The organism is Pseudidiomarina planktonica (assembly GCF_900177775.1).
In the GTDB taxonomy this organism is placed as follows: Bacteria; Pseudomonadota; Gammaproteobacteria; order Enterobacterales; family Alteromonadaceae; genus Pseudidiomarina; species Pseudidiomarina planktonica.
Genome location: NZ_FXWH01000002.1, coordinates 229,592 through 287,262, shown reverse-complemented (window position 1 = coordinate 287,262; position 57,671 = coordinate 229,592). Strand labels below are relative to the sequence as shown.

General features: G+C 49.3%; 52 protein-coding genes and 2 tRNA genes (2 of these 54 running past the window's edge). 23 read left to right on the top strand and 31 right to left on the bottom strand.

The window, feature by feature from the left end; genetic code table 11:
- A protein-coding gene (gene maoP / locus CCE91_RS10065; RefSeq protein WP_086435151.1) for a DUF413 domain-containing protein crosses the window boundary here: on the bottom strand, nt 1-115 show its 5' portion. 251 nt of this gene lie to the left of the window's left edge; the window shows 115 of its 366 coding nt (coding positions 1-115); it begins with the start codon at nt 113-115; its stop codon lies beyond the left edge, outside the window.
- 192 nt (nt 116-307) lie between these two features.
- On the opposite strand from maoP, the gene CCE91_RS10060 reads away from it, so the two are divergent.
- Nucleotides 308-742: a VOC family protein gene (locus CCE91_RS10060; protein WP_234996316.1), complete on the top strand. Its 435-nt coding sequence runs from the start codon at nt 308-310 to the stop codon at nt 740-742.
- An 83-nt stretch (nt 743-825) separates the two neighbouring features.
- On the opposite strand, the gene CCE91_RS10055 is transcribed toward CCE91_RS10060, so the two are convergent.
- From CCE91_RS10055 to orn, 4 genes are all read right to left on the bottom strand, one after another.
- Complete coding sequence (locus CCE91_RS10055) at nt 826-2,235, bottom strand: FAD/NAD(P)-binding protein (RefSeq protein ID WP_086435150.1); 1,410 nt, start codon at nt 2,233-2,235, stop codon at nt 826-828.
- Between the two features lie 49 nt (nt 2,236-2,284).
- Nucleotides 2,285-2,359: transfer RNA gene (locus CCE91_RS10050), tRNA-Gly, on the bottom strand.
- Nucleotides 2,360-2,412: 53 nt separating this feature from the next.
- Nucleotides 2,413-2,487 (bottom strand) — tRNA-Gly (locus CCE91_RS10045).
- A gap of 83 nt (nt 2,488-2,570) precedes the next feature.
- A complete protein-coding gene (gene orn / locus CCE91_RS10040; protein WP_086435149.1) occupies nt 2,571-3,116 on the bottom strand; it encodes an oligoribonuclease in 546 nt (181 codons plus the stop codon).
- Between the two features lie 154 nt (nt 3,117-3,270).
- Between orn and rsgA the strand changes: the two genes are divergently transcribed.
- The 3 genes from rsgA to CCE91_RS10025 are packed head-to-tail and all read left to right on the top strand — an operon-like array spanning nt 3,271 to nt 5,993.
- The gene (gene rsgA, locus CCE91_RS10035; RefSeq protein ID WP_086435148.1) at nt 3,271-4,359 is read left to right on the top strand and encodes a small ribosomal subunit biogenesis GTPase RsgA; all 1,089 of its coding nucleotides are present in this window, start codon (nt 3,271-3,273) and stop codon (nt 4,357-4,359) included.
- Between the two features lie 7 nt (nt 4,360-4,366).
- A complete protein-coding gene (gene asd, locus CCE91_RS10030) occupies nt 4,367-5,227 on the top strand; it encodes an archaetidylserine decarboxylase (RefSeq protein ID WP_086435195.1) in 861 nt (286 codons plus the stop codon).
- Nucleotides 5,228-5,264: 37 nt separating this feature from the next.
- Nucleotides 5,265-5,993, top strand: a complete 729-nt coding sequence (locus CCE91_RS10025) for a glycerophosphodiester phosphodiesterase (RefSeq protein WP_086435147.1) — start codon at nt 5,265-5,267, stop codon at nt 5,991-5,993.
- Nucleotides 5,994-6,001: 8 nt separating this feature from the next.
- On the opposite strand, the gene CCE91_RS10020 is transcribed toward CCE91_RS10025, so the two are convergent.
- From CCE91_RS10020 to nudC, 4 genes are all read right to left on the bottom strand, one after another.
- On the bottom strand, nt 6,002-9,112 hold the full coding sequence (locus tag CCE91_RS10020; RefSeq protein ID WP_086435146.1) for an efflux RND transporter permease subunit: 3,111 nt from the start codon (nt 9,110-9,112) through the stop codon (nt 6,002-6,004).
- A gap of 3 nt (nt 9,113-9,115) precedes the next feature.
- Nucleotides 9,116-10,174 carry an efflux RND transporter periplasmic adaptor subunit gene (locus CCE91_RS10015; protein ID WP_086435145.1) on the bottom strand — a complete coding sequence of 353 codons (1,059 nt, stop codon included), beginning with the start codon at nt 10,172-10,174 and terminating at the stop codon, nt 9,116-9,118.
- Between the two features lie 188 nt (nt 10,175-10,362).
- Entirely contained in the window at nt 10,363-11,427 is a 1,065-nt protein-coding gene (hemE, locus tag CCE91_RS10010; protein WP_086435144.1) for a uroporphyrinogen decarboxylase, read from the bottom strand.
- Between the two features lie 100 nt (nt 11,428-11,527).
- Nucleotides 11,528-12,343, bottom strand: a complete 816-nt coding sequence (gene nudC / locus CCE91_RS10005; RefSeq protein ID WP_086435143.1) for an NAD(+) diphosphatase — start codon at nt 12,341-12,343, stop codon at nt 11,528-11,530.
- Between the two features lie 82 nt (nt 12,344-12,425).
- On the opposite strand from nudC, the gene rsd reads away from it, so the two are divergent.
- The gene (gene rsd / locus CCE91_RS10000) at nt 12,426-12,902 is read left to right on the top strand and encodes a sigma D regulator (protein WP_086435142.1); all 477 of its coding nucleotides are present in this window, start codon (nt 12,426-12,428) and stop codon (nt 12,900-12,902) included.
- A gap of 94 nt (nt 12,903-12,996) precedes the next feature.
- Here the strand turns inward: rsd and fkpA are convergent, their stop codons facing one another.
- Complete coding sequence (fkpA, locus tag CCE91_RS09995; RefSeq protein ID WP_086435141.1) at nt 12,997-13,746, bottom strand: FKBP-type peptidyl-prolyl cis-trans isomerase; 750 nt, start codon at nt 13,744-13,746, stop codon at nt 12,997-12,999.
- Between the two features lie 81 nt (nt 13,747-13,827).
- Here fkpA and CCE91_RS09990 point away from each other — a divergent pair, with 81 nt between their 5' ends.
- From CCE91_RS09990 to CCE91_RS09980, 3 genes are all read left to right on the top strand, one after another.
- Complete coding sequence (locus CCE91_RS09990; protein ID WP_157984161.1) at nt 13,828-14,886, top strand: WD40 repeat domain-containing protein; 1,059 nt, start codon at nt 13,828-13,830, stop codon at nt 14,884-14,886.
- Nucleotides 14,887-14,898: 12 nt separating this feature from the next.
- On the top strand, nt 14,899-15,123 hold the full coding sequence (locus CCE91_RS09985; RefSeq protein WP_086435139.1) for a SlyX family protein: 225 nt from the start codon (nt 14,899-14,901) through the stop codon (nt 15,121-15,123).
- Between the two features lie 92 nt (nt 15,124-15,215).
- Complete coding sequence (locus CCE91_RS09980; RefSeq protein ID WP_086435138.1) at nt 15,216-16,112, top strand: phosphoribulokinase; 897 nt, start codon at nt 15,216-15,218, stop codon at nt 16,110-16,112.
- Between the two features lie 2 nt (nt 16,113-16,114).
- On the opposite strand, the gene CCE91_RS09975 is transcribed toward CCE91_RS09980, so the two are convergent.
- The 5 genes from CCE91_RS09975 to CCE91_RS09955 all read right to left on the bottom strand — a co-directional run bounded on the left by CCE91_RS09975 (nt 16,115) and on the right by CCE91_RS09955 (nt 21,377).
- Entirely contained in the window at nt 16,115-16,960 is an 846-nt protein-coding gene (locus tag CCE91_RS09975; protein ID WP_086435137.1) for a 23S rRNA (adenine(2030)-N(6))-methyltransferase RlmJ, read from the bottom strand.
- Nucleotides 16,961-17,005: 45 nt separating this feature from the next.
- On the bottom strand, nt 17,006-17,350 hold the full coding sequence (locus tag CCE91_RS09970) for a DUF3802 family protein (protein ID WP_086435136.1): 345 nt from the start codon (nt 17,348-17,350) through the stop codon (nt 17,006-17,008).
- Nucleotides 17,351-17,544: 194 nt separating this feature from the next.
- Nucleotides 17,545-19,014 carry a succinylglutamate-semialdehyde dehydrogenase gene (astD, locus tag CCE91_RS09965; protein WP_086435135.1) on the bottom strand — a complete coding sequence of 490 codons (1,470 nt, stop codon included), beginning with the start codon at nt 19,012-19,014 and terminating at the stop codon, nt 17,545-17,547.
- An 80-nt stretch (nt 19,015-19,094) separates the two neighbouring features.
- Nucleotides 19,095-20,111, bottom strand: a complete 1,017-nt coding sequence (gene astA / locus CCE91_RS09960; protein WP_086435134.1) for an arginine N-succinyltransferase — start codon at nt 20,109-20,111, stop codon at nt 19,095-19,097.
- A 57-nt stretch (nt 20,112-20,168) separates the two neighbouring features.
- Complete coding sequence (locus tag CCE91_RS09955; RefSeq protein ID WP_143435690.1) at nt 20,169-21,377, bottom strand: aspartate aminotransferase family protein; 1,209 nt, start codon at nt 21,375-21,377, stop codon at nt 20,169-20,171.
- 353 nt (nt 21,378-21,730) lie between these two features.
- Here CCE91_RS09955 and CCE91_RS09950 point away from each other — a divergent pair, with 353 nt between their 5' ends.
- On the top strand, nt 21,731-22,438 hold the full coding sequence (locus CCE91_RS09950; protein ID WP_086435132.1) for a flagellar brake domain-containing protein: 708 nt from the start codon (nt 21,731-21,733) through the stop codon (nt 22,436-22,438).
- A 5-nt stretch (nt 22,439-22,443) separates the two neighbouring features.
- Here CCE91_RS09950 and CCE91_RS09945 read toward each other — a convergent pair whose 3' ends face one another.
- Nucleotides 22,444-23,622 carry an HDOD domain-containing protein gene (locus CCE91_RS09945; RefSeq protein WP_086435131.1) on the bottom strand — a complete coding sequence of 393 codons (1,179 nt, stop codon included), beginning with the start codon at nt 23,620-23,622 and terminating at the stop codon, nt 22,444-22,446.
- A 17-nt stretch (nt 23,623-23,639) separates the two neighbouring features.
- The gene (locus CCE91_RS09940) at nt 23,640-24,245 is read right to left on the bottom strand and encodes an anthranilate synthase component II (RefSeq protein ID WP_086435130.1); all 606 of its coding nucleotides are present in this window, start codon (nt 24,243-24,245) and stop codon (nt 23,640-23,642) included.
- A 194-nt stretch (nt 24,246-24,439) separates the two neighbouring features.
- Between CCE91_RS09940 and CCE91_RS09935 the strand changes: the two genes are divergently transcribed.
- Nucleotides 24,440-26,089 carry a methyl-accepting chemotaxis protein gene (locus tag CCE91_RS09935; protein WP_086435129.1) on the top strand — a complete coding sequence of 550 codons (1,650 nt, stop codon included), beginning with the start codon at nt 24,440-24,442 and terminating at the stop codon, nt 26,087-26,089.
- Here CCE91_RS09935 and trpS read toward each other — a convergent pair.
- Together trpS and rpe are read right to left on the bottom strand one after the other, a co-directional pair.
- Nucleotides 26,086-27,090 carry a tryptophan--tRNA ligase gene (gene trpS, locus CCE91_RS09930; RefSeq protein WP_086435128.1) on the bottom strand — a complete coding sequence of 335 codons (1,005 nt, stop codon included), beginning with the start codon at nt 27,088-27,090 and terminating at the stop codon, nt 26,086-26,088. The genes CCE91_RS09935 and trpS overlap by 4 nt on opposite strands.
- 27 nt (nt 27,091-27,117) lie before the next feature.
- Complete coding sequence (gene rpe, locus CCE91_RS09925) at nt 27,118-27,801, bottom strand: ribulose-phosphate 3-epimerase (RefSeq protein WP_086435127.1); 684 nt, start codon at nt 27,799-27,801, stop codon at nt 27,118-27,120.
- Between the two features lie 244 nt (nt 27,802-28,045).
- Between rpe and CCE91_RS09920 the strand changes: the two genes are divergently transcribed.
- On the top strand, nt 28,046-28,351 hold the full coding sequence (locus CCE91_RS09920; RefSeq protein ID WP_126797209.1) for a hypothetical protein: 306 nt from the start codon (nt 28,046-28,048) through the stop codon (nt 28,349-28,351).
- 10 nt (nt 28,352-28,361) lie between these two features.
- On the top strand, nt 28,362-28,574 hold the full coding sequence (locus CCE91_RS09915; RefSeq protein WP_086435125.1) for a DUF2970 domain-containing protein: 213 nt from the start codon (nt 28,362-28,364) through the stop codon (nt 28,572-28,574).
- Between the two features lie 2 nt (nt 28,575-28,576).
- On the opposite strand, the gene prlC is transcribed toward CCE91_RS09915, so the two are convergent.
- Nucleotides 28,577-30,658 carry an oligopeptidase A gene (prlC, locus tag CCE91_RS09910; RefSeq protein ID WP_086435124.1) on the bottom strand — a complete coding sequence of 694 codons (2,082 nt, stop codon included), beginning with the start codon at nt 30,656-30,658 and terminating at the stop codon, nt 28,577-28,579.
- Nucleotides 30,659-30,798: 140 nt separating this feature from the next.
- Here prlC and CCE91_RS09905 point away from each other — a divergent pair, with 140 nt between their 5' ends.
- A complete protein-coding gene (locus CCE91_RS09905; protein WP_086435123.1) occupies nt 30,799-33,093 on the top strand; it encodes a S9 family peptidase in 2,295 nt (764 codons plus the stop codon).
- On the opposite strand, the gene CCE91_RS09900 is transcribed toward CCE91_RS09905, so the two are convergent.
- Nucleotides 33,094-33,786, bottom strand: a complete 693-nt coding sequence (locus tag CCE91_RS09900) for a M48 family metallopeptidase (protein ID WP_086435122.1) — start codon at nt 33,784-33,786, stop codon at nt 33,094-33,096.
- 153 nt (nt 33,787-33,939) lie between these two features.
- On the opposite strand from CCE91_RS09900, the gene gorA reads away from it, so the two are divergent.
- Entirely contained in the window at nt 33,940-35,295 is a 1,356-nt protein-coding gene (gorA, locus tag CCE91_RS09895; RefSeq protein WP_086435121.1) for a glutathione-disulfide reductase, read from the top strand.
- 160 nt (nt 35,296-35,455) lie between these two features.
- Complete coding sequence (locus CCE91_RS09890) at nt 35,456-36,088, top strand: hypothetical protein (protein WP_086435120.1); 633 nt, start codon at nt 35,456-35,458, stop codon at nt 36,086-36,088.
- Nucleotides 36,089-36,149: 61 nt separating this feature from the next.
- Here CCE91_RS09890 and CCE91_RS09885 read toward each other — a convergent pair whose 3' ends face one another.
- Nucleotides 36,150-37,901 (bottom strand): sensor domain-containing phosphodiesterase, encoded by a 1,752-nt coding sequence (locus CCE91_RS09885; protein ID WP_086435119.1) that lies wholly within the window; start codon nt 37,899-37,901, stop codon nt 36,150-36,152.
- A gap of 308 nt (nt 37,902-38,209) precedes the next feature.
- Here CCE91_RS09885 and CCE91_RS09880 point away from each other — a divergent pair, with 308 nt between their 5' ends.
- From CCE91_RS09880 to CCE91_RS09865, 4 genes are all read left to right on the top strand, one after another.
- Entirely contained in the window at nt 38,210-39,271 is a 1,062-nt protein-coding gene (locus tag CCE91_RS09880) for a hypothetical protein (RefSeq protein ID WP_086435118.1), read from the top strand.
- 127 nt (nt 39,272-39,398) lie between these two features.
- Complete coding sequence (locus CCE91_RS09875; RefSeq protein WP_086435117.1) at nt 39,399-40,994, top strand: ABC-F family ATPase; 1,596 nt, start codon at nt 39,399-39,401, stop codon at nt 40,992-40,994.
- A gap of 194 nt (nt 40,995-41,188) precedes the next feature.
- Complete coding sequence (gene cfa, locus CCE91_RS09870; RefSeq protein ID WP_086435116.1) at nt 41,189-42,340, top strand: cyclopropane fatty acyl phospholipid synthase; 1,152 nt, start codon at nt 41,189-41,191, stop codon at nt 42,338-42,340.
- 60 nt (nt 42,341-42,400) lie between these two features.
- Nucleotides 42,401-44,083: an NAD-dependent malic enzyme gene (locus tag CCE91_RS09865; RefSeq protein WP_086435115.1), complete on the top strand. Its 1,683-nt coding sequence runs from the start codon at nt 42,401-42,403 to the stop codon at nt 44,081-44,083.
- On the opposite strand, the gene CCE91_RS09860 is transcribed toward CCE91_RS09865, so the two are convergent.
- The gene (locus CCE91_RS09860; RefSeq protein WP_086435114.1) at nt 44,080-45,342 is read right to left on the bottom strand and encodes an Nramp family divalent metal transporter; all 1,263 of its coding nucleotides are present in this window, start codon (nt 45,340-45,342) and stop codon (nt 44,080-44,082) included. The two genes, CCE91_RS09865 and CCE91_RS09860, sit on opposite strands and share 4 nt — an antisense overlap.
- 239 nt (nt 45,343-45,581) lie before the next feature.
- Here CCE91_RS09860 and CCE91_RS09855 point away from each other — a divergent pair, with 239 nt between their 5' ends.
- The 4 genes from CCE91_RS09855 (at nt 45,582) to CCE91_RS09840 (ending at nt 50,196) form a co-directional block, all read left to right on the top strand.
- Nucleotides 45,582-47,072 carry a SulP family inorganic anion transporter gene (locus CCE91_RS09855; protein ID WP_086435113.1) on the top strand — a complete coding sequence of 497 codons (1,491 nt, stop codon included), beginning with the start codon at nt 45,582-45,584 and terminating at the stop codon, nt 47,070-47,072.
- Between the two features lie 24 nt (nt 47,073-47,096).
- A complete protein-coding gene (locus CCE91_RS09850; RefSeq protein ID WP_086435112.1) occupies nt 47,097-47,948 on the top strand; it encodes a universal stress protein in 852 nt (283 codons plus the stop codon).
- 124 nt (nt 47,949-48,072) lie between these two features.
- Nucleotides 48,073-49,158, top strand: a complete 1,086-nt coding sequence (gene alr / locus CCE91_RS09845) for an alanine racemase (RefSeq protein ID WP_086435111.1) — start codon at nt 48,073-48,075, stop codon at nt 49,156-49,158.
- A 21-nt stretch (nt 49,159-49,179) separates the two neighbouring features.
- Nucleotides 49,180-50,196, top strand: coding sequence for a CNNM domain-containing protein (locus tag CCE91_RS09840; RefSeq protein WP_086435110.1), 1,017 nt, complete (start codon nt 49,180-49,182; stop codon nt 50,194-50,196).
- A 2-nt stretch (nt 50,197-50,198) separates the two neighbouring features.
- Here the strand turns inward: CCE91_RS09840 and CCE91_RS09835 are convergent, their stop codons facing one another.
- The 8 genes from CCE91_RS09835 to CCE91_RS09800 form a co-directional block, all read right to left on the bottom strand.
- Nucleotides 50,199-50,939, bottom strand: coding sequence for a sulfite exporter TauE/SafE family protein (locus CCE91_RS09835; protein WP_234996315.1), 741 nt, complete (start codon nt 50,937-50,939; stop codon nt 50,199-50,201).
- 78 nt (nt 50,940-51,017) lie between these two features.
- Nucleotides 51,018-52,007, bottom strand: coding sequence for a helix-turn-helix transcriptional regulator (locus CCE91_RS09830; protein WP_086435109.1), 990 nt, complete (start codon nt 52,005-52,007; stop codon nt 51,018-51,020).
- 151 nt (nt 52,008-52,158) lie between these two features.
- Nucleotides 52,159-52,416 carry a hypothetical protein gene (locus CCE91_RS09825; RefSeq protein ID WP_157984162.1) on the bottom strand — a complete coding sequence of 86 codons (258 nt, stop codon included), beginning with the start codon at nt 52,414-52,416 and terminating at the stop codon, nt 52,159-52,161.
- A 229-nt stretch (nt 52,417-52,645) separates the two neighbouring features.
- Nucleotides 52,646-53,542, bottom strand: a complete 897-nt coding sequence (locus CCE91_RS09820) for a substrate-binding periplasmic protein (protein ID WP_198678018.1) — start codon at nt 53,540-53,542, stop codon at nt 52,646-52,648.
- A 123-nt stretch (nt 53,543-53,665) separates the two neighbouring features.
- Entirely contained in the window at nt 53,666-54,109 is a 444-nt protein-coding gene (locus CCE91_RS09815) for a YaiI/YqxD family protein (RefSeq protein WP_086435107.1), read from the bottom strand.
- A gap of 102 nt (nt 54,110-54,211) precedes the next feature.
- A complete protein-coding gene (locus tag CCE91_RS09810; protein ID WP_086435106.1) occupies nt 54,212-54,742 on the bottom strand; it encodes a DUF6436 domain-containing protein in 531 nt (176 codons plus the stop codon).
- A complete protein-coding gene (locus CCE91_RS09805) occupies nt 54,743-56,236 on the bottom strand; it encodes a methyl-accepting chemotaxis protein (protein ID WP_086435105.1) in 1,494 nt (497 codons plus the stop codon). It abuts the gene before it with no gap.
- A gap of 261 nt (nt 56,237-56,497) precedes the next feature.
- Nucleotides 56,498-57,671 carry the end of an acylase gene (locus CCE91_RS09800; RefSeq protein ID WP_086435104.1) on the bottom strand. The gene runs 1,391 nt beyond the window's last position, so the window shows 1,174 of its 2,565 coding nt (coding positions 1,392-2,565); the start codon falls outside the window, past its right edge — the gene reads right to left on this strand; its stop codon occupies nt 56,498-56,500.

Genomic DNA, 57,671 nt, shown 5'->3' with positions numbered 1-57,671 from the left:
CCAACAAGTCGCTTTCACGAATTGAGAAATCGCCGGAACGGGCGAATCCGTATGGATAATTTTTAAAGTCATTAAATGACTTTCTCATGACTAACTCTCGATTTACCGTTGCCATAGTGAGCCCTTCCTCATAACCAACAACACCATGCGAAAACTGCTATCGCATTTCATGTCAGACGATATAGAGTGGTAATTAAATCTTGTCAATGTTTTTTTCAATTGTCATGTAAATCAGTAGTTTCAAGAATTCGACAAGGGCACGAAAAGCGGCTACTTTGGCTATTCATCAACTGAAAGAGCACGACCAATGCAAGCAACAATCAAGTTATTATTAACACTTATTTTTATTTGCATGACAGCACTGCCGGCTAGTGCCAAAGAAGAAGTAGAAGGCATAGGTGGATTCTTCTTTAAAGCCGAAAATCCAGCCAAACTGGCAACTTGGTACGAGCAGCATCTGGGTGTTAAAAAAACACCGACAACCTATGAAGAGCAGCCCTGGCAGCAACAAGCTGGTGCTACGGTATTCGGTGTATTCAATGATAAAACCCAATACTTTGGCCGCAACGAGCAGCGCTGGATGATTAACTTTCGGGTAAAAGATTTAGACGCCATGATTGCGCAGCTAGAAGCTGCTGACATCGAAGTTACTCTCGATCCTGAAACCTATCCAAATGGGCGCTTTGCGCGACTGGAAGACCCTGAAGGTAACCCCATTCAACTGTGGGAACCCATTCCTTAAGGGAAGTAACAAAGAGCAGCGCATTTTGGCCTTGCAAGGTGTATTCCGACGTATGGAAACGGGGGATTTCGGCTGCTTTTTTATTAAGCCGGCTTGGCCGCTAAGCTGTCAGCCAGTTGATGTGCAAGCACACGAATGTCAGGAACTGCAGTAGTTTCCCATAAAGCACCACGTAACAAGCTGCCCAGTACGTAAACGAGTTTTGATGGCTCTCCTGTATGTTCCAGCACAGCAAAAGATTTCGGGTCAGCAGCAACGCCGAACCCCAACGCATCAACTTGATAACGGCCGCGCTTTATTTCAGCAAATAGAGGAGCGTCGACTGAAGTGACTCCGTTGCGGGATGGCCCAGTACAATTTACCACCAACGATGCTTCAATCTGCGAAGTACTCCCGTTGTTATGACTTAACTGAACAGTCAGTGCTTCGGCATGTCCGGAAATACTCGTCAGCCGTGCCTGTTGATAGATTAGCCGGCGCAGCTGTTGATCCTGCTGCAAGGTGGCATAAATATCACCGGGTACGCGATGGCGAATGACGTTCCAGCGACTAGCGAGATGGCGCATAAACTGTTGCTTTTCGGCGATGGTCCATTGCCGCCAGATGGACTGCACGTGTTCTCTTATCGCAGCTACGAAGGCTTCCGGTGAAATTCCCTGTTTCGCCAGCGTACGCAACGTTCGGGCGGCTAATAACAGTTGCTGTTTCAACGATTTCAGGCGCACAAATTGTTCGCCAAACTCATGCGGATTCACACCAATGTCGGTCAATGTAGCGAAGCTGTGCGGAAGCGGCGCCAATCCCTTGCGGGATAAAGCGATAACTGGATTACCAATACCTTGCGAACGCAGTGCTAAATACGTATCTACCATAGTTAACCCCGCACCAATCAAAACCACTGGCAGGTTCTGGTCGACGGGATGAGGAAATTTTGCAATCCATGGATTCGAAACCAGAATTGGCAGATGCTTTAAGTCTGGTGACTCTAAGCAGTTGGCCCACGGTGGTTCGGAAGGCTTGTTTCCAGTCGCTATTACCACCCGATTGGCTTCCAACTGCTCACCGTTGCTACAGGTTATTTGCACGCTCGTCAAATGGGCCTGTAGGCTGCTCACCTGCCCATCAATCCATTCAACGCTGTGCCCAACCGAGGCTCCTGAGCGCTGCGCTTGCGTCACTCGCTGCTGCAAATAAGCGCCGTACCAGCGACGTTCCACGAAGCTTTTTAGCAGCTCCTCGCGTGGAGTAGCACTAAACTCAGCTTGTTCACAAAGGAAGTTTACGAAATCATGGGGATGTTGTGGGTACAGACTCATATTGCCAGCCACCACATTCAAGCGATGATTGCGCGCCGCGCAACGATAGGCGATACCCCCGAACCAGGTTGCTTTGGGTGCAATAATGTAAATGTGCTGCGGGATTGGCTGTTTCAACAGTTGGCACGTTAATGCCACGGCGCTAAAACCACCACCAATGATCAGTAATTTTTGCATGATTGGTTCACAGGCAATTTCTTTAGCAGCAAATTCTATCGATAAAATATGGAGCGGGAAACGAGATTCGAACTCGCGACCCCAACCTTGGCAAGGTTGTGCTCTACCACTGAGCTATTCCCGCATAGATATACTTGAGGATGTTGTCGCTGTGACCTTGTGAAGGCGGTCACGATTTGGAGCGGGAAACGAGATTCGAACTCGCGACCCCAACCTTGGCAAGGTTGTGCTCTACCACTGAGCTATTCCCGCACCATCACGTACAACGGAGGCGAATTTTACTGGTTTTACGCGGCTTTGCAACCGTTTTGTGGTTATTTACCAGCCACTATTACCTAACTGACGAAAAAGTGCTCACGATAATGCCGTAACTCTTCAACCGACTCACGAATATCGGCCAGCGCTTCATGTGCGCCTGACTTTTTTACACCTTCAGCAACCGCTGGCGCCCAGCGCTTAGCCAGCTCTTTAATAGTTGACACATCAATATTTCGATAATGGAAAAAAGCTTCTAATTCGGGCATGTGCCGCGCCAGAAAACGTCGGTCCTGGCCAATACTGTTGCCGCACATGGGCGACTTGCCCGGCGCTACATAATCACTTAAAAACGCAATGGTTTGACGTATGGCTTCGGCTTCATCAATAGTGCTGGCCTGCACTCGCGCGACTAAACCCGAACCAGTGTGAGTGCGTACATTCCAGTCATCCATGCGATCTAAAAATTCTTGCGGTTGACGAACGGCTAACACCGGCCCTTCAGCCACAATATTGAGGTCACTGTCAGTGACAATAGTGGCTATCTCAATAATATGATTTGTATCAGGATCCAGACCCGTCATTTCTAAGTCTATCCATACCAGATGATCCGCAGATACAGCCATGTCATTATCCTTTTAGTCGGTAGCCAGGTTATTCACAGTTCGTTATACCGCTTGTCATGAATGAACTGAAAACGTGAATACCACGGCTTAAGTACGTATTATCTTACGGAATATTGTATGATAGTTTTCACTCAATTTTGGAAAAAGTTTTCTTGTGGCTCAACAGCGAAAGTTAAATAAAGGTCAGTTACGGCGCGTGCGACAAAACCAGCAGCGTCGCCTTGATACGCCAAGTGTTGAAGAGGAAATTGCCAATGACGATTTGGCAGCCTCGGAGCACGGCGTAATCATTAGCCGTTTTGGTCAGCATGCCGATGTACTTGGCGACGATGGCTACCGAACGCGTTGCCATATTCGGCGCGGTGTCGAGAGCTTAGTTTGTGGCGACAGCGTGGTGTGGCGCCGGGCTAAATCACCTATAGCTGAACAAAGCGTGCAGGGTATTGTTGAAGCCGTGCACCCACGCAAATCGCTGCTTAGCCGCCCTGATTTTTACGACGGCTTAAAGCCAGTTGCCGCCAACATTGACCAAATTTTTATTATTAGCAGCGTTTTACCGGCTTTTTCCGCCCAAATTATTGACCGTTATCTGGTTGCCTGCGAAGACTCAGAAATCACGCCAGTGATTGTGTTAAACAAAGCCGACTTAATGAATGAGCTCGAGCCCGAGCAACAAGCCGAAATAACCACCACGCTGGCCATGTATGAAGACATTGGCTATCGGGTGATGAAGGTAAGCGCGCACACTAAAACCGGCATGAGCGAGCTTACAGAAGCCCTGAGCGAACGAGTTTCGGTTGTTGTTGGCCAGTCGGGTGTGGGTAAGTCGTCGTTGGTGAACAGTTTACTACCGGAAATCGAAGCCGACATTGGTGCTATATCGGATAATTCTGGTTTAGGCCAGCACACCACCACAGTAGCCACCTGGTATGATTTGGCCGACTCCAATATCGGCTTAACCGGAGCGCTTATTGATTCGCCTGGCATTCGGGAGTTTGCCCTGTGGCATTTGGAACGCGACCGGGTAGCCTGGTGCTACCGCGATTTTCGTCCGTTCCTTGGTCAATGCAAGTTCCGCGACTGCAAACACCGGGATGATCCGGGTTGTGCGTTACAAGAAGCGGTGAATTCAGGTGATCTTCATGCTTTGCGCCTGTACAATTTCCACCGTATCGTTGAGTCCATGCAAACGCAAAAGCCACCGCGCATGACCAACAAAGGCTCAGCTCAAAGAGGTAAATAACGTGAACATGGATCAGATTAAAGTAAAGGCGCAGTACTTAACGCCAAAACATTTGCTCTCACGCCTGGTGGGTAAATTCGCGGCTGCCCGTGCCGGCTGGTTCACGCAAATTTTTATCAAAAGTTTCATTAAGCAATATAAAGTGGATATGAGTGAGGCGGTGCTTGAGAACCCATCAGATTATGCCTCGTTCAATGAGTTTTTTACCCGCTATTTAAAGCCCGAGTTACGTCCTCTGAAAGCCAGCGAAGAGCATCAGCTTGCGCATCCAGTTGACGGCGCAGTCAGCCAGTTTGGCGATATTCTTGAGGGTCGTATATTTCAGGCCAAAGGCCATGACTACAGCCTGACTGAGTTACTCGGTGGTGACCCACGCGACTCCAACGCCTTTAAGAATGGTAAATTCGCCACTATTTATCTGGCCCCTAAGGATTATCACCGTATTCACATGCCTTGTGATGGCGTGTTACGCAAAATGATTTATGTTCCCGGTGACTTATTCTCGGTAAACCCGTTAACCGCCGCCAATGTGCCAAACCTGTTCGCGCGTAACGAACGTGTCGTCACCATTTTTGACACCGAATTTGGCCAATTTGCGATGGTGCTGGTAGGCGCTACAATTGTGGCAAGCATAGGTACAGTGTGGTCTGGTACCGTCACGCCGCCGTGCGGCCCGAAAGTTCATAGTTGGAGTTATCCGGGTTCCGGCAGCAATGCACTGACCTTGAAAAAGGGTGACGAAATGGGTCACTTTAAACTGGGGTCTACGGTGGTTATGGCTTTCCCGGAAGACGCGATGGAATTTGCCGATGATTTAACCGCTACCAGCACTACCCGCATGGGAGAAATACTCGGCACTCGCAGCTGAAGCAGGGCAATACATTCAGGCATCGCAGGAGTCTTACATGCAAATCATAGCCCATCGTGGTGCCAGCTTTGAAGCGCCGGAGAATACCTTAGCCGCATTTTCGAAGGCATTAGATGCGAAAGCGGATGGTATTGAACTGGACGTGTATCCGCTGGAAGATGAATGGATAGTATTTCATGACCGCTATTTAGAGCGCCTTACCGCAACTCCTGGCCGTTTGCTTGATTTAACCTTAGCGCAAGTTCGCAAGCTGAAAATATTCGGACAGCAGCATGTGCCCACCTTAAGTGAAGCGCTTGAACACATAAACGGCCGCTGCATGGTCAATATTGAGCTGAAAGGCGGCGGCATTGTGCGAGGTCTGCACCAATGCATTGACCACGCCATTAAGCACCACGGTTTCACCGCCGACCAAATTCTGATCTCTTCATTTAATCATCACTGGCTACAAGCCGTTAAAGCTAGTCACCCTGAGCAGCGTATTGGCGCACTAGCGGTGGGTTGTCCCATCGATTACTGCGCTTTTGCAACTCGGTTAGATGCTTATTCTGTGCATGTTGATGTGGATTTTTTAACGCCAGAAATGGTGCAGGATGCCCATCGGCGTAACCTGAAGATTTTTGTATATACGGTAGATGAAGCACACGATATTGAAGAATTGCATAAACTTGGGGTGGATGGCATTTTCACCAACCACCCCGGGTTTAGTCGTAATATTTTAGCCGGTTTACCGGTAAGCCCCTCAGAGCCTTTACTGCACTACTAGAGCCCCTGCTAATGGGGCTCATGCGTTTTGTTGTCCGGATGCGACTGTTCCAAACGGTTCAGTTCCTGCGTGGTGGCTAGTGGCGAGGTTGTGCCTCTGGCCAGCATCAGATACAGCGCCGGAATCACGAAGATAGTTAAGAATGCCGATACGGCAACCCCACTAAAGATAACAATACCGATAACCATGCGGCTTTCGGCACCAGGGCCACTACCTATTATTAGCGGTACCGCACTCATCAAAGTGGTAAATGCCGTCATAATAATAGGCCGTAACCGCTGTTGCGATGCGCGTACTACGGCCTCGTCGAAGTTCACGCCGGCATCACGCAGCTGGTTGGCAAACTCAACAATCAAAATACCGTTTTTAGCTGACAACCCAATCAACATAACGATGCCAATTTGACTATAGATATTCAGCGTCTGGCCGGTGAAATAGAGCCCGACTATGGCGCCCAGAAAAGCCAGCGGTACCACCAACATAATAATTAATGGGTGCACAAAGCTTTCAAACTGCGCAGCCAGCACCAGGAAGGCAATAAGCAGCGCCAAAATAAATACAAAGATAACGGAGCTACCGCTTTCTTTATACATTTGTGACTCGCCTTTGTAGCCGATGCTTACATCTTCGGGTAGCTTATCGGCAACCACTCCTTCCAGGAAGGTCAGGGCTTCACCCAGGGTATAGCCTTCCTCAAGGTTGGCTTCAATGGTGATACTACGCATGCGGTTGTAACGATTCAGGCGCGCTGATGCCGCCGTTTCTTCTACCGTCACCAGATTCGACAAGGGGATCAGTCGCTGACTGTCCTGCGAACGCACATAAATATTATCAATGGCGTCCGGACTGCGATAATCCGACTTCTCGCCTTCCAGAATCACGTCATACTCTTCACCGCGATCCAGATAGGTAGTTACCCGCCGCTCACCCAACATGGTTTCCAGCGTGGCACCAATATCACCCACAGATACGCCAAGGTCAGAAGCTCGTGACTGATTAATCCGCACCAGCAATTGCGGCAGCGTTTCTTTGTAGTCGCTGTCTATGTCTTTTAAATTCGGGTTCTTACTGGCTTCTTCAATCACGATGTCGCGGTACCTGGCCAGTTGCTCATAGGTATTACCTTGCAGCACGAACTCAACCGGACGACCACCGCCGCCGCCAATACCGCTGCGCATAAACGCGAATGCGCGCACACCCGTTACTTGATTGAGCTTCTCACCTATTTCATCCATCAGTTCAAAGGAAGACCAGTCACGGTCCTCAAATGGCACTGCACCAACAATAGCGACACCCGCAGAGTTCCCCCAGCCCGGCGCACGAATAATCAGTCGGTCAATTTTGCCTTCATCAATGTAAGGCAACAGAATGTTTTCAATTTCGCGCATGTCGCGTGAGTTGGATTCAAAACTGGCGCCTTCAGCACCACGAATCATCACGTAAAAAGTACCGCGATCTTCCGGTGGCGTGAATTCTTGCGGCACAAACTGAATTAAGCCGTACGACAAAGTACCCGCCAGACCAATCAGCACAAATACCAGCCAGGGGCGCATCAGAGTTTTCTTCAGTACCCGCCCATAGCCGCTTTCAACCCAGGCAAACAATCGGTCGATGGACTGACCAAAACGGCCGGTACGCTCATGTGGCTTGAGTATTTTTGAGGCCAACATGGGCGTTAGTGTTAGTGCCGCGATACTCGAAAAGAACACCGCCGCCGATATAGCTAACGCAAACTCGGTAAACAACTGCCCTATATTACCTTCTAAGAAAGCCAGAGGTACGAATACTGAAATCAGCACCAAGGTAGTTGCAACTACCGCGAAACCAACCTCGCGCGCACCGCGATAGGCAGCAAGTAACGGGGGTTCACCTTCCTCAATTCGCCGGTATATGTTCTCCAATACAACAATGGAGTCATCGACCACCAAACCTATAGCCAGCACCAGCGCCAGCAAGGTCAGCAGGTTTACCGAAAAGCCCATTGCAAACAGGGCTATGTAGGAGGCGATAATAGCCACCGGAACCGTTAACGCAGGAATTAAGGTTGCCCGCACGTTACCTAAGAACAGGTAAATAACGATAACCACCAGCGACATGGCAATACCAAGGGTATTGTAAACCTCGTCGATAGAGCCCTTAATGAAAATCGAGGAGTCGTAGCTGGGCACAATAAACATGGTTTCCGGCAAGGTCGCCTGAATTTTCCCAATTTCGGCGCGAGCATTTTCGACAACCTCCAGCGTATTCGCTTTTGATTGCTTCAAAATACCCAGGCCAACCATGTTCACGCCATTACCACGGAAATCGGTTTTATCGTCTTCCGAGCCAAGCTCAACCCGGGCGACTTCGCCCAGCCGAACCAACTGACCACTATCACCCCGGCTGATCACCAGGCGCTTGAAGTCCTCGGTCGACAGATAAGAACGTGCCACCCGTACCGAGAAGGTTCTGTCTAATGATTCAACCTCACCAGCCGGTAACTCAATGTTTTCAGCGCGTAAGCGCCGCTCAATGTCGGTTACTGTGATATTCCGTGCGGCCATCGCATCACGGTCTAACCACACCCGCATGGCATACCGACGGTCACCACCAATGTTTACCCGCGCCACACCATCAACAACAGACAGGCGGTCAACAATGTAGCGGTTGGCGTAGTCGGTAAGTTCCAGCACGCTCATGGAGTCGCTGCGCAAGTTGTACCACATGACCGTGGTATCGTCGGCGCCAGCTTTGGATATTTCTGGGGGATCTACCTGTTCGGGCAGATTATCGAGCACGCGGGAAACCCGTTCCCGAACGTCGTTTGCGGCCGCATCAATGTCGCGATCCAAAGTAAATTCAATACTAATTCGTGAGCGTCCGTTGCTACTGGAGGAATTAATATTTTTAATACCTTCAATGCCGCTAATGCGGTCCTCAATAACCTGAGTTATCTGAGTTTCGACAATTTCAGCCGAGGCACCACGGTAATTGGTATCAATAGAAACAACAGGCGGGTCAATATCCGGGTATTCACGCAGTGGCAGCATTGAAAAACACACCACCCCGAACACTATCAGCAGAATATTTATAACAGTGGCGAAAACCGGGCGTTTAACCGATACGTCAGACAAAAACATGGCTTAGCCCTCCTGAATAGTTACAGGAACACCATCACGCAACCGCACAATGCCTTCAATAACAATCCTATCGCCATCTTCAATACCGTTGACTATTTCAACCACGCCAGGCTTGCGTCGACCGATAGTTACTTCGGTTTGCACTGCACGATTGTTGTCGTTGATCACGTATACATATTGGCGGTCACGAATTGGAATGAGCGCTTTTTCCGGTAACACCATAGTGGTGTCCACGCTGCGCAGCAGAGTTACCCGTAACAACATACCCGGGCGGAGCCGGCCATCTTCGTTGTTTACTCTTGCCCGCACCAGTATTGACCGGGTTAATGGGTCAACCCGTGAGTCAATGCTGCGAATTTCACCTTCAAACTGTTCGCCAGGGTAAGCAGCACTGCGAGTAATAACGCTCTGGCCTTCCTGCAAGCTGGCGAAATAAAGTTCCGGAACATTGAAGTCAACTTTGATTGGGCTCACGTCGTCCAGCGTGGTAATAACATCGCCCGGGCTAACCAAAGCACCTAAACTAATTTGGCGAATACCAAGGCGACCACTGAAAGGTGCAGAAATTCTCATTTTTGCGAGTTGGGTTTCAGCTACTTCCAACAACGCTGTAATTTCTTTTACCAACACGTCTTGTTCTTCGAGTTGTTGGCGTGAGGCTACATTTTCACGTGCTAAATCTTGTAAACGACCATATTGACGCTGCGCTTCCTGTAACCGGAATTCCAGTTCCTGCACCCGCGCTTGCTCTTCGCGGGAGTCCAGCTCAACCAGCAAATCGCCCTTTTCAACATTATCGCCATCGTCAAAATAAATACTTTCTACCAGTTCCTGGCTTTGCGCAGTAATCACCACAGACTCGTTGGCTTGGGCTGTACCCAGAGCTTCTATAATATCGCGAAACTCAGATTCCTCGGCTACTTGCACACGCACCGGCACCGACTCAGCATTGTCATTACCGCCGCCACCACCTTGTTCGGCCACCAGAAAAACGTATGCAACCAATACCAGAAGTATCAGCACGACAATGGAAATTGGTGTAACTAATGCGCGATTTGCCATAGAACCCTCAAACAAGACGAGCGACATTCCCAACCGGGAACGAAAAATAATAGTGTCTGACACCAGACTATAGACGAGTGTTCATTGTAACGCAGAGAAATTGCACATCTTCCCCGCTTACCGCTAATAAAAAGGGATTGACCGCAAAAGCGAGCAATCCCTCGTTAATACAGGCGTTTAGATGTTTTTTATTTGTGATATTGAGGGCTGTGCTGATGCACCGAATTGATAAAAGCGGTAACGTGATCAGGGTTCACTTCAGGGTGAATGCCATGCCCCAAATTGAATACATGCCCACCACCTGAACCATAGCTGGCCAGAATAGTTTTCACTTCTTCTTCAATTCGCTCCGGTGATGCATACAAAATGCTTGGATCCATATTGCCCTGCAATGCCACTTCGCCTTTCACCCGCTGACGGGCATCGGCTAAATCGGTGGTCCAGTCTACGCCAAGTGCATCGGCACCTACGGCGGCCATCTCAGCCAGCCAGTCGCCACCATTTTTGGTAAATAAAGTAACAGGTACCGGGCGGCCGTCGGCATGACGGGTTAAACCATCCACAATTTGCGCCATATAACGCAACGAGAATTCACGGTAATCACGCGGCGACAATACCCCGCCCCAGGTATCAAATATCATCACTGACTGAGCGCCTGCGGCAATTTGCGCATTTAAGTACGAGGTCACTGATTGCGCTAGCTTGTCCAACAATTGATGCATCACTTTCGGTTGGGCAAACATCAAACCTTTCACTTCGGAGAAATTCTTGGTAGTACCGCCTTCAACCATATAGGTAGCCAGCGTCCACGGGCTTCCCGAGAAACCTATTAGAGGCACCTGGCCTTTTAATTCGCGACGAATAGTACGCACCGCATTCATCACGTAACCCAGTTCGTCTTCCGGATCTGGTATTGGCAGGCGGTCTACCGCAGCCTGATCGCGCACCACATGTTTAAAGCGCGGGCCTTCGCCAGCTTCAAAGTACAAACCAAGCCCCATGGCATCGGGAATGGTCAGAATGTCAGAGAACAGAATAGCGGCGTCAAGCGCATAGCGACGCAGTGGCTGTAACGTCACCTCACAGGCCAGTTCCGCATTGCGACACAGCGACATAAAGTCACCGGCTTCTTTACGCAGTTCGCGGTACTCAGGTAAGTAACGGCCTGCCTGACGCATCATCCACACTGGTGTGCGCTCTACGGGTTCTTGCATTAAGGCGCGTAAATACAGGTCGTTATCTAATTTGCTCATAACCTTCCTACTTCTTGACTCTAAAAAGGGCGGTGCACAGTGGCATTCAAGTGCCGGAATTTTACCAGTGTTAGCAGCTTACGTCTGAAGTTTTTATCTCTTAATCCACACCATGACGTTTTTTCACTGCGGCAATTAACCGATGCGCGATAGTTCCAGGTGGTGGAATGGTCGGCAGTTCCGTTAATGGAAACCAATACCCTTCTTCCAACTCAATTGGATCAATATGCAGATCTCCCGAATCCCATTCCGCCGTGAAACCCATCATTAATGAATGAGGAAACGGCCAGGGCTGACTGGCAACGTATTGGATATTTTTCACGGTAATACCGGCTTCTTCGAGCACCTCACGGTGTAACGTCTGCTCCAGCGATTCACCACTTTCCACAAAGCCCGCCAGCACGGAATAAAGCCCCGCCGGATGCCGTTTACCGCGGGCCAACAGTATGTCGTCACCACGGGTAATGGCCACAATAATGCAGGGCGAAATACGCGGGTAGCAGCGGTGCTGGCATTGCTGACACTGCATGGCCATTTCCCAGTCTACCGCTTGCATACGCACACCGCAGCGACCACAAAATCGATGCGTAAGCATAAATTCAGCCACTTGCTTGGCTCGTGCAGCCACAGCAAACATAGCTTCGTCTTGCTGGGCTATCAGCAAACGCAAATTCACAAATTCGCCAACCGCGGCAAAGTTCGGATCCTGGTGATCAGCCACCACCAAATAACAGGGCCGCTCGCGCAACTCGCCAATAAACGCCACTGCATAATCGGTTAAATCAGGCAGCGGTAAATCCTGCATTGCTGCGCACGGCAACCGGTGACTGTCATCAACCACAAGAATGTCACCACTGGAAATAATAAACCACCAGGCCGGCTCGTCTTGCCCCGGTCGTGAGTCTGGTTTTACCATAACGCCCTCTTTGCTCGAAAACGGTTGACCTGCGCTAAGTATCCGCTTTAGATTAGTTATCCAAATAGTTGTGGAGAATATCATGTTACGGCGTAGTGAACAGGCCCAGGAACGATGGAAAGGAAACCACCAGGCAATAGACCGTTGGTTAAATGAACGGCAAGAGCTGTTGGTTCTTTATTGCAAAACCGCTGGCCTACCGCCGTTTGACAGCGACAAGCAACAGTTACCTGCATTAACAGATATTCGCGAATTCTGTAGTCTGTTAATGGACTATATTTCTGCCGGACATTTTGAAGTATACGATCAGATTATTCAGGCGTCCCCCGACAAAGCCAAAGAAATGGCGGCACTGGCTGACGAATTGTACCCGCTTATAGCCCAAACCACAGACGTTGCGCTGGCGTTCAACGATCTTTATAGCGATGCCGACGAGCATGCTGATTTAGGTGAGTTTGATGAGAGATTATCAGGCCTTGGCGAAACGATTGAATTACGAATGGAGTTTGAAGACCGGTTGTTAGCAACGCTGGATCAGCACGACCTGATTGGCGCCTAGTTCGCGAGCGGTGCTGGCTCTTAGGTTTAATAACTAAATTAGAACCAATAAAAAAGCGGCCCGAAGGCCGCTTTTTTCGTTTCTGAACGAATGCTTATTCGCCAGATTCCATAGCTTCTGGGTTCTTAATGTCCATCAATTCAACTTCAAAAATCAACGTTGAATTTGGTGGAATTTGACCACCGCCAACTTCACGATCGCCATAAGCTAATTCAGCCGGAATCACGAAGCGGTACTTAGAACCAACTGACATTAACTGTACGCCTTCAGTCCAGCCAGGAATAACACGGTTTAATGGGAACACAGCCGGTTCGCCACGCTCAATTGAGCTATCGAACACTTCACCGTTTACCAGCGTGCCTTCATAGTGAACTTCAACCATATCGGTTTCAGCTGGTTTTTCACCGTCGCCTTGTTGCAACACTTCGTATTGCAGGCCAGATTCAGTAACAGTAACACCTTCTTTTTTCGCATTTTCGGCCAGGTATTCTTCACCTTGAGCCTGCGCTTTTCCGCCAATAACCTGTTGGCGCTGCTCAACTACGCGCTCGCGCAGAGCATTCAAAATTTCTTCCGCTTCAGCTTCGCTCAGCTTAGCTTCACCTTTTAATGCATCAACAAAACCGGCAATAACCACATCGCGTTCCAGTACCAGTTCAGCTTCTTCTTGCGCATCCAGTTGGCGATCAATAAAACGACCAACCGAAGCACCCAGTGCATAAGCTTCTTTCTGCTCTTCCTGCTCCAACGTCATGGTGCTCGTTGGGTAAGGCTCGGAAGGGGTACATGCAACCAGTGCAAAAGCGACCGCTGATAACGCAAACGGCTTATAAATTTTGTTCATTATAATCTCCAGGTTGAACTCTGTGTCATACTTAGGTTTATTATCACTGTCTATACTATACAGAAACGGGGGCAAATGCCTATGCCCAAAAAGAATTTGAAAGCGCTTTTTATCAGCTGTTGCTGCCTGCTGATAACAGCTTGTGCGCCCGCGCCTGAAAAAATCTGGCAGCGCAGTGCCGACGGCAACCGCAGCTATGTAGCAGATATTGCAAACGACGCCAGCTTCAGTGTCACCTCCAGCGATGGTCAGGAGCTAATCATGTGGCACCGTGATGAAGCGCGACCACGCTATCGCATGCAACAAGAGCAGTCGGAAATCAATCAGCTGATCGCAGTAGATATCAGTGCTGACGGGCAAGTAATTGCAGCCGCCAGTAAAGAGAATTTTGCCCTGTGGGATACTAATACCGGCGAGCTTCAAGGTTATTGGCGCATCCAGCAAGAGCCTAATAATGAACCCGGCCAGCGCACTCAAATAACCAGCATTGTAGTGAGTAAAAAAGGTGATGTTCTGGCTATGGGCCTTAACACCGGCAAGGTTATTATTTTTAATCCCCGCAGCGGCCGCCGGCTGGAAATGCTGGCTCATACTGATTACATCACTAGTTTAGCCATTTCACCTAACGGCAAGTATTTGCTGAGCGGCAGCTATGATGGCACTGCCTTATTGTGGAATACAGATACCGCCGCTTTTTTACAACGGGTAGAAGAAGCCCAGCCAATTATGCAAGTGGCGCTGGACGCTAACGGGCGTTGGTTTTTTACCGCCGATCGCAGTGACGAAGCCTCAATCTGGTCCGTAATGACCGGCGAGCAGCAAGCAAAATTGCAATTTAACGACCGCAAACGTATTTTTAGCAGCGCCCGCTTTAGTCACGACGGTAATTTTTTACTTACCGGAACGCCTTCGCGTATGATTGAGATTTGGGACACCGAGAGCGGCGACCGCATTCGTCGCATCGAAGTAAGCGTGCCACCTGGCCAGCGACCAACCAGCGCCACTGTGCTAGCTGTTGCCATAGATCCGAATCAACAAACATTGTGGAGCGAAAACTCATCAGGTATTGCCGAACTTTGGCAGCTACGCGACGTGATGCCAAATCCAGCAAATTCCCAAACAACTCCCGAAACTCCCTAACAAAGGTTTTTTATGCCCGGTCCTCTTTTAACCAAACGCGTCGATGATCTGGAAAGCCAGTTAGCTTTTCAGGAAGACACTATTGAATCACTGAATCAGCTAGTTACCGCACAATCCGAATTGTTAACCCAATTACAAAAACAAGTTCGCGCATTAACCGCCAAGCATCAGCAGTTTCAGGAGCAACAGAACGATACCGCAGACACCAACGCGCACGAGCCACCACCGCATTATTAACCAATAACTACGTCTGGTGCCGGAGTTACAACCCTTGACCCCGGCGCATGCTCCCCGTATAACATCTGTTCAACAATTCAGAAGGTAAATTTATGTCTGCACGCCACCCCATTATTGCTGTTACAGGTTCCTCAGGAGCAGGTACCACCACGACCGGACAGGCTGTGCGTCATATTTTCCGTACTCTGGATGTGAATGCAGCCTTCGTGGAAGGCGACAGTTTTCATCGCTATTCCCGTCCGGAAATGGAGCAGGCCATTCGCAAAGCTCAGGATCAGGGCAAGCACATTAGCTATTTTGGTGCTGAAGCCAACGACTTCGAGCGGCTAGAAGGGCTGTTCCGTGAATACAGTCAAACCGGCAGTGGCGAGTTCCGCCGTTACCTGCACAACTTCGATGATGCGGTGCCCTACAATCAGATGCCCGGCACTTTTACCCCTTGGGAAACCTTGCCTGAGAGTACCGACGCGCTCTTCTATGAAGGCTTGCATGGTGGTGTAGCCGGAGAAGATTACGACGTCAGCAAATACGTAGACTTGCTGATTGGCATGGTACCTATTGTCAATCTAGAGTGGATTCAGAAACTGATTCGCGATACCTCAGAGCGTGGTCACTCACGCGAAGCCGTAACCCAGGGCATTGTGCGTGGCATGGAGGATTACATTCACCACATAGTGCCGCAGTTCTCACGAACGCATATTAACTTTCAGCGCGTACCGACGGTGGATACGTCCAACCCCTTTAGCGCCAAAGATATTCCGTCACTGGATGAAAGCTTCGTGGTGATCCGCTTTCGGGGCGTTAAGAATGTGGATTTCCCATATTACTTACAGATGATTGACGGATCTTTTATGTCGCGCATGAACACCTTGGTAGTGCCTGGCGGCAAAATGGTGTTTGCGATGGAGCTTATTTTGACGCCATTGATTGAACAAATCATGGAGAAAAAACGCAACGCCAAAACCCAGGTCGACTGGCTACAAAAGTAGCCTCAGGATTCGGCTACGACCCAACGCCCCTGCCAACTGGCACCTTCACCTTGCGCCAACAGCTCAGTTAAAAACGGCATCAGTTCTTCCAGCGGTTCAAGTAAACCAAAGGGCGGATTAATAAATAACATGCCACAACCATTAAGCTTAGTTGCATCTTCGGCGTGTCGAATGAGCAAGTCGACGGCATAGGCTTTTGGCGGGTCTAATTCGCGAATCATCTGCTGAAAACCGCCAGTTACCATGGGGTCTTTAATTGGATACCAAATCACGTAGCTACCGGTATTCCAACGTTTCAGTGCGTGCTTTAAACCAGTCACAATGTCGTTGAATTCGGTGGTGGTTTCAAAGGGTGGATCAATCAGTACCAAACCGCGCTTTTGCGGCGGTGGCAACAGCGCCTTTAGGGCAATATAGCCGTTTTCTTCACGGTAAACCTTTACCCGCTTGTCACCTGCAAAGTTATCCGCTAACTCTTCGGCGTCATCGGGGTGCAACTCGCACAGGCCTAATTGGTCATGATCGCGTAAAAACTGCTGACTTAACCAGGGCGAACCGGGATACCAACGCAAGTTATCACCCGGATTTAACGAACGCACCAGGCTGCAATAGGTTTCCAAACATGCAGGCCGATTCTCAGCCTGCAGTAATCGGCCAATACCCTGTTCCCATTCACCAGTTTTTTGCGCCTGCTCGCCCTGCAAATCATACATACCTATACCTGCATGGGTATCCAGCACAAAAAAGGGTTTCTCTTTTTGCTGCAAATAGTCCAGACAAATTAATTGCAGAGCGTGTTTCACCACATCCGCAAAGTTACCAGCATGGTAGCTATGGCGATAATTCATAAAATTAGGTATCCAGATGGAGGCTAGGCAGTAGTTGCGCTATCGCTATGCTTTTACTCGCGCATCAAATAAGTTTTTAATCAGACCAATAAATTCTGTCACGAACTCTTCTTGCTCAAGAGTTGGATGATTGTCCAGTACGCTCGCCAGTACTTCTTCAAAGTCGTACAAAATAGCATCGGCTTCACGCACAATATCGATGCGCATGGTTTGGTCTAAGTCATTTTGCTGGCACACCGACATGATTTGAACCGACAACTGCTCTTCAAAGCATTCCCGCAGCGTGTACGAAGAAGTGCCCGCCTTGGAGCCTTGCTGCTCGGAAAGCACGGGTAAGTTTTCAGTTAAATACTGAATAAGGTCGATATATCCGTCAGTTTCTACAATCATGAATAGGCCCGCGCCATGATGGGTTTCTTATTGTTATGTTCCAATCAAGCGTATTAATTTACCACGTCTGCCGGCGGATCGAAAATAGTGGATACCACCAGCGCTTGCTTTAATATCGGCCTGGCTGCAATAAGCTTAAAAAAAACGGAACCGAAGCTCCGTTTTTTATCTTATTTCAACCGTCGCAGAAGCGATTAAAAGTTTAAACCTGGCGATAACGACTCAGGTAATGCTACTTTTTCAGCTTCCACTGATGCTACCGGGTATGCACAATAATCTGCTGCATAGTAAGCACTGGCGCGGTGGTTACCACTAGCACCTATACCACCAAATGGCGCCGCACTGCTGGCTCCGGTAATTGGCTTGTTCCAGTTCACAATACCTGCGCGAATACGCTTGAAGAAGTAACGGTAGGTGTCTTCACTGTCACTTAATAGCCCGGCTGACAAACCAAATTCAGTGTCGTTGGCTGACTCAATGGCGTCGTCCAAATTTTTATAACGATACACTTTCAGCAATGGTCCGAAATGCTCAATGTCCGGCATATCAGTCACGTCAGTAACGTCTAAAATACCCGGCGTGACAAAGCCTTTATTCGGATCGTCTTGCTTCATTTCAATCAGCGCTTTGGCACCTAGATCAAGCAAGTTGTTTTGTGCTGCAACCATGCTCGCTGCCGCTTTGGCCGAAATCATGGCACCCATAAACGGTTGTGGGTCACTTTCGTAGTCACCAACGCGAATGTTTTTCACCACTTCCAGCAGGCGCTTCAAAATTGCATCACCATTTGGTGACTGCTCAATGAACAAGCGGCGCGCACAAGTACAACGCTGACCAGAAGTAATAAATGCCGACTGCACAATGTCGTGCACTGCGGCATCAATATCGTCCACACCTTTCACTACTAACGGGTTATTACCGCCCATTTCCAGCGCCAGGATCTTGTCAGGACGACCGCCAAATTGTTTATGCAGCAAATGGCCGGTGGTGGATGAGCCAGTAAAGAACAGGCCATCAATTTGCGGGTGGTTAGATAACGCTTTACCCGTTTCTACCAAACCCTGTACCAGATTCAGTACGCCTTTTGGCAAGCCAGCTTGCTCCCATAATTTCACCGTTTCTTCGGCTACTTTCGGCGTCATCTCACTTGGCTTAAACACCACGGTGTTACCGGCAATCAGCGCGGGTACTATGTGGCCATTCGGTAAATGGCCAGGGAAGTTATATGGGCCATACACGGCAACTACGCCATGTGGTTTATGACGGATAAAGGCTTTGCCGGCAGGCATTGGGTTTTCAACAGTTCCAGTACGCTCATTGTAAGCACGCTCAGAAATAGCCACTTTGCCCATCATGGCGCCAACCTCAGTGCGGGTCTCCCACACTGGTTTGCCAGTTTCCTGCGCAATCACTAACGCCAGCTGTTCTTTATTTTGCTCCAATAATTCGGCAAACTTCTTACAAATAGCCAGACGTTCGCTAACATCTTTTTCTGCCCAGGCTACAAATGCTTCACGGGCTGCCATAACAGCTTCGCCTACTTGCTCAGGGCTGGCACAGTTGCCTTCCCAAACGACTTCATCACGAGCCGGATCAATTGAGCGCAAGTTATCACCAGCGCCAGCCAGCCATTCACCGTTAATGTATAGAACTTTGTTCGTCATTGTCGTTCCTCTTGGTTCGTCGTGACCTTCGCGTTTCCGCACAACTGCCGAAACGGATTTCATTCTGTTTTAAATGCTAGTTAAAGCTTCACTACCCGTACCGGATCACCCTCGGCCAGGCCCAGCGCGTCAGCGGTTTCCGCCGTTATTACCGCGGCTTCGTCGCGAGGTTCAAGTAACGCCTGTCCAGCGCGGAATTCTGCCACCGAGGTATTACATAAAATATAACGCTCGGCGCCGTCGGCCGGAGTACCAATGTGAACCTTCAGGCACTTACTCTGGCGCACACTTTTCAGATTCTCAACTTCTGCTTCAACGGTTGGCCCGGCATCAAAAATATCCACATAGCCGCGCGAACGGAAACCTTCACTTTCCAGCATACGCAGCGCTGGGCGAGTTTGCTCGTGCACTTGCCCAATAACCGCCTGAGCTTCTTTAGGCAGCAGCTTAGTGTAGACCGGATAACGCGGCATCAACTCCGCCACAAAGGTTTTCTCGCCAATACCGGTAAGATAGTCAGCTTCGGTAAAATCCATTGAGAAAAAATTGTCCTGCAACCAGCGCCAAAACGGCGACTGACCGTCAGCATCGGACACACCACGCATTTCGGCGATAACCCAATTGCTAAAGCGATTGCGAAACTCGGCCATAAATAGCATGCGAAAACGGGACAACACGCGGCCATTCTGATTTTTTCGATAAGGCTCACGCAGAAACAGCGTGCAGAGCTCGCTAACGCCAGTGTAGTCATTACACAAGGTAAGCGTATCTAGTGAGTTATAAATACCCAATTGGCTGGAATGATGCACCACAGTGCCCTGACGGTAATGATAGAACGCATCGGTTAAACCAACGGCAGCTTCAATGCCGCTACAACCGGCAATTTCTCCGGTTGCGGTATCTTCCATGACAAACAAATAGCCTTCTTCGCCAGGTTCACTCACCTGCGCCCGAGCGAATGCTTCTTGTGCACGCGCAATACGGCGCTGCAGCAAGTTTTCATCCACCGGCAACGAAGTAAAACCATGACCGGATTCTACCGCACAGTCATATAAAGCCGCGTAATCCTGCGGCTTAATGGGACGCACTACTAACATACTTTACTCCTGCGATGGCCGCGCTAGTAGCAGCCTCGCTGTTAACGCAACCAGCAATTAACCCGCAATGTTCGCCACGGCTTGCTCGAAACGCTTCAATCCTTCCTGTACGTCGGCTTCTGGAATGACCAGTGACGGCGTAAAACGGATAACACTTGGACCTGCTACCAACACCATAACGCCGGCTTCAATGCCTGCCATCATGAAGTCACGGGCTTTGCCTTCGTAGGTGCTGTTTAATTCAGCACCTAACAGCATGCCCTGGCCACGGATGTCGCCGAACACGTTGTAACGGTCATTAATTTTTTGCAGGGTTTCTTTAAACATAGCTTCGCGCTTGCGCACACCAGCTAACACTTCTTCGGTATTCACTACATCGAACACTGCTTCGGCAACTGCACAAGCCAGGGCGTTACCGCCGTAGGTGCTACCGTGCGTACCCGGCTTCAGGTGTGCAGCAATTTCTTTGGTCGTTAACATAGCGCCAATTGGGAAGCCGCCACCTAAAGACTTAGCTGATGCCAGAATGTCTGGGGTTACGCCCAACTGCTCGTAAGCGTAAAGGCTACCAGTGCGGCCAAAGCCAGTTTGTACTTCATCAAAAATCAACAGCGCGTTATGTTCGTCACAAAGTTCACGAACACCTTTCACAAAGTCAGCGTCAGGTGAAATCACACCACCTTCACCTTGCAGCGGCTCCATCATTACTGCACAGGTTTTGTCTGACATCATTTCTTTCAGCGCACTTAAATCATTGTAAGCCACGTGCTCAATGCCGCCTGGCTTAGGTCCGAAACCATCTGAATAAGCCGGCTGGCCACCAACGGTTACGGTAAAGAACGTACGACCGTGGAAACCTTTCTTGAACGCAATAATTTGTTGCTTGTGCTCGCCGTGTTGTTCCATTGCCCAGCGACGCGCTAACTTTAACGCTGCTTCGTTGGCTTCAGCGCCCGAGTTGGCGAAGTAAACGCGGTCAGCAAAGGTTGCATCAACTAATTTTTTCGCTAACCGAATAGCTGGCTCGTTGGTGTAAACGTTGCTTAAATGCCAAAGCTTGTTGCCTTGCTCAGTTAAGGCTTTCACCATAGCCGGGTGACAATGACCGAGGCAATTTACGGCAATGCCTCCAGCAAAATCGACGTACTCTTTTCCAGCTTGATCCCACAAACGCGAGCCTTCACCTTTCACCGGAATAACTTGGGCAGGGTTGTAGTTAGGCACCATTACATCGTCAAACATTGCACGGTTGACAGTCGTCGTCATTGTCAGCTCCTTCAGTGTGAATTTTACACAGCTTTTTGATTCAATTTAGCAGCGTATTATCGCAGAAAAAATAATCGCTGTCTGTTGTCAAAATCTCGTAAAAACAGTCTTTTGCGCTTGACAGCTTAATGCTGCAACAGAAGTGAATAGTTATTCGCCATGCGCCTGAATTCAGGCATTTCTAAGCGTTCGGCTACACAAAAAAAATCTCTTGTCGCACCGTTTTTGATTTATTTTTACATTATCCAACAAATGTATTATCTTTATTGACGCATAATTATGATGAACGTCATACGCAATATCGGTAACGGCGCTTGTGTCAGTCAAACATTTTGAGCAATGGCAGAAGAAAAATGAGCATTAATCCAGCCAGCACAGATACTGAAATGTGTGAGCTTATTAACAAGTCTCACGAGAAAATTCGCAAATTAATGCCCGGAGCACCGGTAGAACTGCAATTCACTCTTCCTTCCAATGTCCGCATTCGCACTACTCTGGTTGGCTACGAAAAGGGCAAGTACCTGATTATTCGACAACCAGAATCGCGCCAGTATTACGACGTAATGACTGAAGGTAACGTTGTAGTTATGCGCTTTTTACTGGAAGGTGAAGCTGGTGAATGTGTTGCCTGTAAAGCCCCCATAAAATCGCTGGTAAGCTTTCCGGCACGCCTGCTTTTTATTGAATATCCAACCTACGTTGAGAACCGCAGCTTACGCTCCAAACAACGGATAGCTACTCATATTCTGGCGCGCATGTCGCCGAAGAATTCGCCGAACGAACTGCATGATGGTGTGGTTTGTGATATTTCACCCGCTGGCTGCAAATTGCGTTTTCACGCCGATGAAATGGTGCGTGGGGTGAATAAAATACCTATTGTCATTACCATTCAAAAGCCCGGCTCAGAAGAAGCGTTGCAGTTGAATGGGAAGGTTATGAATCAGCGCCGCGAAGACGGCACTATTGGTGTTGGCGTGCTATTTACCGACCCACATGAAATAGTCGTAACCCTGTTGGATCAGCTGTATATCAACACCAAGATTTTTGACAGCGCGTCCTGATAAAATCAGGACTCCGGCACGGTAATTCGAATATTCTTCAAACTCACTTCGCGTAAATCCGCCAGCATCGTTTTGTCGAACTTATAGCGGGTAAATAAATGCTTGGCTTCTTCAGCCTCAACCATGCCAATTTCTTTCAGCATTCTGAATTCGCTGTAGGCATTTGCCTGCGCCAGGATTTGCGCATAATCGCTTAAATCATCGTAATCTTTGGCTTCGACAAAACTCAGTAAATGCTGGCTTAATGGCACCCGTTTTAAGTCCCAACCAGCAACCACTATTTGCGTGGCTCGTTTGTCTTGCTCCAACATCAAATCACGTAAAAATTGCTCATCGGGGATCAGCGTACGCAAGGCATTGTGCTTTTCCGCATTGCTGTCATTTACCGTAGCTATAACCGCCTTCTGCTGAACCTCATCAAAAATACGCAAATACAGCTTCATTAAGGCAATTTTACCCAGCTCATGAAACATACCTAAGGTGTAAGCCATGTCCGGTTGCTTTAAACCGCGCCGCTCGGCCAGCACAAAAGCCAGATTAGCAGTAGCGAGTGAGTGATCCCAGATCTTGCGGCGGAACATGCTAAACGGGCGAGTAGAGTATGGCAGCCAGTTCTGCAACGCGTAGGCAGGCACCAAGGTACGCATATTTTCGGTACCCACAAATCCCATCGCTAAGCGATAGCTTTCCACTTTGATTTCCGAAGCTTTGCGGCGGGTACTAAATGGCGGGTTATTTACCACGCGCAATACGCCCTCGTGCAACCAGGTCATTTTATTGGAAAGCTCTTCAATTGCCGCTAACGATGCCGCCCGGGTGTTAATAGTATCAATCAACAATGGCAGGTTTTCCGGCATTGGAATGGTGCGAGCCTTTACCTCTTCTTCGTCATTCAGCGCCGCGGTAATTCGCTCGTAAATAGTTTCATGAAGCTCAAAAGACACCCGATCCTGATATCGCTGCATAGACTTCTTTTTGCGGTCACGCTCTTGTTGACGCAAACGCTCTACTTCCAGTTTACGTTTGCGAATAGCGGCCTCTTTGGCATCTTCTTTGGTATCCGGACCGTCAAATTCAGAGCGCGCAAAAGGAAAACTAATGAGGTAATTAATAAAGCGCCGCTCCAACCTTACAGCTGGATCGTTACTTAGAACGTCTGTTGAATATTCAAAAAAATCGTACATGAAACCTCTATTTAATCCTACTGCTTGCGCTGCCAGGCGTTTGCCTCTTGCATAAAACGCGCCAATACATCGTGCCCATACTCAGTCAAAATCGCTTCCGGATGAAACTGAACTCCCCAAAGCGGCATTGTTTGGTGCCGTATTGCCATTACTTCTTTGTCTGTGTTGGTATCTGACTGGTTCACCCAGGCATCTACACTAAATTCAGCGGGTATTGTCGCTGCGGTTAACAACAGCGAATGGTATCTGGCCACGGCAAAGGATGTTGGCAAACCCGCGAACAACCCTTGATTACTATGATTCAACAGGGATGTTTTGCCATGCATGACCTGCTTTGCAGGCTTTACCTCGGCACCAAATACCTGGCCAATAGCCTGATGCCCCAAACACACACCAAGTATGGGTACTATGCCAGCATAGCGTTCAATAACACCCAACGAAATACCACTATTGTCAGGTGTACCGGGCCCGGGTGAAATAATAATTCCCGACGGCTGCAAGTCAGCCAGCGCAGCTATGCTGATAGCATCGTTGCGGATGACCTTTAATTGCGCGCCCAGCTCACGGAAATAGCGCACCACGTTAAAGGTAAACGAATCATAATTGTCGATCATCACCAACATGATTGCGGTATTTCCTCAAGTAAATCTCGTTGTGGACAGATAACCAAGTAAACCCACTAAATTCGGATGGCAAGTTTAACATATAGAATAATTCCTGCAGCACAGAAAATAACCGAGTTAACCTCACAAATTGGCGATATTTGCCTATAGTCAGTTAAAACAGCATGCATTTGCACCGCTTCCGGAGTTTCGTTATGAATTGGTTCAACAACTTAAAATTCCGCAATAAACTACTTTTGCCAATAGTACTGTTGGCACTGGTTTTAGTAGGCATCGCAGGGATTGGCGCTTATAACTTCAAGAACGTTGCAGGGAATGTCGACAGTATTGCCAATGAACACTTACCCGGCTTGAACTTTTTACTACAGGCCGACCGTGATTTACATCAAGCGCAAGTGGCCGAGCGCAGTCTGTTATCAACGGCGGCGGGTTCCGCTGAAGCTCGGCGTCTGGTTGGTGTTTATCAAGAAAACATTCAGCAAGCTGATGAGCGCGTCGGCAAATTCCTGGCCCTTACCACAGACTCACAAAGCCGCACCATGGTTGCTGATTACCGAGCCCAATATGCGGCCTGGGTGAAAACTTCGCAGCAAGTTATTGAATTACACGATCTTGGTGACCCCGACTCCAAACAACTTGCGGTTGAACTGAGCCTGGGCGAAAGCCGGGAAGTTTTTGACCGCATGCGTAATATTCTTGATTTGCTTGAGCAACGTGAAGAGGAAGCCGCGTTCCAACAAACCGAACTGATCGACAACATCATTATTACCAGCACTAGTATGCAAGTAAGCGCGCTGGTAGTTGGTTTGATTATTTGTACGTTATTGGCTTTATTCTTTCCACGCCTCATTACTCAGCCGCTGGCACTGTTGCTGCAGCGCCTGGATGATATGTCCAAAGGTGAAGGCGACTTAACCGAACGAGTGATTTTAAACCGCAAAGACGAACTCGGACTGGTTGCTGATGCATTCAATGCTTTTGTCGCGAAGTTGCAGCGAATTATTAGCCAAGTTGCCGATATGACCGCGCAAATTGCGACTGCGTCGGAACAACTATCAGCCATCGCTGAACAATCGAACGCCAGCGTGCGCGAGCAGCACCATTCAGTCGATCAGGTAGCCACCGCTATTCATGAAATGTCGACCACGGTTGACGAAATATCAAAAAGCGCCAGCGATGCTGCCAATTCAGCCAAAGGTGCCGACCGCCATGCCAATGAAGGGCAGCAAGTAGTGCAAGCCACTATAGCCGCCATTCAGGAGCTTGCCGAACAAGTGAATCGCTCTGCCGCTACCATTTCTACAGTGGCCGACGACAGCAATAATATTGGTACTGTACTGGACGTAATTCGGGGTATTGCTGAGCAAACCAATCTGCTGGCGTTAAACGCAGCTATTGAAGCCGCGCGGGCTGGCGAACAAGGGCGCGGTTTCTCGGTCGTGGCTGACGAAGTTCGCACACTGGCGAGCCGCACACAGAAGTCGACGGCAGAAATTCAGGACATGATTGAACGCTTACAGGTGGCGACACAAAATGCGGTAAAAGCGATGGAAGTAGGCCAGCGTGATGCCAGTAACAGCGTAGAACAAGCCCAAAAAGCAGGCGCGTCGCTGCAATCAATTACCAGCGCAGTTGCTGAAATTAATGATATGAACGCCCACATTGCTAGTGCTGCAGAAGAGCAAAGCACAGTTACTGAAGAGATAAATAAAAACATCTCAACCATTAGCAGTATTTCGGATCAATCCGCTGAAAGCTCACTGCAAGTAAAAGATGCCAGTGACAGCCTGGCCAAACTCGCTGCTGATTTGCAACGAGAAGTTGGCCAGTTCAAAGTTTCTTAAGGGCGCGGTACCAGACCAATAACGTCGTATACACGAGCCAGCGTTTTAGCTGCTAGCGCGCTGGCCTGTTCGGCGCCTTGCTTCATAATGCCGTTCAGCAAATCACGGTCGTTACGTAATTCCTGATAGTCGCGTTGAATAGGTTCAAGCATTGTAACTACGGCTTCAGCAACATCGCCCTTCAGATGACCATACATTTTGCCTTCATACTCTGGTACCAAATCCGCAATCGGACGACCGGTAGCACAGGACAAAATAGACAATAAGTTAGAAACCCCGGCTTTTTCTTCAGGATCAAAATAAATGCGTGCCTGTTCATCGGAATCAGTTACGGCACGTTTTATCTTCTTAGTTATTTTCTTCGGATCTTCTAACAAACCAATGAAGTTATTCGGGTTTTCATCCGATTTAGACATTTTCTTAGTCGGTTCCTGCAGGCTCATCACCCGCGCGCCAACTTCCGGTATGAACGGGTCAGGCACCTGAAACACATCGCCATATAAATTATTAAAGCGAGTTGCGATGTCGCGTGATAACTCAAGATGCTGCTTCTGATCGTTGCCTACCGGCACTTGATTTGCCTGATACAACAGAATATCGGCCGCCATTAAGGCAGGATAACTGAATAGGCCCGCGTTAATGTTGCTGGCGTGGCGCTCAGACTTATCTTTAAACTGGGTCATGCGGTTCAATTCACCCATTTGGGTGTAGCAATTGAGTACCCAGGCTAGCTGGGCATGTTCCGGCACATGTGACTGCACAAACACCACGCTACGCTTGGGGTCTAAGCCACAAGCCAGATACAACGCCAGCCCGTCCAGGGTGGCAGTACGCAGCTCTTGTGGGTCCTGACGTACAGTAATCGCGTGCAGGTCTACCAGCATAAAGCGACAATCGTGGCTATCCTGCATTGAAACCCACTGCCGTAGTGCGCCAATATAATTGCCAATAGACAGCTGGCCAGACGGCTGGCAACCACTTAATACAATGGGTTTAGTCATGATTCAGATCCGTTGTTAAAATCAAAGTTAATTCTTTGCTGTGCTGACGGTAGCCAGCTCGCTTCGCATTGCCGCAATTACTTCGGCGTAATCAGGCTGGTTAAAAATAGCTGAACCGGCAACAAACATGTCGGCGCCCGCGCGGGCAACCTCGGCGATATTATCCACTTTTATGCCGCCGTCAACTTCCAGCCGTATATCGTAACCACTGTTATCAATGATTTTCCGCGCTTGTTGTAGCTTGGCTAGAGTGGAAGGTAGAAACGACTGACCACCAAAACCAGGATTTACCGACATCAACAGCACTACGTCAATTTTATCCAGCACATAGTCCAGATAGTGTAGTGGCGTACTTGGATTAAATACTAAACCTGCCTTGCAACCGGCGGCTTTAATCAACTGCAGCGAGCGATCAATGTGTGCAGATGCCTCAGGATGAAAGGTAATAATAGAAGCGCCGGCGGCCGCAAAGTCTTCAATCATCCGGTCCACTGGCTGTACCATCAGATGCACATCAATTGGCGCGGTAACACCGTGGTTACGCAGCGCCTTACACACCATAGGACCAATCGTCAGGTTAGGTACATAGTGATTATCCATTACATCAAAGTGCACCACATCTGCACCTGCAGAGAGTACCGAATCAACTTCCTGCCCTAAACAAGCAAAGTCCGCTGATAAAATTGAAGGAGCAATCAAATAGTCAGCCATGTGGGTAAGTACCTTTTATAGTTGCGCCATCGCAACCTAAGTTCCGATTAAAATTAAGGCGTTAGTTTAGCAGCAACAAAGCCTGACAAGCCAGAGTGACGGCACTACTGCCCAACGAATGCGCCAAGAGTAAGGAAAAATGTTTGTTTTACTGGCGAAAACCTTTCATTGTTGATAAATTGTACGCTTACAACGCACAAGAAAAGACGTTTTCTACGTTCGTGAGGCTAATTTGACCATTCGCATGTCACTCATAATAGTTATAACTGCCAGCGCCCTGCTGACATTTATGCTGTCCCCTGGCTGGCAAACACAAGCTGCAAACGATACGCAGCAGTGTAATCCTGTGGTTCAACATGCCGAAACCCAAAACGCACCTCCGTTGTGCGAAGCCCCAACAGACCACATCACCTGGCACAGCTGGTTAACTGGTCAAAGTCGCTCAACTCAATTCCACTTTATGGATTTGTTCGAGCTATTGTTCAGCGATAACCTTAAGCAGAACAATCAAGCCGAAAAAACCGACAGCAATTTTAAAACCACGTTATAAGTGAGCGTCGATGAGTTCCGATAAGCACGAAAAGCCGAGCTTTATGGCCGTTGTTCTGAGTGTTATTGCAGCATTTTTTGGGGTTCAAACCGAACGTAACCGGCAGCGTGATTTTTCCGCCGGCAAACCTATCCACTACATTCTGATTGGTATTGTACTAGCGATTATTTTTGTAGTCGGACTCATGGGTTTGGTGAGCCTGGTGTTACCAGACTCACCCTAAACTTAAGCGGCTGTTCCTATACCCGAGTGACGTAGCAAAGCATCCGCCTGGGGTTCACGACCACGAAACTCCCGGAATAACTCCATCGCATCGCGACTACCACCACGCTCCAATATAGCCTGCAAAAATGCCGTACCCGTGGCGGTATTGAAAATACCTTCTTCCTCGAATTTCGAAAAGGCGTCTGCCGATAGCACTTCGGCCCACTTGTAACTGTAATAACCCGCGGCATAACCACCGGCAAAAATATGCCCAAAGCTTTGCGGGAAGCGGTTGTACTCAGGTGGCATGCGCACTGCAACCTGCTCGCGCACCTGCTGCAAAATAGCCGCAATTTGATCGCCTTTAGTGGCATCAAACTCCGCATGAATACGCATATCAAATAAGCTGAACTCCAGCTGACGTACCATGTGCATGGCTGACTGGAAGTTACGCGCCGCCAGCATTTTGTCCAGCAGATCCTGCGGCAAGGGTTCGCCACTTTCGTAATGGCCACTAATAATGGCCAGCGCTTCCGGCTCCCAGCACCAATTCTCTAAAAACTGGCTAGGTAGCTCGACCGCGTCCCAGGCCACACCATTAATACCTGACACACCAGCCACATCTATTTGCGTCAGCATGTGGTGCAGTCCATGACCAAACTCATGGAATAAAGTAACCACTTCATCGTGGGTAAATAGTGCGGGTTTACCACCAACCGGCTTATTCAAATTACAGGTGAGGTAGGCCACCGGCAGTTGCACCTGATTTCCGCTTAAGCGCCGGCGTACCGCGCATTCGGCCATCCAGGCACCACCGCGTTTACCGCTACGAGCATACAAATCTAAAAAGAACCCAGCGCGCAATTCATCCTGCTGATCACGAATTTCGAAGTAACGTGCTTGAGGGTGCCAAACATCAATACCCTTACGCTCGGTTATGCTGATACCAAACAACCGCTGCACCACTTCAAATAAACCACTAACTACTTTGTGTTCCGGAAAGTACGGGCGCAGTTCTTCGTCGGAAATCGCGTACTGCTGCTGTTTTAATTTCTCGCTGTAGTAAGCCACATCCCAGGCTTCTAATTCGTGTACACCAAACTCGCTCCGGGCAAAGTCCAGCACCTGCTGATAATCGGCGCGCGCCTGCGGTAACGACTTGTCGGCCAAATCCTGCAAAAAGTCAGTAACTTGCTGCGGTGATTCCGCCATTTTGGTAGCCAGCGACAGCTCGGCAAAGTTGGCAAAACCAAGTAACTCAGCCAGTTCATGACGCAGTGCTAAAGTCTCCTGCATTATTTCAGAGTTATCGAAACGCCCGGCATGCGGGCCAACGTCGGAAGCCCGGGTTACAAAGGCCTGATACATTTGCTGGCGCAAATCGCGGTTGTCGGCGTAGGTCATCACCGGCAGATAACTCGGAATATCCAGGGTAAAGCGCCAGCCCTGCTGGTCGTGCTCTGCGGCTAGTTCCGCCGCTCCTTCAATAGCGCTGGCCGGCAAGCCACTAAGCTGCTGTTCATCGGTCACTAAGTACGACCAGGCATCGGTGGCGTCTAATAAGTTATTACTAAAGGTTGAACCAAGCTCAGCCAGCCGCGACTGAATTTCTGCGTAGCGTTTTTTCTGGGCTTCCGGCAAGGCCACACCCGACAATTCGAAATCACGTAAAGCGTCCGTAATAACCCGTTGCTGGGCTTCGCTTAACTGCGCAAACTCAGGGCTTTCTTTCACCGCTTTAAAGCCTTTATACAGCCCTTCGTGCTGACCGGCGTAAGTACCAAACTCAGCCAACATCGGCAGGCAGTCGTCGTGCGCCGCACGCAGCTCTGGCGAACTCACTACGGCGTTCATGTGCGATACCGGCGACCAGCTGCGATCCAGTAAATCGCTGACGTCGTCTAAGGGCGCCACAAAGTTGTCCCAGCGAAAGCCATCGCGCTCACCGGTTGCCACAGCTTTTTCAAAAGTGGCTTTGCAGTCGGCAATACGTTGCTCAATAGCAGCTTTAATATGTTCCGGCTTAATCGCGCTGAAAGTAGGTAACTGTTGCGGATTTATCGTTTCGCCGTTAAGTGGCTGTAATAATGGGTTACTGCTCATGAAAAACCTCGTTCGCTAGTGATGTCTTATGAATGGGGTAAAAATGCCGCAAATTCAAGGTGGCAAAGGTTACTTTAACAATCAACGTGCTAGAATCGCTGACATAGAAACGACTTTCATTGACGCTGTAAGGAATTAAAATGCGCCTCACGCTCACATCAAACACTTCACGTATCACCGCTGTTGCTGCGGTTACCCTGTTTTTATCCGGCTGTTCGGCTATTAGCGACAAACAACCAAGCACACCAACTGATACGGCACCAATTACTTCTGCGCTCACTGTTGAGGCCATTTATGATAGCTCAACTTATCAGGCCGAGAGTGTTGCACCTACTCGATGGCTCGCGGACGGCAGCGGCTATACCACTCTGGAAGACAGTAGCAGTGGTGGTCAGAACCTGGTGAAATACCATCCGCAAACGCAAGAGCGTACCGTAGTCGCTTCGGCTGCTGAGTTAACGCCGGCCAATGCTAGTGCCCCGCTAAAGGTTGCCGATTATGAATGGTCTGCCGATGGCAGCAAGTTACTCATATTCACTAACACCAAACGGTCGTGGCGTACCCACACCTTAGGTGATTATTGGGTACTGGATTTAACCAGTAAGCGCCTGCAACAACTCGGTGGTAACGCGACTCCGTCAACGCTGCAATTTGCCAAGTTCGACCCACAAGGCAACCGCGTGGCCTATGTTCGCGAAAACAATATTTACGTTGAACAGTTGAGTTCAGGCAACATTACTGCGCTTACCAGCAGCGGCAACGACACCATAGTGAACGGTACTTTTGACTGGGTGAACGAAGAAGAATTTTCGTTGCGTGATGGTTTCCGTTGGAGTCCGAATGGCCGCTCTATTGCCTACTGGCAATTAGATACCGAAGGCACGCCGCTGTTTACCATGATTAACAACACCGACGAGCTGTACCCCACGTTGAAGCAGTTCCCCTACCCGAAAGTAGGTGAAACCAATGCCAGCATGCGGATTGGGGTGATTTCAGCGCAAGGTGGCAACACCCGCTGGATGACCATTCCCGGTGATGCGCGCCAGCATTATCTGGTACGCATGGATTGGGCTGGTAACAACGACCAATTGTTAATTCAGCAACTAACCCGCCGCCAGCATATTAACCGGGTGTTTTTGGCCAACACAAACTCCGGTGAAGCGCGTGAGATTCTGCGCGAAACTACCGAGTCCTGGGCTGAATACGTAGACGACGTGAAGTTTTTGGACCACGGCAAGTCCTTCACTTGGCTGAGTGAACGCAGCGGTTGGCGGCACCTGTACCGGGTTGAGCGCGATAGTGGCCGCATGAGCGCCATCACTCGCGGCAACTGGGACGTGATTGAAGTTCTGAATATTAATCAGGACAGCGGCTGGGTGTATTTTATCGCCTCACCAGATTCGCCGCTGCAACGCTATTTATTCCGTGCCAGCCTGGACGGTAGCGGCAAGCTTGAACGCTTAACACCGGATCAACCTGGTACACATAGCTACAGCCTGTCGGCCGATGCCAAGTTTGCAGTGCATACCTACTCGGCTCTGGAAACTTTGCCTGTAACAACCATGATCACGCTGCCAAATCATGATCCGGTGCGCACCATTCTGGCCCACGAAAAGCAGCAGGAAGCTCTTGATGATCTGCCTCGCGGCGAAGTCAGTTTCTTTCAGGTAGAAGCCCGCGACGGCCTCAAATTAGATGGCTTGCTGATGAAGCCGGTAGATTTTGACCCGAACAAGAGCTACCCGATTCTGTTTTATGTATATGGTGAGCCCTGGGGCCAAACTGTAGCCGATGCCTGGCGCGGTAATCCGTTCCTGTGGCACACCATGTTGACCCAACGCGGCTATATAGTGGCGTCCATTGATAACCGCGGTACTAAAACACCGCGTGGCTTTGAGTGGCGCCGTTCTATTTATAAGCAGCTAGGTGTAGTCACAGTTCGCGACCAATACGACGCGCTGCAGGAAATACTCAATCGTTGGGACTTTATTGATGAAAACCGGGTTGGTATTTGGGGACACAGCGGCGGTGGTTCACAAACCCTGAATGCCATGTTCCGTTATCCGCAGGCATATAGCATGGGCATGGCGCTGGCACCAGTACCGGATTTAACCTTGTACGACACCATTTATCAGGAACGCTATTCGGGCTTGTTGCCGGATGCAGCCGCCAGCTACGAAGAAACCTCGGCGATTACGCATGCCGAAAACCTACAGGGTGACTTGTTACTGGTGCATGGTACCGGCGATGACAACGTTCACTTTCAGGGCTCCGAGCGCCTGGTGAACGAACTGATTAAGCATGGTAAACAGTTTGATTTCTTTGCCTATCCGAATCGTACTCATGGCATTTCTGAAGGTGAGGGAACGCCGGTGCACTTACGCCAAATGATGACCGACTTTGTGCACGAACATTTGCCGGTAAACCAGAACTAATTACTGCCAATTCAGATAGCGCTCCGACAATACGGTATGTCCGTGTTGCCGGAGCCAGCTCTCAGCTTTTCGGTAATCCGGATTCACCTCAGCAACTCGTTGCCAAAATGCCTTACTGTGATCAAAGTGCGTTAAATGCACTAACTCATGCTGTACCACGTAAGTAACTACCCACTCCGGCGCCAACCACAACTTCCAGCTTAAACTAACCTCACCACTGCGCGTGCAGGCTCCCCACTTGGCTTTATAGCTGGCAATACGGCTTTGCCGCGGTTGCGTAAAAGCTTGCGGTAAATACTGGTTCAGCCATGCCTGTGCTTGCTGCTGATACCATTGAATAACCAGTGAGCGAATTTGCCGCTGCGCATGCTTTACCCGGCTACCCAAGGTGATATGCAGTTTATCTGCCACGCGTTCGATACCACTGGTACCGCCGTTACTCACTTGTAACTGCAGTGGTTGCCCCAGCCAGGGAATAGTTTCGCCATGTTGCCACGAGCGTTCAGGGGTTACCGAAATAAGTGCTTGCTGGCGCTGCAGGTGCTTTCGAATCCAGCTTTCCCTGGTAGCCAACACCTGAGCTATTTTGCGATCACTGAATCTATTTGGCGCCAGCACTCGTACTTCACCCTCACTAATCTTAATTGCGAGGGTGCGGCGCTTACTGCGACTGATTGTATAGATTAAGTCCATCGGTATTTTCGAACCTATATAAGCGGTTGTTCACGTTGCACCCAGAGCGCTTTTCGGCGACCATACTAGGCTAAATTATTAGCTGCTAGGTTTTGCTGCACTTTAGCACAACCAAACACATGCAGCCGAGAAACAAAACAGGAGTACAACCACATGACCCGACATTACGACTACCTTGCCATTGGCGCGGGCAGCGGCGGTATCGCTTCCGCCAACCGAGCCGCTATTCGCGGTGCTAAAGCTGCTGTGATTGAAGCCAAAGCAGTAGGCGGAACCTGTGTAAACGTGGGTTGTGTTCCGAAAAAAGTCATGTGGTACGGCGCTCATATTGCCGAAGCACTGAAATACAGCGAAGCTTATGGTTTCAAGATTGACCAGAACGGTTTTGACTGGGCCACCCTAGTGAAAAACCGGGAAGCTTACATTGACCGCATTCACGGCGGCTATCAACGAGGTTTTGAAAGCAATGGCGTGGAGTTCATTGAAGGCTTTGCCACTTTCGTAGATAAAAACACCGTGGAAGTGAACGGTGAGAAAATCACCGCAGATCACATTACCATCGCCGTAGGTGGCCGCCCCATGATTCCGGATTTGCCAGGTGCTGAACACGGTATTGATTCTGACGGATTCTTCGCCTTAACAGAGCGCCCAGAAAAAGCTGTGGTAGTGGGTGCTGGTTATATTGCCGTGGAAATTGCCGGTGTATTGCACGCGCTTGGCTCTGACGCCCACTTGTTAGTGCGTAAAGATCGCCCGTTGCGTAACTTTGACGTAGACATTACCGATGCCCTGTTACAGCGCATGGAACAGGACGGCATGAAGTTGCGCACCGAATGCAACATTGAAAGTGTGGAAAAGCAAGACAACGGTAAGCTAGTACTGAAAACCAAAGAAGGCGAGAACATTACCGATGTAGATTGCCTGATTTGGGCCATTGGCCGCGAACCTGCCACCGACAAGATTAATATCGAAGCCGCTGGCGTGAAGCTGGACGAAGTAGGCTATGTTTGTGTTGATAAATACCAGAACACCAATGTGAAAGGTATTTATGCAGTAGGTGATATTACCGGCGAAGCAGCGCTTACCCCAGTTGCTATTAAGGCTGGTCGGTTGCTGTCGGAGCGTTTGTTCAATAAAGATATGCCCGACGCACACATGGATTACAGCCTGATACCTACCATAGTATTCAGCCACCCACCAATTGGCACCATGGGCTTAACTGAAGCTCAGGCAGTGGCAGTGCATGGTGAAGAAGACATCACAGTATACAAATCCAACTTTGCGGCCATGTATAACGCCATCACTCCGCATCGTGCACTTAGCACTTTCAAGTTGGTGTGCCATGGCCCGAGTGAAAAAGTGGTTGGTATTCACGGTATTGGCGAAGGTATGGACGAAATCCTACAAGGCTTCGCCGTGGCTATGAAAATGGGCGCAACCAAGGCCGACTTTGATGCCACTGTGGCACTGCATCCTACCTCTGGTGAGGAATTCGTGACGCTGCGCTAACGCGTCGACCTCTTTTCTGTACCGCTAACTTATTAATTAACTGTAATGGCCCCGCATCATATTTATGGTGCGGGCCTTGCAGGCTATCGTTCTGCGTAATCCGTTTACGCTGCGCTTGTGCGCATTTCCCAACAGACTAGGAATCTACGGAGATGGAACTATGGAATTAAGTTCAGTGAATACCAGACTTCAGTTCTCACCACAGCTTTACAGTAATCCACCGAAACCGGGTGAGCAACGGCCTATGCCGGAAACCTTCTACGGTGATCTACACACGCTGCACTCAAACGAAACCACGCCGCTAGACCTCGACTTTAGAACCGTGCGTGGTAAACCAGAAAAAGTAACCTTAACTACTCCTGTTAAACGCCCGGACGGAAGTGAAATTACCGAGGTGTATAGCTTTGCCAACGCGCTCAAGCAGCACTACGAATCAGGCACCATTGAAAAGTACCAGCATGATTTGCAGGCAAAGGGCCAGCAAACTGTTGAAGCTGTTATTCGGGTTGATGACGAGGTGGTAGGTACGCTTATGCCCGACGACAAGTTCCGCTGGTTCTCAGCCGATGTACGCACCAACGCCGTTACTGAAAGTGACACGGTAGCCGCTAGCTATGCGGCATTAAAGGAGCAGTACGGCGAGCGCTTAACTATTAGTTCAGGCTTAGATGCCAATCAGCCGGTCAGTTATGCACAAATCTATGCCGCAACAACCGGCATTGATTATTCCCAATTTATTCATAAGCAGGTGACTAATTATCGTATTGCTGCGGAAAAATTCCTGGCTAGTTAGTTTCCGTTCCAAACAACAAAAAACGGGGCTAGGCCCCGTTTTTTTGCCTCTTAAGGTTCGCTTACTGTCGTACAGCGCTCCAGGCTTCAAAGTCTTCTACCGGCATAGGTTTTGCCAATAAATAGCCTTGCACCTGCTCGCAACCGAGTTCCTTTAAAAAGGCCAGGCTAGCTTCAGTTTCAACACCCTCGGCCACCACTCGGTAGCCAAGTTCGTGCGCCATTGAAATCATTGAACGAACCAAAGTTTGGCTGCGTCGGTTCAACTCAACACCGTCAATAAATGACCGGTCAATTTTAACGACCTGCGCCGGAACATCCTGCAAGTAGGCGAGGCTACTATAGCCAGTACCAAAATCATCAATGGATATCTGCATACCGCTGGCAGCCAGTGCCTCCAGTTGCATACGCGCCGCGCGCCCATTACTTAACAAGCCACTTTCGGTTAACTCCAGGCCAATGGCACTAAGTGGCAGGTTAGCTACCTGTAAATAGCCTAGTAAACGATCGGTAAAGTCTTCCTCGTCCAGATTCGCGGCGGTTATATTCACCGACACTGTTATTGGCAGGCCCGCTTGATGCCACAGAGCAGTTTGCGCTATGGCAGCTTTCATTACCCAGTCGGTTAAATCGCGACCTAAGGGGGTATTTTCTACCAAAGGTATGAATTCGGCCGGCGAGATATTTCCCAAAGTACTATGCTGCCACCGGATTAAAGCTTCTGCTCCTACGCATTGCCCGGTGCGTAAATCAATTTGCGGCTGATAAAATAGCTGCAGTTGATTACTTGCGTTTAAGGACTCACCAAAGTCAGCAATGAGGCCAAAACTACGCTGGTGGCTAGCATCGGACTGTTTACTATACAAGCCAACTTTCAATTCGGCTTCGCGGGCATCACGCGACGCACTGTGAGCCGTTCGCAGTACTGCGCTAGCATTGGTTGTACCTGGTTCGAACGGCACCACACCTAATACCGGGCGCAGCATAAATGGCGCGATGCCTCCCACTTTAATATGAACCAGAGCTTCTTGCACACGTTGCGCTCTAACCAGCACCTGTGCTTCAGTTCCGGTCTCAAGATGGGCAAACTGACCAGGCCCAATGTGATAAACCCGCGCTTTTTCGCCCAATATTTGTTGTAATTTAGCACTACCTGCTCGCGACAAATTTTCCAGATATGATGGCCCCATGACCCGTTGCAATAAACTAGCCTGACTCAAATCAACCAACTCAGTGCTTAAGGCATAATAAATTCGTTCCGGATGATCACGGGCTAAGTCCTCCAAGTCTTCAACAAACTGCAGGTAATTCGGTAAACCGGTACCTGAATCTACTCGACCCACAGCATGCTGCAATTCAACTTGCGCCATGACCATGGCCGCCAAATCACGCAGTGTATCCAGCTCTTGTTGGTTGAACTGTCGTGGTTCGGTGCCGAACACGCACATAGCGCCCAGCGAAAAACCATCGCGAGTCATTAATGGGGCGCCAGCATAAAACCGGATACCTGATTCCGCCAACATGCTATCGCGATAGTGCTCTGATTCCAGTAAGTCGTTAACCACCAAAACACGCGACTGGTCAACCACCTCACTACAGCACGATTTGTCACGTGGGATTTCCAAGTAATCTACGCCAACACGCGATCTAAACCACTGCCGATCCTGGTCAGTCAGGGATACCGCAGCAATAGGTAAGTTAAACACTTGGCTGGCGATGCGGGTAATACGGTCGAAACTTTCACTAGGCGCGCTGTCCAGCAAATCAAGCTTACGTAAAATAGATAGTCGCGCCGCTTCATATTCGATTTTCATTCACTTCCCTCTTGTGACCAATCGCATGTCAGGAAAGCACATATTCTGGGCAGCATATTTGAAGGCCGCTATTTTTACCCAACGCCGCAAATTCGTCCAACGGAAAATACCGAATCATTTCGTCGCTTTATTCGATTAAATAAAATTCTTTACCAAATATTTAACAATAAGGCAGGGTTAGCTGCTACCAAGTACTGGCAAGCTATAAAATTTGAATTTTGCATGATCCCAGTTACAAAAGCGCTTCATTAGGCTAGCCACTCGACCAGTTTACTTGTATGTTGAGTTTAGGTTTTATGGAGATAACTGTGACTAAACGCGATTGGATGCGACAACGACTTTGGTTTACTACGGTACCGCTGCTTGCGGTGCTGTTCAGCGCGCAACTAAGTGCTCAGTCCGCGCCCCCTGAAGAAGCCACTGAGCAGTCTGAAGAGCAGTCACAGGAACAGTCACAAGCCGAGCGGTACCCAACTCACCCGCCAACTGAAGCCGACCGCATTTGGGTTGACGGTTTTCGCGATGGCGTTCAAACGGTACTTGATAGCACCGCCAGTTGGGTAGATGGTTTCTTTGGCGAGCCGCTCGACTCAGACAAATACGAAGGCAGCACCGGCCGATTAATTGTTGCCCCGCAATGGGACGAACACGACGGGTTCAGTATTGACTCCAGCTTCCGCGCTAAACTAAAAATCCCGCACGCAAAAGAGCAGTTTTCCGCGGTTATCGGCCGCGGTGACTTTGATGACTTTGTTGCCGGTGACGCCCAACGTCGCCCTTCCGTCATGCGCCGCACTCAGGGCGACGACGAATGGCTGGTTGGCTTAGGTTTTGACCCTTACTTAGACAATCAGCACGACTTGTCTTTTGGAGCCGGCATTCGTGGTGGCCTCAAGCTCGACACTTATGTTCGCGCCCGCTACCGCTTCGAAACTATGGTTGCCGACAATGCTGAAATAGCGGTTCAGTCGGTTGGTTTCTGGCGTGACAGCGACGGCTTCGGCGTGGCACAAGATATTCATCATGAAGTTGCATTGCACCAGCGCTGGGTTGCTAAAACCTATGCCCGAGCGACCTTTGCCGAGCGTACTGACGGCATTCGCTGGAACGCCAACTCGCGTATTTATTATTTATATGACACCAATCGCGCCCTGGCCAGCGAAGTCTGGATTTACGGTGAAACCCATCACGAGGCCCCGATTCAGGACTACGGTATTCGCGGTATTCACCGGCAGCGGTTCTTACGCGAATGGCTGTTTATGGAAACCTGGATTGGCACCCACTGGCCGAAGGAAACCGAGCTCCAGCAACGCACCACGCGCTGGATGGTCGGCATAGAATTTGAAATGATCTTAGGCAACACTGGGTAAGGGCGCCCAGACAGCTTGTTAACAATTCGTAAGAATCCCTTATTTCCTGAAAGAATCTTTGTAATTTCGACCTAAAAAGCGTACATTACCGCGCTCAATTTTTAGTCTATAGCTGAGTACGCGATTCGTGATTTCTACCGCAAATATCACCATGCAATTTGGTGCCAAGCCGTTATTTGAAAATATCTCGGTAAAGTTTGGTGAAGGCAACCGTTACGGCCTGATTGGCGCCAATGGTTGTGGCAAGTCCACCTTTATGAAAATCCTTTCAGGCGATCTGGAACCGTCTTCTGGCAACGTGTCCGTTGCGCCGAACATGCGTGTTGGTAAATTGCGCCAGGATCAATTCGCCTACGAAGAGTTCTCCGTAGTCGACACTGTCATCATGGGTCATGAAGAGCTGTGGAAGGTAAAAGTAGAACGCGACCGTATTTATGGCAGCGCTGAAATGAGCGATGCGGACGGCATGCGTGTTGCCGATTTAGAAACCGAGTTCGCGGAAATGGACGGTTACACCGCCGAATCCCGCGCCGGTGAAATTCTACTGGGCGTAGGTATTCCTCTGGAAAATCATTTTGAGCCAATGGCTGCCATAGCGCCGGGCTTAAAACTGCGAGTGCTATTGGCGCAGGTGTTGTTCTCAGATCCAGACATTATGTTGCTGGACGAACCAACCAACAACCTGGACATTAACACCATTCGCTGGCTGGAAACTGTGCTGCGTGATCGCAACTGCACCATGATTATTATTTCGCACGATCGCCACTTCTTAAACAGTGTCTGTACGCATATGGCAGATATTGATTACGGCGAACTGCGCCTGTATCCGGGTAACTACGACCAATATATGTTTGCGGCAACTCAGGCTCGCGAACAGCTGTTGAGTGATAACGCTAAGAAGAAAGAAAAAATATCTGAGCTACAAAGCTTCGTAAGCCGTTTCTCTGCGAATGCATCTAAAGCCAAACAGGCAACGTCACGTGCGAAGCAAATTGAAAAAATTCAGCTCAGCGAAGTGAAAGCATCCAGTCGCGTCAATCCTTTTATCAGGTTCGATCAAACCAAAAAGCTGTTCCGGCAGGCGCTTGAGTTTAAAGACCTGAAGAAAAGCTTTGATGACGAACAGGTATTAACTGGCTTGAGTGCGCAAATTGAAGTAGGCGAAAAAGTAGCTATTTTGGGTGCCAACGGTATTGGTAAAACCACCCTGCTGAAATGTTTGCTGAACGAGTACACGCCGGATTCCGGTTTGGTGAAGTGGTCTGAAAACTGCAATATCGGTTATTGCCCACAAGACCATGCGCATATGTTTAAACAAAACATGACGGTGTTCGACTGGATGGATCAATGGAAGCAGCCAAGCGATGACGAGCAAGCCGTGCGTGGTGTGCTGGGTCGCTTATTGTTCTCCGCCAATGACATTGGTAAGAAAGTAAATGTACTTTCCGGTGGCGAAAAAGGCCGCATGGTATTTGGTAAGCTGATTCTGCAACGACCAAATATTCTGGTTATGGACGAACCTACCAACCATTTGGATATGGAGTCCATTGAATCACTCAATATGGCGTTAGAACTGTTCGAAGGCACACTGATATTTGTGAGCCACGACCGCGAATTCGTATCAACGCTGGCAAACCGTATCATTGAGATTACGGCTAACGATATTCGAGACTTCAGCGGTACTTATGACGAATATTTAGCGCAACAGGAAGCCGCCGCCTAAAGCTGCTTCAAATAAGTAAGGTGACGCTCTGCATGGGCATTTGCTATAATCCTCACCCATGCAAAGTGTCAACCAACGTCCACATACTATTACGCCGCCCTAACCGCGCGACTTAGCATTCTTCTTACGAAATCTGCTAAGTTTTAGCAGGTTCCTTTTGCTTGTGTCACACAACGAGAACAAAAGAGAGTGATATGGCTGCGAAATTATCAAAGAATCATAATCTGGATGAACAATTTACTCGCCTGCTGAAAGAAGCTGGTATTACCGTTAATGGAACGGCACCGCAGGATATTCAATTGCATCAAACAGGCATTGTCGATGCCGCTCTGGCCCGAGGCAATCTGGCGCTGGGTGAAGCCTATATGAATGGAGCCTGGGATGTTGCTGAGCTCGACCAATTTTTCTATCACATATTGCGTGGGCAAATTAACGAAAAAGTAAATCCCAAGTCGCTCATCTGGCAGGCGCTGAAGGTAAAACTACTGAACCTGCAGTCCAATTCACGTGCCTTTGAAGTGGGTGAACAGCACTACGATAAAGGCAACGATCTATATAAAGCCATGCTCGATAGCCGCCTCACTTATACCTGCGGTTATTGGCGCGACACCGACAATCTGGAAGATGCTCAAACCGCCAAACTGGATCTGATTTGTCGCAAACTTAAGCTTGAGAAAGGCATGCGCGTATTAGATATTGGCTGCGGCTGGGGTAGCTTTATGCGCTACGCAGCTGAGCACTACGGTGTCGAATGTGTCGGCGTTACGGTTTCACGTGAACAGGTGGCCTGGGCCGAAGAACATCATAGCGACTATCCGCTTACCTTCAAGCTGCAGGATTATCGTGAACTGGGTACTACTGAGGCCGAAAAACATAGCTTTGACCGGGTGGTCAGTATTGGAATGTTTGAACATGTAGGTCGCAAGAACCATCGCACCTTTATGCAAGTGGCAGCGCGTTGCTTAAAGCCAGAGGGCTTGATGCTGCTACATACCATTGGTAAAAATAAACGTAACTCAACAACAGACCCGTGGATTGATAAGTATATTTTTCCAAACGGAGATTTACCTTCAATTGGCCAAATTGGCGATGCAATAGATGGTGTTTTCGTTGCCGAAGACTTACATAACTTTGGGGCTGATTACGACAAAACACTGATGGCCTGGGCAGCGAACTTTGAAGCCGCCTGGCCCGAATTAAAACAGAACTACGATGAAACATTCTATCGAATGTGGCGTTACTACTTATATTCTTGCGCCGGAGCTTTCCGGGCGCGCGACATTCAGTTGTGGCAGTGGGTGTTAAGTCCACAGGGGCAGCTCGACGGTTATCAGCGCGTGAGTTAGCCATACACACCCTAAGCACAACACAAGCAATTTCACTTATTAAGCGAGTCGGATAAAACTATGAGCAGTAAACCTTTATATATTCCCTACGCAGGGCCGTCATTGTTGGAAACGCCGTTACTCAATAAAGGCAGCGCCTTTAGTAAAGAAGAACGCGCTGCTTTCAACCTTACCGGGTTGTTGCCGCCTCGATACGAATCTATTGAAGAGCAAGTAAGCCGCGCTTATCGGCAGTATTCCAGCTTTGATACCGACTTGAATAAACACATTTATTTGCGCGCCATTCAGGACAACAACGAAACGCTGTTTTACCGACTCATTACCGATCATCTGGAAGAGATGATGCCGATTATTTACACCCCGACCGTGGGTGATGCCTGTGAGCAATTCTCAGATATTTATCGCAGTTCCCGTGGCTTGTTTATCTCCTACAAAGAGCGCGACCAGTTGGACGATATTCTGCGTAACGCCACCAAACGCAAAGTGAAAGTGATAGTTGTAACCGATGGTGAGCGCGTGCTGGGCCTTGGCGATCAGGGTATTGGCGGCATGGGTATTCCCATCGGTAAACTGTCGCTGTACACCGCTTGTGGGGGTATCAGCCCGGCTTACACGCTGCCAATAATGCTGGACGTTGGTACCAACAACGAAAAGCTGCTGAATGACCCTATGTACATGGGTGCCCGTCATAAGCGTATTGGTCAGGAAGAATATGACGACTTCCTGGATAAGTTTATGCACGCCGTGAAGCGCCGTTGGCCGGAAGCTATGATTCAGTTTGAAGATTTTGCACAGCCAAATGCAACACCGCTATTGCAGCGCTACCGCGACAAGTTCTGCTGTTTTAACGACGATATTCAGGGTACGGCTGCGGTTACCGTAGGTACCTTACTTGCCGCCTGTAAAGCCAAAGGCACTCGCCTGTGTGACCAGAAAGTAGTGTTTGTTGGCGCTGGTTCTGCCGGTTGCGGTATTGCCGAGCAAGTGATTACTCAAATGCGCGCCGAAGGATTGTCAGATGAGCAAGCGCGTTCGCAAGTGTTTATGGTGGACCGCTTTGGTTTGCTAACCGAAGGCATGACCGGCTTACGCGACTTTCAGCAGGCTCTGGTGCAAACTCCGCAACGACTGAAGGAATGGCAATACAGTGGCAACTATGCCTCTTTGCTGGACGTGATGCACTGTGCCGAACCGGGCATTCTCATTGGCGTATCGGGCCAGCCTGGGTTGTTCACTGAGCAAGTAGTAAGAGCTATGCATCAGGGCTGCAAAACACCCATTATTTTCCCACTGAGCAACCCGTCACGTCAGATTGAAGCTGTGCCAAAAGATCTGGTGGAATGGACTGACGGTGACGTGATTATGGCAACCGGTAGCCCTTATTCGCCAATTCACTATAAAGGGAAATGGCATGCGGTTGCGCAGTGCAACAACAGCTATATATTCCCGGGCATAGGTTTAGGTGTGCTGGCTGCAAAAGCGCGCATTATTACCGATGAAATGCTGATGGCAGCCAGTGAAGTGTTGGCGAATAGTTCGCCGCGCTTAGCCGACCCGGAAGATTCCTTGCTGCCACCGCTTACCGCAGTGGACGAGCTTAGCAAAAAGATTGCGTTTGCGGTGGCTAAAGTGGCACAGCAACAGGACTTAGCCTTGCCCATTGAGGACGACGAACTGAATGCTCGCATTAATGGTAATTTCTGGGAACCAGAATACCGCGACTACAAGCGCGTTAGTATTTAACTGTATAAGCCGAATGCGGCACCTAAACTACGCGCACTAAGTAACAATGACACCAGCAATACCAGGCCGCCGAGCAGATTCTGCCGGCGGCTATTTTTATGCCCCTGCATACGTTGATGGTTGCATACCATCAGCAGAAACACGGTAATTACTGGCAGCAAAATTCCATTCGCCACCTGCGCAAACCAGATAATATTTACCGGTTTTAAGCCCAGTGAAGAAATCACCACACCAATAATCAGAATGGCCAACCAAGTTAAGCGGAACGGCCAGCTATCTAATCGGCGGCTAAAACCAAGCACACCACACAAGGCATAGGCTGATGCCAGCGGTGCCGTCATCGCCGACGAAATCCCTGCCGCAAATAGTCCACCAGCCATGAGCCAGGTAGCGCTGTTACCAAACAAAGGCGTTAACGACTGCGCTAAATCCGCAGCGCCTTCAATACCTACTTGCTGGCCAAAAAATGCCGAAGCGGCCGTAGACACTATGGCAATAGAAATCAGGCCACCTAAAGGTATAGAGATAAATAAGTCAGTGCGTACCGCTTTTAAATCTTCTGGGTGGTGCCATTTATCGGCGGCACTGGCCGCATGCAAAAACAGATTATAAGGAACCACTGTCGTACCAATAAGCGCAACCACAGTTAAGGTGGCCCCAGTTGGAATAGACGGGATCAATAAGCCACTAAAAAACGCACCAAAGTCAGGCTGGGTAATTAAAAAGGTGCAAATAAAGGCCAGGCTCATGAAAATAACCAGCCCGATAAGTACCTTCTCGATCAGCCGCGCATTGCCAGTCCACAGCAGCACTCCGGCAATTAAGCCAATAATCACAGCCCAGGGGTTGTCCAGCCAGCTACTTAACCAGGGTAGGGTACCAAGCAAGCCTTCGGCACCCATGCTGGCACCTGACAAATTACCGCCCTGATACACGCTATTCCCCACCACCACGGCCCCAACCACCAGGGCTATGATGGTGAATTTACCGAACGGATTTTCAATCACAGTGCGAATGTTCTCGCCCAGGCCTTGCTGGGTTATTACCCCAAGCCGGGCAGCCATTTCCTGTAGCACCAAAGTGGCAGCGACTGAAAACACCAACGCCCACAGCAGTGCGTAGCCATAATTAGCGCCTGCTAATGACGCCGTAACTACTGTACCCGGGCCAATAAAGGCAGCGGCAACGAGCGCTCCTGGACCAAATTCGGTCAGGCGCTCACGAAATGATTTTGAGGTTTTTAGTTCTTGTTTTTGCATGCACGCATACTAGACTAATTTGCAACCATAAGTCTATTCGGGTAGTATTCGCGCGCTTTAGCCGTGCCCGCACAGCTATATTTCTATTCGCAACTTGAGACTGACATACCCATGTTACTAACGCCGCCCTAGCGTTTTGTTGTCTTGTGCTACTGAGTTTTTTTGAAACTTAGCTTATTGCTGTACCCGTTTTCTATCCGTTTTTCTATTTAAAATCTGTTTATAAGTGAATCAAATTCATGCTTAAAACCATTCAACAAAACTGGTTTTCGAACCTCCGTGGTGATCTGCTGGCCGGTATCGTGGTTGCGCTGGCGCTTATTCCCGAAGCTATCGCTTTCTCTATTATTGCCGGCGTAGACCCGAAAGTGGGTCTGTATGCGTCATTCTGTATTGCCGTAGTTATCTCCTTTGTGGGTGGCCGCCCGGGCATGATTAGTGCGGCTACCGGTGCCATGGCGCTGCTGATGGTAACTTTGGTAAAAGAACACGGGCTGGAATACCTGTTGGCGGCAACTTTGTTAACCGGCCTGCTCCAAATTGTGGCGGGTTACCTGAAGCTAGGTTCACTCATGCGCTTTGTCTCGCGCTCGGTGGTTACCGGCTTTGTGAACGCGCTGGCTATTCTTATTTTTATGGCGCAGTTGCCTGAATTAACCAATGTTACCTGGCATGTGTATGCCATGACTGCAGCTGGTTTGGGTATTATTTACTTGTTCCCTTACGTGCCATACATAGGTAAGGCGCTGCCTTCACCGCTGGTATGCATAGTGGGCTTAACCGTTTTCGCTATCGCAGTAGGGGTTGATGTTCGCACCGTAGGCGACATGGGCCAATTGCCCGATACCCTGCCAATATTTTTATGGCCTGACGTACCGCTAACCTTTGAAACCTTAGCTATCATTTTCCCATATTCAGCCGCACTTGCTGTGGTGGGTTTATTAGAGTCTATGATGACCGCCACTATTGTTGATGACTTAACCGACACCAACAGTGACAAGAACAAAGAATGTAAAGGCCAGGGTATTGCCAACATTGGTTCTGGCTTGCTAGGTGGTATGGCCGGTTGCGCCATGATTGGCCAGTCTATTATTAATGTAAAATCCGGTGGTCGTACGCGCTTGTCGTCACTAGCCGCGGGTGTATTCTTGCTGATTATGATTCTGGTATTAGATGAGTGGCTCAAGCAAATTCCAATGGCGGCATTGGTTGCGGTTATGATCATGGTTGCTATTGGTACCTTTAGCTGGGACTCCATTCGCAAAATGAAAAGCCATCCATTATCTACCAACATAGTGATGGTGACCACGGTAGTAGTGGTAGTAGCTACGCATAACCTGGCGCTTGGTGTTGGCGTGGGTGTGTTACTGGCCGCTATGTTCTTTGCTAATAAAATTGGCCACTTCATGCATATCAGCTCGAGCATTGACGATGGCGGTCATCAGCGCACTTATCAGGTTACCGGCCAGGTATTCTTTAGTTCCGCCGACAAGTTTGTGGAAGCTTTTGACTTTAAAGAAGCCGTGGATAACGTCATTATTGATTTAACCCGCGCTCATTTTTGGGACATTACCGCGGTAGCGGCACTAGATAAGGTGGTGATTAAATTCCGCCGCGAAGGTGCCGACGTTGAAGTACGCGGCTTAAACGAAGCCAGCGCCACTATTGTGGACCGCTTTGGTGTGCACGATAAACCTGATGCTGCAGACAGCATAATGGGCGGCCACTAGGCTGCTCCTGAGGAGACAACAACAATGACCAACGTAATTGGATGTATTGATGGATCAGCAGCAACCAACGCTGTGTGTGATTACTCTTCCTGGGCAGCTTTTCAGTTAGACGTGCCGCTGGTATTAGTTCATGTACTGGACAACAATCGCTTCCCAACCGAAACCAACGCCACCGGTAACATTGGCTTAGGCACGCGCGAGCAACTCCTGGAAGAGCTTGCGGAGCTGGATGCTCAGCGTGCCAAACTAGCTTTAAAACAAGGCAACCTGATGCTGGAAGCGGCCGAAACCCGGGCGCGTCAGGACGGCATAAAAAACGTGCAACTACGCCAGCGTCATGGCGAACTCGCTGACACCTTGCATGATATGGAAGAAGATATCCGTCTGGTGGTTTTGGGCTTGCACGGTGAAGACACCAGTGAGAATTCACAGCACATTGGCAGCCAGCTTGAAACTGTCATCCGCACCATGCATCGTCCGATTTTATTAACGCCATCGGACTACACCGCACCAGCCAGTGCCATGCTGGCGTTCGACGGTAGTGCAACCACCCGTAAAGGTGTGGAAATGATTGCCAAAAGCCCGCTGTTCAAAGGCATGCCAGTGCATGTGGTGATGGTAGATGCCGACACCAGTGACAACTGGGAAAAGCTTAAGTGGGCTGAAAAGCAACTCACCGACAACGGCCACGAAGCTCATATTGCGCTGAAAGCCGGTGAGGTTGAGCCAACCCTGCATGAGTACCAAAGTGAGCACAACATCGACATTATGGTGATGGGTGCTTACGGCCACTCGCGCATTCGGCAGTTTTTAGTAGGTAGCACCACCAGTAACATGCTGCAGGCCAGTAAAACCCCCTTACTGATTCTGCGTTAATTAACTACTGTTAACGCCCTGATAGTTTGGCTTTGGTAACGCTTTGCGGCATTATGTGAACCTTGTTCCATAAGCTTGTCAAAGCATTACCAGCCAAACCAGTCAGCCGGAGAACTCTGCGCACATGGGCGTACCATTTCGACGCACGAAAGCCATTATTGATACCAAGGCGTTACAGCAAAACTGTCGCAATATGCATGCCTTTGCGCCTGCCAGTAAGGTGTTAGCTACGGTAAAAGCCGATGCCTATGGCCACGGCGCTCTCACGGTAGCGCGCGCCTTGCAAGGCTGTGCCGAACAGCTGGGTGTAGCCTTTATCGATGAAGCACTGGATTTACGCCAGGCTGGCATTGAACTACCCATAGTTCTGTTAGATGGCTGCTTTAGCGAAGCCGAACTTGACCTGTGCTGCCAGCACCACTTTATTCCGGTTATTCACAATACTGAGCAAGTACAAGAGTTATTGGCAGCTACCCTGGCCAAGTCTCTAGTTGTTTGGTTGAAGTTAGACACAGGTATGCATCGGTTAGGATTAAATAGTACCGACTTTCAAAAGGCTTTAGAGCAACTAACCGCCAGTAAAAATGTAAGTCAGGTTATTGCCATGACTCACTTTGCTGACGCCGACAATACCGCCTCGGATTACACCAGCGTGCAACTCGCGCAGTTTGACCGAGTACTTGAAAACTACCCGGACATTCCCTGTAGTGTGGCAAACTCTGCTGGCCTGGCACACTGGCCAGCCGCGCGCCGGGAATGGCTGCGCTCGGGTTTGCTACTGTATGGCGTAACCCCGAACCCGGATTTACCAGCACCCTTTGCCATTACCCCGGTCATGACCCTGACCGCACCAGTAATTGCCGTACGGGACATTCCAGCCGGTGCTTATGTGGGCTATGGCTGCCGCTGGCAAGCTCGCCGCCCTTCCCGTATTGCTACTTTGGCGATTGGTTATGGCGACGGTTACCCGCGCCATGCCAGTGATGGCACACCGGTATGGTTGCATGGGCGCGAAGTACCACTGGTGGGCCGCGTGTCTATGGATATGATTACTGTGGACATAACTGATATGGCTGAAGTTGCTATTGGCGACGAAGCTGAGCTTTGGGGGCAGAACCTGTCGGTTCACGAAGTTGCACAGAAATGCGATACCATTTCCTACGAATTGCTTACCCGGGTTAGCCCTCGGGTTCCGCGCGAGATTATTTAATCCAGAGGCTTAGCGAACTATATGTTGTTGCTTATTGTATTTGCGTTAGTTGCTGTTGGTGTTTCTTTTATCTGCTCGATATTAGAAGCCGCATTGCTGTCGATAACACCAAGCTATGTGGCCGGACTGAAAAAAGACCGCCCCGCGCTGCACACCAAAATGCAAAACCTGAAAGCAAAAATCGACCAACCTCTGGCCGCTATTTTAACTCTGAATACTGTGGCCCATACCGCGGGTGCTGCCGGCGTTGGTGCCCAGGTAGCTGTGGTTTATGGTGATGGGTATCTGGGCATAGCCTCAGCGGTAATGACGGTGCTGATTCTGGTGCTATCGGAAATCATTCCGAAAACTATAGGTGCTAAATTCTGGCGTACTCTGGCCCCTATACTGCCAGCCACCCTGAACTTTATGATCTGGATACTCAAACCATTTATTGTGTTATCAGACATGATTACCAAAAATATTGGCGGCAAAGAAGACGACATTGATGTACGCGCAGAAATTAAAGCCATGGCGAGCTTAGGCCATGAACAGGAAGTTATGGATGCAAGTGAGCGCCGGGTTATTTCCAACATTCTGGATCTACACGAGCGCAAAGTACGGGATATCATGACTCCGCGAATGGTTTGTCAGGTCGTTAAACCTGAAACCACAGTGGCTGAATTTGTTGAGCAGCTGCGGCATCAACCCTTTTCACGCTACCCGGTGATTGATAAGGACGAAGCGCCACACGGCATTATCTTCAAATCCGATATGCTTGAGGCCGACCCGGTAAAATCTATTGGTGAGCTCGCCCGTGACGTTGAAACCGTAATGGACACAGTGGATGCAGATTCCTTAATGATGCGCATGCTGGAACAACGTCAGCACATGTGTCTGGTGTTTGACGAGCATGGCAGTTGGTTAGGCTTAGTGACGCTGGAAGACGTTATTGAAACTATTTTAGGCCAGCCTATTATGGACGAAACCGATAATGTTTCGAGTTTGCGCCGCTATGCCAAGCAGCGCTTTGGTCAACGCATCAAGAAAGACAACTAAGGTTATTGCAGTAGTGCTTGGTACAGCAAGCGCACCGCCAGAATACTGAGCACTAACTTAAACAGCAGGTCAAAACGTTTGTCGCTGATTTTACCAAGGGTATGCAGGCCCAACCAGGTACCCACTAGACCCGCTGCTATCATAAGCGCAATCAGCAACCACCAGTCGGCAAACACGAACCCCGCAAAACCAAACACAAAAGCTTTGGGGATATGCTGCACCGACATAGTAGCGGCGAAAGTGGCTACAACCTGATAGCGATCAATAAAACGGCTTTTAATAAAGGCACCAACCAGCGGTCCGGAAGCTCCAATAAATAACGCCAGAAACCCAGTTACCGAAGCCGCCACCGCCAGGCCGCGCCGCTTTAAAGCAACCGCAGGCAGCTTAGGCCCCCAGCATAAATACAGAATAAACAATGCGATAGTTAGCTGAACCACGGTAACCGGAAGTTGCAGTAAAATCAGGCTGGCCACAATAGCGCCGAGAATACTAAAGGGCGCAAACACCATCATGGTGGGCCAGTGAATATGGCGCCAGCTCATGCTCGCGCGGCCTAAGTTAGAGCCCAGTTGCACCATGCCATGTACAGGTATCAGCGCAGCCGGCGGTAGCAATATAGCCATAGCGGCAATCATAACCACGCCGCCACCAGCACCTAAAGTGGCGGTTAAAAAGGATGTGCCTGCAGACAATAATACCAGCCCCCAGAACACGGCTTCCGACACCATGGGGTCGATCATTATGGGTTACTTCCAGTAGCTGTGAACGAAGAGGGTTAAGATACCCAAAGTTGACCGCAAAATCTATGCGTTGGCGGGTTAGCCGTATTGATAGAACTTAATCATAGCACTGGCTTGAGAACCTAGTTCGTCACGCAATTCTTTTGGCTCAATCACTTCCACCTGAGCACCAAAGCTTAGCAACCACCACAATAGTTCGTCGGTGAGCTTCAAGTCAGCGCTTACTATCAGATTGTCGCCGTTATTCTGTATTTGCTGGGTGTCGTTCAACGGGGTTTCATACAAGTGGTGGCCCACGTTGCTACTAAACTTTAATACTACCCGGGCGTTCTTGTTGGTAAGACCGTTAGCAACTCTCGCGCCATGCAAATAGTCCCGAATATCGAAATTAGCGGGTAGCTTAGCCCGTGCTTTGCTAACTTTGATAGAAATAATACGTTGCAATGCCAACTGCCGAATATCGTCTTTGCCATCAAACTGGCAAATCAGGTAGGTAACCGCGCCACGATGCACAATACCCACCGGGCTAGCTGAACACTTACGCTCTTCACCGTTACGCCGGCTGTTATAGCTGAGCTGCAATTGCATACCTTGTTCCATCGCCTGGTAAATAGCATCTAGCACCAGCGGCTGAAACTCTGCCGGTTTTACTGCAACGCCGCGCGGAACTACATGTACCCGTTGCTGCCAGCTCTCGTAGCCCGACGCGGTGTCTTCCAGTAGTTTACGGGCAGCACTAAAGTTACCCTGCAGCTTTCGAAGTACTGCGTTCGGCAACAACAACTTCAGCTGTTGCTCCATAAGCAATACCGCTAATGCGGTCGGCATATCCAGCGAAGGTAGACTAATCGGGCTGTCCGCCAAAAAACTCCAGCCATAAGGTTTCGAGCGCTCGTCAGTAACTAACGGGAATACATCCGACAGTTCATTCAAATCACGTTGAATGGTTCGAACCGAAACGTCGAACCCCTGCCGGTACAATTTTTCCCGTAATGACGCAGGATCAATTTTCTGTGGTTGCCGCGGAATATGCTGCAGCATCATTAGATAGCGCAAAGCCGTCTGCATTAAACTACTCCATGTGGTTCATGCTATTTCGTGCGACTCGTCTAGATTAATTGGCTAGTGCGACAAGCTTTGTCGCACTGAAAAAATATTTCTTTACTCAGTTAAGAAAGTAACTCCGAAAGTGTATTAGTTTTCTCACGATTTGGATAAATCAGGTTGAACTTTTGAAAGGATTAATACGATGATACTCTCGGCTTTTACCTGAGCGTTTGCTGGTGTACATAGCCTGATCAGCATGGTACAAAATTTTTTCGGCGTCAAATCCAACCTCAAGCTCTGTGCAGGTTAACAAACCTACCGACATGGTTACCGGCCAATCGTTCGCGTCAAGCGCTGCCGTGACCAGATTTTTAAACTTAGTGATAGCCGCCTGTTGAGCTAAAAAGTGACTCGCTAAATGGTTTGGCAAAAGTGATAACACCACGTCGGTCGGTGGTTGTGATGAGATGCTTATTAGCACCGAAACGCACTTCGTTGCGCGTGGTGTGTTTATCGCGCCACTTATTCATGATTTTTCCTCAGTTGAATAAGTGGCCGATTTTATGTCATTTATGTTGGGTTACAATCAGCTCTGCACCTGATCTTATTCTAGATCAACAACCCTACAGTTAGTCTGGTTAATGGTGATCCGTTTTTGCTTAATTTGTAACAGATTCCTCAGTTTCTATATCCGATACTTCTGCACCATAGCGTGTCCGAATAGCTTCATAAGTGCCATTGCTCTGCACTACGGCTAACGCATCGTTAAAAGCCGCTACATAGCCTTCAGGCACCGATTTCTGACTAAACATAACGTACACATCACTGGCAGGTAGCTCAATATCGTGGCGCTCGATATCGTTTTCCAGCCCTTTACGCCGGAGTATGGACGCAGCCACCAGGGTATCTTCTAAAAAGGCGTCAATTTCACCGTCTAGTAGTCGTGCAATATTTAGCTCGCTAATAATAGCACCTACCACCAGGCCATTGCTTTCGCCTTCACGCAGCACCTCGCGTAAGTCCTCGCCATAGTAGTATTCATTAACCACGCCAAGCTTATTGCCTGCCTGAACAAACTCGGTCACGTTGTCGGCAGCAAAACTATCGGTGTCGTTTTGGCGAACGAAAAGCACAAACTGTTCCTGCCGATAAGGTTCGGAAAAATGGGCATACTCATGACGAGCTTCGGTTTTCGATGCTCCCAGCACAAAATCAACTTCGCCGCGGCGAAGTTTACTGAGTAATTCCCGCCAGGTACCTTGTTCCGCTTTTAAATCACAGCCCATTTGCTCGACTACGGCCTCAGCAATTTCAACATCAAGGCCGCTAACTTCATCACCTACCGAAACATACTGGTAGGGTTCCCAGGCTTGAAAGCCCATAGTTAGACTGCAATTGGAACTAACCTCAGTAACAGCTTCGTCAGCACTACTAACCTCGGTTGGTTGTGGTTTTTCGTCGAGGGGCTCAGGATCTGTTTTCGCGTCTTGTGCTGGTGAACAGGCCGCCAATACGAAGGTGAACAACATTGGATACAACAGGTGTCTGGCATTCATAGCAATACTCCCGTGTTTTAAAGCGACATTATTTCCATCGCGCATTTTCAGTATAGACAGGAATTATATTGCAGCAAATTTAAAGTAAAGATTGCGAAAATTAATAGCCTACTGAAGTGCTTATCAAGCTCTGGCTAAAATCCGATCCAGGTGATCGGCAAAGTTCTTACGATCAGTATTGCTCAGCGGTGGCGGCCCGCCCGACTGCACCCCGCTACTACGCATGGTGTCCATAAAATCTCGAATATTCAGTCGTTGCCGAATATTTTCGGAAGTAAATAGTTCGCCACGCGGACTCAGTGCCTGCCCATGCTTTTCAATCACTTCAGCAGCCAGCGGAATATCGCTGGTAATGACCAAATCGCCAGCATTGCAACGGCGCACAATCTCATGGTCCGCCACATCAAAGCCAGCGCCAACCTGAATCATTTTAATAAAGCGCGATGGCGGTATTTTAATGCGTTGATTGGCCACCAACCACAAGGGTAATTGCTTGCGTTCAGCCGCACGAAACAAAATTTCTCGCACCGTTACTGGGCACGCATCAGCGTCTATATATATTTCCATAATGAGAGCTAGTTACTAAATCCTAATCACCGGAATAGCAGTGATGATAAAGCATGAGAGGTCATTGCAGAAGCAGTAATCGGCAATAGGCTTAGTAGAGCTTCAGGCTGAGGTAGGGCAATAGCAGCCGCGACTCTGGGTGTTTACCCAGCCGCCGGGGGCAGAAGCTTCCGCAAGTGCTGGCAGCAGGGTTTCAACAAAACTAGACGCTGAAGAACAAAACGCACCCGCTGAATAGGGCCCGATATAAGCAAGCTCCCCCTGAGCGTTCAGCAAAATAACCGCTGGCGTTGCCGGTAACCACCGCTGCAGTTCATCACTCGCTTCTAAACTTAAGTAGCTAACTTGAAGGCCTTGTTGCTCGGCTTGTCCGGTAAGGTCCGTGATATGGCTCTGGGCACGCCAGTTACAGTGGCAATCGGCTGACTTAATGTGCACCACAGTACCGCTACCAGACACTAGCGGCACGCGTTTGCGCAGCGCTTGCTCCAGCTGTTGTTCAAAATTCGGCTGACTGGCTTGGTGCTCCAGTGCTCCGGCGGGGTCAAACCAGCTTAATTGACCGCCCAAAAACCAGTATAAGCTGCCCACACAGGCCACCAGCCACACTCCCAACACTAGTGCCAGACGCATTTAGCGTACCTGAAACCGCTGTATGTGCTGATGTAGCTTGGCTACCGCCGAACTCAACTCACTAATGTGGCTGTCGGTATTTAAACTTAACTCAAGTTGCTGCTGCGACAACTCGTATAAGCTACTGGCTGACACATTAATTTCTTCCGACGCTTCCGATTGTTCATCAGTGGCTGTGGCTACCGCAAAAATGTCGTCGCCAACTTGCTCTACGTGGTGTTTAACCTGACTCATAGAGTCTGCTACCGTGCGGGACTCCTGTGCCACCCGGTCAATTTGTGCCACACAACTTTCCATAGCCGCCACCGCCGACGTTACCTCGGCCAGAATTGAGTCGCTGATGGTACTGATTTCTTCGGCGTTTTCACCAGAATTGGTGGCCAGCGCGCGAACTTCATCAGCAACTACCGCAAAGCCACGCCCTTGTTCACCCGCGCGAGCCGCCTCAATAGCAGCGTTTAAAGCCAATAGATTGGTTTGTTTAGCAATGGCATTAATAGCACCTATTACCTGAGTAATGTGCGCACATTTTTCATTGAGCGTAGCCAATGTTGACTGAGTGGTAATTATGTCTTTGCGCAACTGCTCAATGGTCATTACCGAGCTCTGCATAGACGAATCCGCGGCGGTACATTGCTCAACCGCATTGCCGGCCTGAGTACGGGCACCATTGGCTTGCTCCGACACAGCCTCGTTACTTTGGTTTATTTCAGTAATGGCAGCCGAAATACCCTGAATGCGCTGAGCACCCTGTTCGTTGCTTTGCGCCAGTCGCATTGAATAGTCACGCATGGTTCCAGTAATACTGCTGACCTGGTCACTAAGGGACCCGGCTTCTTCCAAGGTAGCCTGAATAGCCGCCACAAATTCCTGAAATTGTTTTAGTTCCTGATGCTTACTTGCCTTAGGTAGTTTCACGGTCAGGTTCAGGCGCTTCGGATCCCGCATAATATCGGCAATACTGTCTTGCAGAATGGATGATACCTGCGCCTCTTTATTGCTCTGGTATGAAATCAATGCCAGCACTGCGCCTTCCGCTACGGCAAAGCTGGCATGAATAGCCAAAATGCCAAGGGTTACGTAATCTTCAGCAAAAATGTAAACGCCAGCGCCGTTGCTTTGCAAAATAAAGAATAAAACGTGATGCACCGCCACCACAGCCACTGAGGTTACCAGCACTTTCCAGTCACGGTAGTAAACCAGAAACGCCATAACCGCAAAAATTTCGAAGTGTATTTCAACCAACCCCATGGTCTGGTCAATGTGCAACGCCGTGATTAACTGAATAGCAGCTGCAACTGCGTGACGGGTAATCGCATGTTGAGGAAGCTTTGCAATCAAGCTCAACGGCAACGCCACAATCAGAACCGAAATAAGCAGGGGAGCCATGAACTCACCGGTGAAAGTTCCGATGAATAAAGTGATGGCTACCTGAACCAGCAGTACATAAACAAAGACAGTATTTGCCTGCTTTATCCAGGGGCGTTGACGCATATAAGTACTTCCAAATAAGAATAAATAGTTTATCTGAGCTAATAAAGGGCGGGATTATGCGGTTGCTTTTTAACCAGCACAAGCTATTTATTAACCAATTGAGCTACTAGTACGTCGGCCCCGTAAAACGGATCTTTATTGATTTCGTAACATTTGTTTACAAAAGGTAAAAGGAGAGGGGTAAAGGAGCCTCAGTAACAACCGCCGCGCAAAAAAAAGGCGCCATCAACATGGCGCCTTTTTATTTTTAGATTCAAGCGGTTAGTTACCTAACGCATCTACATTTAAGTCAATTTCTTCAACAGTGTTACCGGCAATGTCTGCCTCAGTGAAGTAAATGGTGCGTAACCGTGGATCCACAGAATAGAACTCAGTTTGGTCCAGATTATGGGGCGAGTTAATATCGCGTGATTGCGAGTAGCTTAGCAAGCCATTTGCAACCGGCCCCTCATCGGTGAATTCCATCGTGAACATCCAGCTGGAACCATAAGTAATATGATACCCACCAGCTTCAGCGCTTAAGTTTGAGCCAGGTAGCAGCGGGTAAATATGACGCGGTAAAATAGTACCGTCACCGCCGGTATTCGAACGGAATACGTTGAAGCCACCTTCAACATTGTTCGCACCACCCCAAGGTAGTTTCACCCCAGACGGCGTGCCGTCCGGCAAACTACGTTCCACAAATTGCACATCACCAAGCGGCGCATCTAAGGCCAACCCGGCATTTTCAATGCGAACCATAGCAGTAGCCAATTGCTCCATCACGGTTTCATTGGCAACCAGAGTATTTGGCGTAGTCAGTGGGTTAGTAGGGTCATAAGCAACCTGCCATTGTGGGTTACGAGTAAACTCACTGGCAAACTCACGGAACAACATGGCACCAATGCTATCTTTGTCCATTACGCCGTTCCACTGCTCCAGCGCTGCACAGGCTGGCGCAATTGAAACCGCTCCGGCAGCAGTAGCAACCGGGGTAGCACCACGTGCCTGACAGGCAGCTAACAGGTCGTCATAAACGGCTTCGCCAAGGAAGTTACGGTTACCTAATAAGCGTTCTTGTAAATCGTCCAGCGTGAACAGGCCATCTACAGAGCCACCCTCAGCCAGCATTTTCTGGGCTAAGCGCGAACGCAACGACTGTTGGTTGCCAACCGGACCAAACAAAGGCGACACCTGCGTAATAGGTTCGGCCGGATTAGTCAGCCAGAAGCTGTCATTTGAGTTCTGCACAAAGTCAGTACGTGATAAGCGCGGTGCAGCTTCCGTCGGAACTGTACCACGAGCCTTAAAGCGTGCTTCGTTGCCTGGGAATATCGGCAAACCTGCTGCCTGCGTCAGTTGTTGATACAGCGGGTTTTGCGCCCAGTCAGCAATAGCCTCAGGGTCGATATCCGGCACCGACGAACCGTCGGTAAAGAAGGTGTTCCCGTCTTTG

Excerpts from the sequence above, each read along its gene's own strand:
- nudC (WP_086435143.1), bottom strand. The coding sequence starts at position 12,343 with ATGGTAAAACCAGACTCACGACCGGGGCAAGACGAGCCGGCCTGGTGG.
- astA (WP_086435134.1), bottom strand. The coding sequence starts at position 20,111 with ATGTTAGTAGTGCGTCCCATTAAGCCGCAGGATTACGCGGCTTTATAT.
- CCE91_RS09975 (WP_086435137.1), bottom strand. The coding sequence starts at position 16,960 with ATGAATTATCGCCATAGCTACCATGCTGGTAACTTTGCGGATGTGGTG.
- fkpA (WP_086435141.1), bottom strand. The coding sequence starts at position 13,746 with ATGAACAAAATTTATAAGCCGTTTGCGTTATCAGCGGTCGCTTTTGCA.
- CCE91_RS09805 (WP_086435105.1), bottom strand. The coding sequence starts at position 56,236 with ATGCGTCAACGCCCCTGGATAAAGCAGGCAAATACTGTCTTTGTTTAT.
- CCE91_RS09890 (WP_086435120.1), top strand. The coding sequence starts at position 35,456 with ATGGAATTAAGTTCAGTGAATACCAGACTTCAGTTCTCACCACAGCTT.
- CCE91_RS10020 (WP_086435146.1), bottom strand. The coding sequence starts at position 9,112 with ATGTTTTTGTCTGACGTATCGGTTAAACGCCCGGTTTTCGCCACTGTT.
- prlC (WP_086435124.1), bottom strand. The coding sequence starts at position 30,658 with ATGAGCAGTAACCCATTATTACAGCCACTTAACGGCGAAACGATAAAT.
- CCE91_RS09860 (WP_086435114.1), bottom strand. The coding sequence starts at position 45,342 with ATGCAAAAACAAGAACTAAAAACCTCAAAATCATTTCGTGAGCGCCTG.
- CCE91_RS09980 (WP_086435138.1), top strand. The coding sequence starts at position 15,216 with ATGTCTGCACGCCACCCCATTATTGCTGTTACAGGTTCCTCAGGAGCA.
- cfa (WP_086435116.1), top strand. The coding sequence starts at position 41,189 with ATGGCTGCGAAATTATCAAAGAATCATAATCTGGATGAACAATTTACT.
- CCE91_RS09820 (WP_198678018.1), bottom strand. The coding sequence starts at position 53,542 with ATGAATGCCAGACACCTGTTGTATCCAATGTTGTTCACCTTCGTATTG.
- alr (WP_086435111.1), top strand. The coding sequence starts at position 48,073 with ATGGGCGTACCATTTCGACGCACGAAAGCCATTATTGATACCAAGGCG.
- CCE91_RS10025 (WP_086435147.1), top strand. The coding sequence starts at position 5,265 with ATGCAAATCATAGCCCATCGTGGTGCCAGCTTTGAAGCGCCGGAGAAT.
- CCE91_RS09830 (WP_086435109.1), bottom strand. The coding sequence starts at position 52,007 with ATGCAGACGGCTTTGCGCTATCTAATGATGCTGCAGCATATTCCGCGG.
- orn (WP_086435149.1), bottom strand. The coding sequence starts at position 3,116 with ATGGCTGTATCTGCGGATCATCTGGTATGGATAGACTTAGAAATGACG.
- CCE91_RS09940 (WP_086435130.1), bottom strand. The coding sequence starts at position 24,245 with ATGTTGGTGATGATCGACAATTATGATTCGTTTACCTTTAACGTGGTG.
- CCE91_RS09985 (WP_086435139.1), top strand. The coding sequence starts at position 14,899 with ATGCCCGGTCCTCTTTTAACCAAACGCGTCGATGATCTGGAAAGCCAG.
- CCE91_RS09970 (WP_086435136.1), bottom strand. The coding sequence starts at position 17,350 with ATGATTGTAGAAACTGACGGATATATCGACCTTATTCAGTATTTAACT.
- CCE91_RS09950 (WP_086435132.1), top strand. The coding sequence starts at position 21,731 with ATGAGCATTAATCCAGCCAGCACAGATACTGAAATGTGTGAGCTTATT.
- CCE91_RS09955 (WP_143435690.1), bottom strand. The coding sequence starts at position 21,377 with ATGACGACGACTGTCAACCGTGCAATGTTTGACGATGTAATGGTGCCT.
- CCE91_RS09915 (WP_086435125.1), top strand. The coding sequence starts at position 28,362 with ATGAGTTCCGATAAGCACGAAAAGCCGAGCTTTATGGCCGTTGTTCTG.
- CCE91_RS09815 (WP_086435107.1), bottom strand. The coding sequence starts at position 54,109 with ATGGAAATATATATAGACGCTGATGCGTGCCCAGTAACGGTGCGAGAA.
- CCE91_RS09855 (WP_086435113.1), top strand. The coding sequence starts at position 45,582 with ATGCTTAAAACCATTCAACAAAACTGGTTTTCGAACCTCCGTGGTGAT.
- CCE91_RS10060 (WP_234996316.1), top strand. The coding sequence starts at position 308 with ATGCAAGCAACAATCAAGTTATTATTAACACTTATTTTTATTTGCATG.
- CCE91_RS09840 (WP_086435110.1), top strand. The coding sequence starts at position 49,180 with ATGTTGTTGCTTATTGTATTTGCGTTAGTTGCTGTTGGTGTTTCTTTT.
- CCE91_RS09935 (WP_086435129.1), top strand. The coding sequence starts at position 24,440 with ATGAATTGGTTCAACAACTTAAAATTCCGCAATAAACTACTTTTGCCA.
- CCE91_RS10055 (WP_086435150.1), bottom strand. The coding sequence starts at position 2,235 with ATGCAAAAATTACTGATCATTGGTGGTGGTTTTAGCGCCGTGGCATTA.
- CCE91_RS09810 (WP_086435106.1), bottom strand. The coding sequence starts at position 54,742 with ATGCGTCTGGCACTAGTGTTGGGAGTGTGGCTGGTGGCCTGTGTGGGC.
- CCE91_RS09920 (WP_126797209.1), top strand. The coding sequence starts at position 28,046 with ATGTCACTCATAATAGTTATAACTGCCAGCGCCCTGCTGACATTTATG.
- CCE91_RS09850 (WP_086435112.1), top strand. The coding sequence starts at position 47,097 with ATGACCAACGTAATTGGATGTATTGATGGATCAGCAGCAACCAACGCT.
- CCE91_RS10015 (WP_086435145.1), bottom strand. The coding sequence starts at position 10,174 with ATGGCAAATCGCGCATTAGTTACACCAATTTCCATTGTCGTGCTGATA.
- trpS (WP_086435128.1), bottom strand. The coding sequence starts at position 27,090 with ATGACTAAACCCATTGTATTAAGTGGTTGCCAGCCGTCTGGCCAGCTG.
- rsd (WP_086435142.1), top strand. The coding sequence starts at position 12,426 with ATGTTACGGCGTAGTGAACAGGCCCAGGAACGATGGAAAGGAAACCAC.
- asd (WP_086435195.1), top strand. The coding sequence starts at position 4,367 with ATGGATCAGATTAAAGTAAAGGCGCAGTACTTAACGCCAAAACATTTG.
- astD (WP_086435135.1), bottom strand. The coding sequence starts at position 19,014 with ATGACGAACAAAGTTCTATACATTAACGGTGAATGGCTGGCTGGCGCT.
- CCE91_RS09900 (WP_086435122.1), bottom strand. The coding sequence starts at position 33,786 with ATGGACTTAATCTATACAATCAGTCGCAGTAAGCGCCGCACCCTCGCA.
- gorA (WP_086435121.1), top strand. The coding sequence starts at position 33,940 with ATGACCCGACATTACGACTACCTTGCCATTGGCGCGGGCAGCGGCGGT.
- rpe (WP_086435127.1), bottom strand. The coding sequence starts at position 27,801 with ATGGCTGACTATTTGATTGCTCCTTCAATTTTATCAGCGGACTTTGCT.
- CCE91_RS09835 (WP_234996315.1), bottom strand. The coding sequence starts at position 50,939 with ATGATCGACCCCATGGTGTCGGAAGCCGTGTTCTGGGGGCTGGTATTA.
- CCE91_RS09990 (WP_157984161.1), top strand. The coding sequence starts at position 13,828 with ATGCCCAAAAAGAATTTGAAAGCGCTTTTTATCAGCTGTTGCTGCCTG.
- hemE (WP_086435144.1), bottom strand. The coding sequence starts at position 11,427 with ATGAGCAAATTAGATAACGACCTGTATTTACGCGCCTTAATGCAAGAA.
- CCE91_RS09905 (WP_086435123.1), top strand. The coding sequence starts at position 30,799 with ATGCGCCTCACGCTCACATCAAACACTTCACGTATCACCGCTGTTGCT.
- CCE91_RS09885 (WP_086435119.1), bottom strand. The coding sequence starts at position 37,901 with ATGAAAATCGAATATGAAGCGGCGCGACTATCTATTTTACGTAAGCTT.
- CCE91_RS09945 (WP_086435131.1), bottom strand. The coding sequence starts at position 23,622 with ATGTACGATTTTTTTGAATATTCAACAGACGTTCTAAGTAACGATCCA.
- CCE91_RS09865 (WP_086435115.1), top strand. The coding sequence starts at position 42,401 with ATGAGCAGTAAACCTTTATATATTCCCTACGCAGGGCCGTCATTGTTG.